Source organism: Pseudomonas sp. m6p (assembly GCF_055760375.1).
Genome location: NZ_CM147084.1, coordinates 1,247,787 through 1,305,457 on the forward strand (window position 1 = coordinate 1,247,787; position 57,671 = coordinate 1,305,457).

Sequence of the window (57,671 nt, forward strand, 5' to 3'; positions counted from 1 at the left end):
GCGTTCGGCGTTAAGCGCCGGGCGCTGTTTTGATCCAAGTACTTTTGAGGTGATTCCCATGATGAAAGGTGGCATGGCCGGCCTGATGAAGCAGGCGCAGCAGATGCAGGAAAAAATGGCCAAGATGCAGGAAGAACTGGCCAACGCCGAAGTCACTGGCAAGGCCGGTGGCGATATGGTCACCGTGGTCATGACCGGTCGTCACGACGTGAAAAGCGTCAGCATCGACCCAAGCCTGGTTGAAGGCCTGAGCGAAGACGACAAGGAAATGCTCGAAGCCGTGGTCGCCGCCGCCGTCAACGACGCCGTGCGCAAGATCGAAGCCAACAGCCAGGAAAAAATGGGCAGCATGACCGCCGGCATGAACCTGCCAGCAGGTATGAAACTGCCATTCTGATTCGCCATCGCGAGTTGGATGAGCTACACAAAATGCCAGGCATCGCGCCTGGCATTTTTGTTTCTGCTTCCTGGAGGTGGGGTGTCTCTGAGGCCGCCTTCGCGAGCAGGCTCGCTCCCACCTTAGAATGCGTTTCCCTGTGGGAGCGAGCCTGCTCGCGAATGAACTCACCTCGGTACAATTGAATAAACATCGAACGCCCCAATGCCACAAAGGTCTGCTCCCTATACCCCCGAATTCTTCATTCACAGGAGACGCTGACATGTCCGACCCTCTGACCCTCAACCAACGCTTTGTCCTCGCCTCGCGCCCTGTCGGTGCGCCGACCCCGGAAAACTTCCGTCTGGAGCGCGAAGCGTTGCCGGATCTCGAAGACGGCCAGGTGCTGCTGAAAACCTTGTACCTGTCGCTGGACCCTTACATGCGCGGACGCATGAGTGACGCACCGTCCTACGCCGCGCCGGTACAAATCGGTGAAGTGATGACCGGTGGTGCTGTCAGCCGAGTCGAGGATTCGCGTCATCCGAAATTCCACCAGGGTGATCTGGTGGTCGGCCTCACCGGCTGGCAGAGCCACAGCATCAGCGATGGCCGCAATATCATGCCGATCCCGTCCGGCCTGCCGAGTCCGTCGATGGCGCTTGGCGTGTTGGGCATGCCGGGTATGACTGCGTACATGGGGCTGATCGACATCGGTCAGCCGAAAGAAGGTGAAACGCTTGTCGTGGCTGCTGCGTCCGGCGCCGTCGGCTCGGTGGTGGGTCAAGTGGCAAAGATCAAAGGCCTGCGCGCCGTGGGTGTGGCCGGTGGTGCCGACAAATGCAAATACGTGGTCGAAGAGCTGGGTTTCGATGCCTGCATCGATCACAAGGCGCCGGACTTTGCCGAGCAACTGGCCAAGGCCTGCCCGAACGGCATCGATATCTATTATGAAAACGTGGGCGGGCATGTCTTCGATGCGGTGGTGCCGCTGCTCAATCCCAAGGCGCGCATTCCACTGTGCGGGCTGATTGCCGGTTACAACGCCACTGAAGCGCCGCAGGGCCCGGATCGTCTGCCAATGCTGCAGCGTACGTTGCTGACCAAGCGTGTGCGGATTCAGGGCTTCATCGTGTTTGATGACTATGGCGACCGTCAGCCGGAGTTCATCAGCCACATGGTGCCGTGGGTGCGCGACGGCAAGGTGAAATTCCGCGAAGACGTGGTGGAAGGTCTGGAGCAGGCACCCGAGGCGTTTATCGGTCTGCTGGAGGGACGCAACTTCGGCAAACTGGTGGTGAAGGTTGCCCAGGACTGAGCATTTGACGCTGGCCAGAGGCGCGGGTATAAACCGCGTCTCGTTGTTTTGTCGGACTTTTTACCCATGAGCTTCAGCCCTTTGATTCGCCAACTGATCGACGCCCTGCGCACCTTGCCCGGCGTGGGTCAGAAAACCGCCCAGCGCATGGCGTTGCAGTTGCTCGAGCGTGACCGCAGCGGCGGCACGCGCCTGGCCCAGGCCTTGAGCCAGGCCATGGAAGGGGTGGGGCACTGCCGTCAGTGCCGCACGCTGACCGAAGACGATCTGTGCCCACAATGCGCTGACACGCGCCGCGACGACACGCTGCTGTGCGTAGTGGAGGGGCCGATGGATGTGTATGCGGTGGAGCAGACCGGTTTCCGTGGACGCTACTTCGTGCTCAAGGGCCACCTGTCGCCGCTCGATGGTCTGGGGCCGGAAGCCATCGGTATTCCGCAGTTGATGGCGCGCATTGAAGAGGCCGGCACCTTTACCGAAGTCATCCTCGCCACCAACCCGACGGTGGAAGGTGAGGCGACCGCGCATTACATCGCCCAGCTTCTGGCCAACAAAGGCCTGATCGCCTCGCGGATTGCCCACGGTGTGCCGCTGGGTGGTGAGCTGGAGTTGGTGGATGGCGGGACGCTGGCGCATTCGTTTGCAGGGCGTAAACCGATTTCCCTCTGACAGGTGTATCGCCTGATCTGGCCCCATCGCTGGCAAGCCAGCTCCCACAGTGATTTCGGTCGTTCACAAATGTTGTGCACACTAAAGAAACCTGTGGGAGCTGGCTTGCCAGCGATGGGCGCACCTCGATTTGGCTGATTCACACAATTGTGTTGAAAACCAAGCAAGCGCTCGGTTAACGTCGGCCAATCCTTCGATGGAGTTCGCCGATGCCTGCCTTCCAGGAATACTTCGACCCCAGCCACCAAATGGTCCGCGACAGCGTCAGACGTTTCGTCGAGCGCGAGATCCTGCCGGACGTCGATGCGTGGGAAGAAGCCGAAGGCTTTCCCCGTGAGCTGTACCTGAAGGCCGGGGCGGCGGGGATTCTTGGCATCGGTTTTCCCGAAGCGCTGGGTGGCAGCCACGAAGGTGATCTGTTCGCCAAGGTTGCCGCCAGCGAAGAACTGATGCGCTGCGGTTCCGGTGGTCTGGTTGCCGGCCTCGGCTCGCTGGATATCGGCCTGCCACCGATCGTCAAATGGGCCCGGCCCGAAGTGCGCGAGCGCGTCGTGCCGCAAGTGCTCAGCGGCGAGAAAATCAGTGCGTTGGCGATTACCGAACCCGGCGGTGGTTCCGACGTTGCCAGCCTGCAAACCCGCGCCGTGCGTGACGGCGACGTCTACCGGGTCAGCGGCAGCAAGACCTTCATTACCAGTGGCGTACGCGCCGACTTCTATACCGTCGCCGTGCGCACCGGAGCGCCGGGTTTCGGCGGCATCAGCCTGCTGTTGATCGAGAAGGGCACCCCCGGCTTCACCGTCGGCCGCCAGTTGAAAAAAATGGGCTGGTGGGCCTCGGACACCGCTGAGCTGTTCTTCGACGATTGCAGGGTGCCTGTGGGCAATCTGATCGGCGCCGAGAACATGGGCTTCGCCTGCATCATGGGCAATTTCCAGAGTGAACGACTGGCGCTGGCGCTGATGGCCAACATGACCTCGCAGCTCGCGCTCGAAGAAGCGCTGAAATGGGCGCGCGAGCGTGAAGCATTCGGCAAGCCGATCGGCAAGTTTCAGGTGATCAAACATCGGTTGGCCGAAATGGCCACGGCGCTGGAAGTATCGCGCGAGTTCACCTATCGGCAAGCGGCGAAAATGGCGGCGGGGCAGAGCGTGATCAAGGAGATTTCCATGGCCAAGAACGTCGCCACGGACACCTCGGACCGGATCACCAGCGAGGCGGTGCAGATTCTTGGTGGCCTGGGTTTCATGCGCGAAAGTCTTGTGGAGCGGCTGTATCGGGATAACCGCATTCTGTCGATCGGCGGCGGGACACGGGAGGTGATGAACGAGATCATCAGCAAGCAGATGGGGCTTTAAAAGCAAAAGATCGCAGCCTTCGGCAGCTCCTACAGGGAAACGCACATCCCTTGTAGGAGCTGCCGAAGGCTGCGATCTTTTGATCTTTACTATTTATCGGTCAAAGCAAACTGCGTCAGGCAGAAGGTAGGGATGCCCATATCTTCCAGACGCTGCGAACCGCCCAGCTCCGGCAGATCAATGATCGCCGCTGCCTCATGCACCCGCGCGCCCATGCGGCGAATCAGGTTGGCCGCTGCGATCAGCGTGCCACCGGTGGCAATCAGGTCATCGAACATCACCACCGAATCACCTTCGCACAGGCTGTCGGCGTGGACTTCAAGGAACGCTTCGCCGTATTCGGTCGCGTAACCTTCGGCCAACACGTCCGCCGGCAGTTTGCCCTGCTTGCGGAACAGCACCAGCGGTTTGTTCAACTGGTAGGCCAGCACCGAACCGATCAGGAAGCCGCGCGCATCCATCGCGCCGATGTGGGTGAAGTCGGCTTCCACATAGCGGTGGGCGAAGCTGTCCATCACCAGGCGCAGGGCCTTGGGCGACTGGAACAGCGGGGTGATGTCGCGAAAGATCACGCCCGGTTTCGGGAAGTCGATCACGGGGCGGATCAGGGATTTGATGTCGAAGGAGTCGAAGACCATCGTCGAGGTGTCCTGGCAGGGCTGCAAACGGCGCAGTATACCCGCGGCTGAAACGCTTCGCTCAACCGCGGATCGAGATCAGCCTTCGAGCGAGCCGCCGGCCAGGGCACAGAGCTGGATCGGGTCGAGGATGTGGATCTCTTTGCCCTCGGCGGCGATCAGTTCGTTCTGCTGGAAGCGGGTGAATACCCGGGACACGGTTTCCACCGCCAGGCCCAGGTAATTGCCGATTTCGTTGCGCGACATGCTCAGGCGGAACTGGTTGGCCGAGAAACCGCGAGCGCGGAAGCGGGCCGACAGGTTGACCAGGAACGTGGCGATGCGCTCGTCGGCGGTTTTCTTCGACAGCAACAGCATCATTTGCTGATCGTCACGGATCTCGCGGCTCATCACCCGCATCAGCTGCCGGCGCAGCTGCGGCAGTTGCAGGGCCAGTTCGTCGAGGCGTTCGAAAGGGATTTCACAGACCGAGGTGGTTTCCAGCGCTTGGGCCGACACTGGATGTTTCTCGGTGTCCATGCCGGACAGACCGACCAGTTCGCTCGGCAGGTGGAAACCGGTGAGCTGTTCTTCGCCGGTGTCGCTCAGGCTGAAGGTCTTCAGGGCGCCGGAGCGTACTGCATAAACGGAATCGAAGGTGTCACCCTGGCGGAACAGGAACTCACCCTTTTTCAACGGGCGACCACGTTTAACGATTTCGTCCAGCGCATCCATGTCTTCCAGATTCAGAGAAAGTGGCAGGCAGAGAGGGGCCAGGCTGCAATCCTTGCAATGGGCCTGGTTGTGAGCGCGCAGTTTGACTGGCTCGGACATTTCTTAAATCCTTGTGGGAAAACACACATAAGCCGTAAGGGTAACCCACGGGAGGACATTCAGGCCAGTCTGGGGCGAGATTGCCCTGCGGGCATAAGGCCGCAGGGCAAACAAAGACACGGGGCATTCGCGATACATCGGTTTCATGAGCAGGACGTTTCAGATCACCCGCGAGAAGCGCTGGCGGTTCTGTTGTTCCAGGTACGCGTCGAACACCATGCACACCGAACGCACCAGCAGGCGTCCGGCCGGCAACACTTCGATGCGCTCGCGCTCCAGCTTGATCAGCCCGTCGTTGGCCATGCCCTGCAGTTGCGGCCACAGCGCGCCGAAATAACCCTGAAAATCAATGTTGAACGCTTGCTCGATTTCGGCGAATTCCAGGCTGAAATTGCAGATCAGTTGCTGGATCACCGCGCGGCGCAGGCGATCGTCGGCATTGCACACCAAGCCCCGGCTGGTCGCCAGTTGCGCGGCGGCGAGGGTGTTCTGGTACTGGTTCAGATCGCTGTTGTTCTGGCAGTAGAGATCGCCGATCTGACTGATCGCCGACACCCCCAGACCAATCAAGTCGCAATGGCCGTGAGTGGTGTAGCCCTGGAAGTTGCGCTGCAGGGTCTGTTCTTCTTGGGCAATCGCCAACTCATCGTCGGGCAGGGCGAAGTGATCCATGCCGATGTAGCGATAACCGGCGGCGGTCAGTTGTTCGATGGTGCGCTGGAGCATTTGCAGTTTTTGCGCAGGGCTTGGCAGCTCGTGGCTGTTGATCCGCCGCTGTGGCATGAAGCGCTCCGGCAGGTGCGCATAGTTGAATACCGAGAGCCGGTCCGGTTGCAGGCTGATGACTTCCTCGACGGTACGCGCGAAATTCTCCGGAGTTTGCTTCGGCAGGCCGTAGATCAGGTCGATGTTGATCGAGCGAAATTGCAGGGTGCGCGCCGCGTCGATCACTGCACGGGTTTCTTCCAGGCTCTGCAGGCGATTGACCGCCCGTTGCACCGCCGGATCGAGGTCTTGCAGGCCGATGCTGACCCGGTTGAAACCCAGTTCACGCAGCAGGCCCATGGTCGACCAGTCGGCCTCGCGCGGGTCGATCTCGATGCCGTAGTCGCCGGAGTCATCATCCAGCAGATTGAAGTGTTTGCGCAGGTGCGCCATCAACTGCCGCAGCTCGTCATGGCTGAGGAAGGTCGGGGTGCCGCCGCCGAAGTGCAACTGCTCGACTTTCTGTGCCGGTTCCAGGTGACAGGCAATCAACTGGATTTCCTGTTCCAGGCGTTGCAGATAAGGCTGTGCCCGCCCGCGATCCTTGGTGATGACCTTGTTGCAGGCGCAGTAGTAGCAAATATTCGCGCAGAACGGCACATGCACATACAGCGACAATGGGCGCAGCGCCTTGCGACTTTCGCGCAGGGCGTGAAACAGGTCGAAGGTGCCGACCTGGCTGTTGAATTGCACGGCGGTCGGATACGAGGTGTAGCGCGGCCCCGCCAGGTCGTAGCGGCGGATCAGATCAGTGTCCCAACGAATGGCGTCGAGCATGCGGGCATTCCCCCGGATAGGCTGGCAGTGTGGCGAGTCTATCGGGGTGCGGCGACGGGGCTCTTGATTTGCATCAACGGCGGATTGGTAGTGACTGCTTTGTGGTGAGGGGATTTATCCCCGATCGACTGCGAAGCAGTCGTAAACCTGTTTGCAATGTATGAATGGAAGAATGCAGGGGCGCTTCGCACCCCATCGGGGATAAATCCCCTCACCACAATGGATCTTCTCAGGGCTTTGATCGGATCAGTGACCCATCAGCCAATGTTGGTGGGGGCCAGGAAGGGTCCAGATCCCGAACAGAATCACCAGCAAGCCACCGGCCACGCGCACACTGCGTTTACGCAGCAACGCCGTCACCCGCTCGGCAGCCAGTCCGGTGGCGAGTAGCACCGGCCAAGTGCCCAGCCCGAACGCCAGCATCAACAACCCACTGTCCAGCGCATTGCCCTGGCTCGCCGACCACAGCAGCGTGCTGTAAACCAGTCCGCACGGCAGCCAGCCCCACAGTGCGCCGAGCAGCAGGGCGCGGGGCAAACTCGACACCGGCAGCAAGCGGTTGGCCACCGGCTGAATGTAACGCCACAAGCCACGGCCGAGGCTTTCGATACGGGTCAGGCCGCTCCACCAGCCGGCCAGATACAGGCCCATGGCAATCAGCAGCAACCCGGCGAGAATACGCATGAACATCGCCGCCGGACTGTTTGCCACCGCCCAGCCAGCCAGCCCGATCAGCAAACCGGCCGTCGCGTAACTGAGGATCCGTCCGAGGTTGTACGCCAGCAGCAGACGAAAGCGTCGGCTGCGTTGTTCCTTGGGAATCGCCAGGGTCAGCGCGCCCATCAGGCCGCCGCACATGCCCAGGCAATGCCCGCCACCGAGCAGGCCAAGGATCAGCGCGGAAACCAGGAGAGGCGCCAGCTCAAGCATGGGGTGGCGCCTTGTCCTGCGGCTGGTCGGATTTGGCTTCGTCGACGGCGGCGGTGTGGTTCGGGTCCTGATCATCGAACAGGATGCTGTGGGCCGGGCCATCAAGGTCGTCGTACTGACCACTGTCCACCGCCCAGAAGAAGATGTACACAGCGATGGCCACGATCAGCAGGGCGGCGGGGATCATCACGTAAAGAGCTGGCATCGGTACTCCAGGCCCGCACGGCTCAAGCCGGCAACGGGCGGGTTTCTGAACGGGTGCCGACAACCGGCGTGCTCGGCAGGCGAGTCAGGCGCAGGGCGTTGAGCACCACGGTCAACGAACTGATCGACATGCCGACGGCGGCCCACACCGGGGTGATCCAGCCGAGGGCGGCGAACGGCAACATGAGGCCATTGTACAGCGCCGCCCACAGCAGGTTCTCGATGATTACCCGGCGGGTTCTGCGCGCTAAGGTAAAGGCTTGCACCAGCGCGTCGAGGCGGTTGGACAGCAGCACCGCGTCGGCACTGGTTTTCGCCAGATCGGTGGCCGAACCCATGGCCACGCTGATGTCGGCAGCGGCCAGCACCGGCACGTCGTTCACGCCATCGCCGAGCATCAACACCTTGCGTCCTTGTTGATGCAGCTGCTGCAGCACGTGCAGTTTGTCGTCCGGACGCAAACCGCCACGGGCCTCGTCGATGCCCAGTTCGGCGGCGACGCTGGCGACCATCGGCGAGCTGTCGCCAGACAGCAGCAATGTGCGCCAGCCACGCGCCTTGCACGCGGCGAGCAGGGCGGGCGCATCGTCACGCAGGCGATCGTCGAGGACGAACCATGCCAGCGGCCCTTGATCGTCTCCAAGCAGCAGCCATTGGCCCGGTTCATCCGGCATCGCCGGCACAGGCGCGCCGCTGAGGTCGCAGACGAATTCGGCCTGACCGATGCGCAAGCGCTGTGCGTCGACCAATCCTTCTAGCCCAAGCCCCGGCGTGCTGTGCACTTCCTCGGCGGCCAGTGGCGCACGACCGAAGGCGCGGGCAATCGGGTGTTCCGAACGGTTTTCCAGGGCGGCGGCAAGGCTCAGGCACTGGTCGCTGCTGAGTGTGCCCAGCGGGCGAACCGAGCGCAGGACCAGGCGGCCTTCGGTGAGTGTGCCGGTCTTGTCGAAGATCACCGTGTCGATCTGGTTCAGGCCTTCCAGCACATGCCCGCGCGTCAGCAACAGGCCGAGTTTGTGCAGGGTGCCGGTGGCGGCGGTCAACGCCGTCGGGGTTGCCAGCGACAGCGCGCAAGGGCAGGTCGCGACCAGCATCGCCAGGACGATCCAGAACGCCCGCGACGCATCCAGTTCCCACCACAACAGGCCGATGGCCGCTGCCGCAATCAGCGACAACAGCAAGAACCACTGCGCCGCGCGGTCGGCGATTTCCGCCAGGCGCGGTTTTTCCGCCTGGGCGCGATCGAGCAGGCGGACGATGGCCGACAGGCGTGTGTCCTGACCCAGTGCCAGTACTTCGACGGTGAGCGCGCCTTCGACATTCAGCGTGCCCGCGGTGACCGCATCGCCCAGCGTGCGCGGTTGCGGCAGGTATTCGCCGGTCAGCAGCGATTCGTCGATGCTTGACTGGCCATCGAGAATCCTGCCATCCGCCGGCAGGATCGAACCTGGTTGCACCAGCACCCGGTCACCCAGGCGCAGTTCGCTGAGCAGGATGCGTTCGCTCTGGCCGTCGGTGTCGAGACGCAGGCACGAGGCCGGCAGCAGGTTTACAAGCTGCGCGGTGGCGGCGGCGGTGCGTTCGCGGGCACGGCGTTCCAGATAACGCCCGGCGAGCAGGAACAGCGCAAACATCCCGACCGCATCGAAATACAGCTCACCGACGCCGGTGATCGAGGTCCAGATCCCGGCGATGTAGGCGCTGCCGATGGCCAGCGACACCGAGACGTCCATGGTCAGGTGGCGGGTGCGCAGATCGCGCATCGCGCCCTTGAAGAACGGCGCGCAGCTATAGAACACGATCGGTGTTGTGAGAAATAGCGCGACCCAGCGCAGGATCGTGTGCAATTCGGGGCTGAGGTCGATGTTGAATTCCGGCCAGGTGGCCATGGTCGCCATCATTGCCTGAAACCACAGCAATCCGGCGACGCCGAGCTGGCGCAACGCGAGGCGATTTTCGCTGGCCAGTTGCTCGCTGGCGCGGTCGGCCTGATACGGGTGGGCGACGTAACCGATGTGGCGCAGCTCGGCGAGGATCTGGCTCAGCGGCAATTGCGCGTCGGCCCATTGCACATGCAGGCGATGGTTGGACAGATTCAGTCGCGCCTCGGCCACTGCCGGCAGGGTGCGCAGGTGTTTCTCGATCAGCCAGCCGCAGGCGGCGCAACTGATGCCTTCCATCAACAGCGTGGTTTCGGCGAGTTCGCCCGCGTGACGGACGAAGGATTTTTGCACGTCGGCGCGGTCGTACAGCGCCAATTCATCGGTCAATTGCACCGGCAAGGCTTCGGGGTTGGCCGAGGCTTCGCTGCGATGCTGGTAATAGCTTTCCAGACCACCGGCGACGATGGCTTCGGCCACGGCCTGACAGCCGGGGCAGCAGAACTCGCGGGACTCCCCGAGCACGACGGCGGTAAAGCGACTGCCCGACGGAACGGGCAGGGCGCAGTGGTAGCAGGGGAGTGGGGTGGTCATCGAATATTCGCTAATACTGCTGAATCAACACCATCCTTGTAGGAGCTGCCGCAGGCTGCGATCTTTTGATTTTGTTTTTGAAAGCAAGATCAAAAGATCGCAGCCTGCGGCAGCTCCTACAGGGTTCGGTTTACTTCTTCTGGTCTTCAGCGCCCTGCAGCGGTTCGTCACCGAGCAGCAGATCCTTGTCATGGCTGACCTGTTCTTCTTCGAACATGCGCCACACGTGGTCGTCCTGAGTGCCCAGCAATTCGACAAAACGCCGACCTTCGACCTTGTCGCCCAACTGGCCGATGTAACGGCCAGCTTCGGTTTCGCTGCGGGTCAGGACAATCTTGCGATCCTTCTCCGGCTGGGTCGGCGAGATCAGGTTCAGTTCCAGGGTTTTCGGCTGGCTGTCACCGCTCAGGCGCAGGTCGACTTCGCCGGTGAGTTCATCCAGATGGACGTTGGCGCGCATCTTCAACTCCTGCGCCAACAGTTCACGGTCCAGCGAGCGGTTGATGCCTTTGCCAGCCTCGTAGTAGTTGTCGTTGACCAGGTTGTCCGGGTTGTTCACCGCAATGGTCACCATTGACAGGGTCAACGTCACCGAGCAGGCCAGGATTCCGATGATGATCCATGGCCAGAGGTGCTTGTACCAAGGGCTTGCGGCGTTTGCGGCGGGCATGTTCAGTTCTCTCAACGGGTTTGTGGGCCGATGAATCGGCTCTTGGCTTCAACGTGGACGCTGTCGTCGTCGGCGTCCTTGAGGATGAATTTCACCTCGTTGGTGCTCGACGGCAATTGTTCCGGTGCGCTCGACAACTCCACCGGCATGCTGAAGATTTCGCCGGCCGGGACCTTGATCTCGCGTTTGCCTTGCAGGCGCAGATCCGGCAGGCCGGCGGCCTCCAGCACGTAGGTGTGGTCGCGCTGATCCTTGTTCATGATCTTCAGGCTGTAGACGTTTTCGATCCGGCCTTCGGCGTTCTCGCGGTACAGCACGCGGTCCTTGCTGACGTCGAAACCGACCAGCGAGCGCATGAAGAATGCGGTCACCAGCAGGCTGATCATCGCCAGCAGCACCACCGCATAGCCGATCAGGCGTGGCCGCAGTTTATGGGTTTTCTGGCCCGAGAGGTTGTGTTCGGTGGTGTAACTGATGAGGCCGCGCGGGTAGTCCATCTTGTCCATGATCGCGTCGCAGGCGTCGATGCACGCGGCGCAACCGATGCATTCGATCTGCAAGCCGTCACGGATGTCGATACCGGTCGGACACACCTGGACGCACATGGTGCAGTCAATGCAATCGCCCAGGCCCATGGCCTTGTAATCGACACCTTTCTTGCGCGGGCCGCGGCTTTCGCCGCGACGCGGATCGTAGGACACGATCAGGGTGTCCTTGTCGAACATCACGCTCTGGAAGCGCGCATAGGGGCACATGTAGATGCACACCTGTTCGCGCAGCCAGCCGGCGTTGCCGTAGGTGGCGAGGGTGAAGAAACCGACCCAGAAATACGACCAGCCATCGGCCTGGCCAGTGAAGAAATCGAACACCAGTTCGCGGATCGGCGAGAAGTAGCCGACGAAGGTCATGCCAGTGACGAAACCGATCAGTAGCCACAGCGAATGTTTGGCGAGCTTGCGCAGGAACTTGTTGCCGCTCATTGGCGCTTTATCGAGCTTGATACGCTGGTTGCGGTCGCCTTCGGTGACTTTCTCGCACCACATGAAAATCCACGTCCACACGCTTTGCGGGCAGGTGTAGCCGCACCAGACCCGGCCGGCGTAAACGGTGATGAAGAACAGGCCGAACGCGGCAATGATCAGCAGGCCAGACAGCAGGATGAAGTCCTGCGGCCAGAACGTGGCGCCGAAGATGAAAAACTTGCGTTCCGGCAGGTTCCACCACACCGCCTGATGCCCGCCCCAGTTCAGCCACACCGTACCGAAATACAACAGGAACAGCGCAGCGCCGCCCATCATCCGCAGATTGCGGAACAGGCCAGTGAAAGCACGGGTGTAGATTTTTTCTCGAGAGGCGTAAAGGTCGACGCTGTTGTTCGCGTTTTTGCTCGGCGGTGTGACGTCGTGTACCGGAATCTGGTTGCTCATCATTGCATCCCACGGCAGTGGACAAATGCCTCGGTCGATACGTGCCGACCGCGGTCAGAAAGGGGTGTTGCAGTGGCGCAATGATACGCCTGTCGCTCTAACTCAATGGTGCGACCTTTGGTCGCGTTGGGAAAAAAGCATTATTGGTGTAGCGAATGCAGCAAAGCCTGATGCAGATCAATTGACTTGTTGAGTATGGACGGTTTTGCAGTGGCGGCTAATTCATTGTTCCCACGGATTGATCAGGGCGACGCCGCTCGAGCGGAAATCATCGACATTGCGCGTGACCACCGTGAGTCCATGCACCAGGGCCGTGGCAGCGATCAATGCATCGCTTTCATTGGCCTGGTCGGGCACATGCAGGCTGGCACAACGCAGCGCTACTGCAGCATCAACCGGCAGGATTCGGGCTTCGAATGCGGGCATGACGTGACGCGTCAGCCAACTGCGCAACAGCTTTCCTTGAGCAGGATCGCGCCGTTCCATTCGCAGGACTCCGGTTTCCAGTTCTTTCAGAGTAATGGCGGAAATGTACAGACGCGGGGCGATGACGCCTTTGGCCCAACTGACCACATTGGCATCGGCTTGCGGCTTGCGAAGTTCGGAAATCACATTGGTGTCGAGTAAATACATCAGGACAGGTCCACGGGACGATGAATGATGACTGCGCGCTCGGTTTCGAAATCGATGTCGGCAGCCTCCGGCATGACCAACCAATCGACAATGCTTGTGTTTGCGCCGCTCAGTTTCTGATATTCCTCAATGCTCAAAAGGACATGAGAGGCCTTGCCACGGTCGGTGATGATCACTGGACCCAGACGCGCAGCCTTTTTGGCGCTGCTGGTGTCCTGGTTGAATTCACGACTGGAGATGGTGGTGATTGCCATCATGGTTGACCTCTCGCAATACAGATGTAGCAACGTTACTACTTCGCCTTGGGGGCGGCAATCGAGGAAGACAGGACTCAGCGGTCCGTTGGTCGGTCCGTGGCTGGCATTAGTCGAGCCAACCTCGCACAAGGCGCAGGCCGGCTCAGGTTGATACTGACGTGGCTTCAAGACTCAGGGCAGCCTGCCGCCGCCCAGGCTATCGAGACTGCCGGTATTTCGATGGCGTTTTGTGGTGCTTTTGGAATCGGGTTGTGACGGACTGTCGAATGTCGCGGTAATGGTTTCCACGGTTTTTTCCGATGATTCGGTTGGAAGATCAGATTCAGTAAGAGGCTGATCAACCAGGAGACAGGTTTTGTCGTCATTCAACATAGCGGCTTCATCCTTGAAGTGGCTCCGATGCGGGTCACCGGGCCTTTGGCAGACCCTACAGAGCAAGCTGAAACGAGTCCATCAGGCATGTGTCTCAAAGTATTAATTTCAACGGCTATGTCCATGCCGTAGAAATATCATTAGTTAATTGAAAGCTTTTAATTTTTTATTGATTTCGAATAGTTTGGTGTCTGTTCTGCATCATGCTAGTTGCATGTTCGTGTTTTGAAAGTTAACGGAATAATGGAGTGTTATGAAAATCAAGGAAGTTAAAGAGCTTTTCGCTTGTCTGTGCCTGTTATCGCTGAGTTATTTCGCCAGTGCCAATGAAGGTGTTCCGCTGCACATGGTATTTGCCTCGGACCCGCAATACCCGTGGACGGAAAAATCGGACAGTGGTGAAGATGAGCCGAGCGCGGACTTTGAAAAACGCTCGAAATGGCTGGTCGAGAGCCAGTTTGCGAGTATTGCGCAGTTTCGCAACGAAATGGGCGGCCAGGCCGCCGTGCCGTTGATGATCAACGGCGACATCACTGCGTTCGGCCATGGCTGGCAGCGCTCCTTCATGAAGACGATGCTGAACAAACACTTTGGCGATCAATTTCTCTATGGGCTGGGTAATCATGATTACCAGAACAACGTGAATGACTGTTTCAGTGAGAGTTGCGCGGCGGGCAGTATTGTCGATTATCGTGATCATCACGAGGGTAAAGTCGATAAGTTTGATCTTGAAGTGAGTGGCAGCTTTTTGAATAAGCACTATCTCGGCAGTCTGGCGTATTCAAAGAATATTGGTGAAGTACATCTGGTGCAGTTGAACAATGAGCCGACTTACCAGGTGAAGATTTCCCATGCGCTGAATCCGACCTCGTTCGACATCAAACAGTCACTGGACTGGCTGGAAAATGATTTGCGAATAGCGCGAGCGCAGGGCTACGCGATCATTATCAATATGCACAAACCCTATGACTGGGCAGGCAGTTGGGAGCAACAGAAGCGCTTTCGCGAAATGCTTGAAAAGTATCAGGTGACGGCGATATTTGCTGGTCATTACCATGGCGAGGGTGGCAGCCAGACCTACATGGGCAGTGTGCCGATGTTCCTCAGCGGTGCGGCCTCTCAACAGACGTACCTGACGGCCAGCTTTTCCAAAGACCGCAAACAACTTGAGGTGAGTCTGGTCGAGGGTAATCAGTGGCGCCATCGTCAACCGGTGGCCACAGTACCGGTGAAATCGATCTGGGCCAGTCGCCCATAAAAAAGCCCCCGCCAGAACACTGGTGGGGGCTTTATTTTGCGTCAGGCGTTAGGCCTTATTGGGCCTCGGCTTCAGCGGGTTTGTCACCGTGAGACAGGCTGTAAACATACGCCGCCAGCAAGTGCACCTTATCGTTGCCTTGCAGTTGTTCCTGCGCAGGCATCTGGCCCTGACGGCCGTAACGGATGGTCTGCTGCAGTTGGGCGAAGCTCGAACCGTAGATGAACGCGGCCGGGTGGGTCAGGTTCGGTGCGCCCATCGCCGGGGTGCCTTTGCCTTCCGGTCCGTGGCAGGCCACGCAGTTGGCGGCGAACAGTTTCTGGCCGTTGGCCGGGTCAGCCTTGGTGCCTTCCGGCAGTTTGCGGCCATCAAGCTGGGTCACCACGAAGGCGGCGACATCGGCGACGCCTTGCTCGCCAATGACGTCGGCCCAGGCCGGCATCACCGCGTGTCGACCGCCCATGATGGTGGTCTTGATGGTTTCCGGCTCGCCGCCCCAGCGCCAGTCGGCGTCGGTCAGGTTCGGGAAGCCATAGGCGCCTTTGGCGTCGGAGCCGTGGCACACCGAGCAGTTGGAGGCGAACAGGCGACCGCCCATCTTCAGTGCTTGTGGATCCTTGGCGACTTCCTCGATTGGCATTGCCGCGAACTTGGCGAAGATCGGACCGAACTTGGCGTCCGAGCGGGCCATTTCCTTTTCCCACTCGTGCACGCCGGTCCAGCCGGTCTGGCCGTTGGCGAACGCGGTCTGCTTGTCGTTATCGAGGTAGTTGTAGCCCGGCAGCAGGCCTTTCCAGTTGCCCAGACCCGGGTACAGCACCAGATAACCGAGAGCGAACACGATGGTGCCCACGAACAGCATGAACCACCATTTCGGCAGCGGGTTGTCGTACTCCTCGATCCCGTCGAAGGAGTGGCCCACGGTCTCTTCCGTCTGCTCGCTGCGCTGGCCCTTGCGGGTCGACAGCAGCAGCCAGGTCAGGGAAAAGATCGTACCGAGACTGAGGACTGTGACGTACAGACTCCAGAATGTAGTCATTCTTTGTTACTCCTAGAAGCTTGCTCGACGTGCTTGATGGCTTCGGGATCATCCGCAAAAGGCAGCAAGGTTGCGTCTTCAAACTCCGACTTGCGCTTGGGGCTGAACACCCACAACGCCAAACCGATGAAGGCCACCATCACGACAACGGTGCCCAGGCCGCGAATCATCCCGATATCCATGAAGAATCACCGTTTGCTTTTGATGATGGTGCCCAGGCCCTGAAGGTAGGCCACCAGCGCGTCCATTTCGGTTTTGCCCTTCACGGCCTCTTTTGCACCGGCGATGTCTTCGTCGGTGTAAGGGACGCCGAGCGTGCGCAACACTTCCATTTTCCTGGCCGTGTCTTTGCCGTCGAGCTTGTTTTCCACGAGGAACGGGTAAGCCGGCATTTTCGACTCAGGCACCACGTTGCGCGGGTTGTACAGGTGCGCACGCTGCCAGTCATCGGAGTAACGACCGCCCACGCGAGCCAGGTCCGGACCGGTACGTTTGGAACCCCACAGGAACGGGTGGTCCCACACGCTTTCACCGGCGACCGAGTAGTGGCCGTAGCGTTCGGTTTCGGCGCGGAACGGACGGATCATCTGCGAGTGGCAGCCGACACAACCGTTGGCGATATAGACGTCGCGGCCTTCCAGTTCCAGTGCCGAGCGCGGCTTCATGCCTTCGACCGGCTTGTTGGTGACGTCCTGGAAGAACAGCGGAACGATCTGGGTCAGGCCGCCAATGCTGACGGCGATAACCATGAAGAAGGCCAGCAGGCCAATATTCTTCTCGACAGCTTCATGCTTCATCAGTGAGCTCCAACGACAGCGATCTGGGCGGCGGCTTCGGCTTCAACCGGGTTCGAGGCGCGCACGGTGCGCCAGACGTTGTAAGCCATCAGGAACATGCCGCTGGCGAAGAATGCACCGCCCAGGGCACGGACGATGTAGCCCGGGTGGCTGGCCTGCAGCGCCTCGACGAACGAGTAGGTGAGGGTGCCGTCATCGTTGATTGCACGCCACATCAGACCCTGAGTGATGCCGTTGACCCACATCGAGGCGATGTAGAGCACGGTGCCGATGGTCGCGAGCCAGAAGTGCGCGTTGATCAGGCCGACGCTGTGCATTTGCGCACGACCGAACAGTTTCGGGATCATGTGGTAGATCGCGCCGATCGAGATCATCGCTACCCAGCCGAGCGCGCCGGCGTGTACGTGGCCGATGGTCCAGTCGGTGTAGTGCGAGAGCGAGTTGACGGTCTTGATCGCCATCATCGGACCTTCGAAGGTCGACATGCCGTAGAACGCCAGCGACACCACAAGGAAGCGCAGGATCGGGTCGGTGCGCAGCTTATGCCAGGCACCCGACAGGGTCATCATGCCGTTGATCATGCCGCCCCAGCTTGGTGCCAGCAGGATGATCGACATCGCCATGCCCAGCGATTGTGCCCAGTCCGGCAGTGCGGTGTAGTGCAGGTGGTGCGGGCCGGCCCAGATATACAGGGTGATCAGCGCCCAGAAGTGCACGATCGACAGGCGATAGGAGTAGATCGGACGTTCGGCCTGTTTCGGCACGAAGTAGTACATCATCCCGAGGAAGCCGGTGGTCAGGAAGAAGCCCACGGCGTTGTGACCGTACCACCACTGGATCATCGCATCGGTCGCGCCCGAATAGGCGGAGTAGGACTTGAAGAAGCTGACCGGCAGGGAGGCGTGGTTGACGATGTGCAGCATTGCGGTCACGACGATGAACGCGCCGTAGAACCAGTTACCGACATAGATGTGCTTGGTCTTGCGCTTGGTGATGGTGCCGAAGAACACCAGCCCGTAGGAGACCCAGACAATGGCCAGCAGAATGGCGAGCGGCCATTCCAGTTCGGCGTATTCCTTGGTGGTGGTGTAACCCAGCGGCAAGGTAATGATTGCGCCGACGATAACCGCCTGCCAGCCCCAGAAGGTGAAAGCGGCGAGGCTGTCGGAGATCAGTCGCGTCTGGCAGGTTCGCTGCACGACATAGTAGGAAGTGGCAAACAGTGCACAACCACCGAAGGCGAAAATCACCAGGTTTGTGTGCAACGGGCGCAGGCGTCCAAAGCTCGTCCACGGCAGACCGAAGTTCAACTCCGGCCAGACCAGTTGCGAGGCGATGAAGACACCAAGCCCCATGCCAAGGATCCCCCAGACCACCGTCATGATGGCGAACTGGCGGACTACCTTATAGTTATAAGCAGTCGGACTGATTGCTGTGCTCATTCTAAGGTTCCACGGTTTGGGTGTTTTATTAGGATTAAAATCGGCCGCAAGTATGCAGAGAGCAGGGGGTCATTGCAACGCGCCATGACCTGGGTCAATGCTTTCCAACGCTGATTCTGCGGCCTTTCCATACGCCGCGTAAGGACAAAATCGGCCTCGGACAAAATGTCGCAGCGGACGAAAAAAGCGAGGGGTTCAGGTCAGATGTAACGAGGTGTGTTCCAACGCAGTGATCGGGTGACGGACGGTCATCGACGCGACAGCCGGTATCTACCGGGCTTTGCGCCCTGTCAGTCAGGCGATTTGTCGAACACATCGCTCAAGGTCGACCTGGAACCGGCACGGGCCAGTCCGCATCGAGCAAGCGTAGACCCGAATTGGAGGATTCGAAAGGAGAGGGTGTGACGGGGTGCGACAATGCGTCGCAAAGGGGCGGGGTGCTGCCGCACCGAGAACGATGCGGCAGAGGTGTGCGCAATACTTATTGCTTGTTGTCTTCGGTAATCAGTTTTTCTGTATTCAATCCGTGTGACAGGCTGTACACATAAGCGGCCAGCAATTGCACTTTATCGTTGCCCAGCAATTCGTTTTGCGCTGGCATATGGCCTTGGCGACCATGGCGAATGGTCTGCTCAAGCTGCGTCAGGCTGGTGCCATAGATAAATCCGGCCGGGTGCGTCAGGTTCGGCGCACCCATGGCTTCAGTGCCTTGGCCGGTTGCCCCATGACAGGCTACGCAGGTGGTGCTGAACGCTTGCTGTCCGGCCTGCAGGTCAGCCTTGCTGTCGGCCGGCAGCGGCAGGCCGGCCAGTTCGTGACGCACATACGCCGCGACGTTCTTTACACCTGTCTCGCCGAGCACTTCGCCCCAGGCCGGCATCGCCGCCACCCGCCCACCCATGATGGTGGTCTTGATGGTCTCGGCACTGCCGCCCCAGCGCCAGTCCTTGTCCGCCAGGTTGGGGAAACCGAACGCGCCCTTGGCGTCGGAACCGTGGCACACCGAGCAGTTGGAGGCGAACAGTCGGCCACCCATTTTCAGCGCCTGCGGATCCTTCGCCACTTCTTCCACCGGCATGGCGGCGAACTTGGCGAAGATCGGCCCGAATTTGGCGTCGGCCTTGCTCATTTCCTTTTCCCATTCGTGGACGCCGGTCCAGCCGTCCTCGTAGCCGGGCAGAATGCCTTTCCAGTTGCCCAGGCCCGGATACAGGATCAGATAGCCCACGGAAAACACCAGCGTGCCGGCGAACAGCATGAACCACCACTGCGGCAGCGGGTTGTCGTACTCCTCGATGCCGTCGAAGCTGTGGCCCATGGTCTGGTCGACGCTGCCCTTGGTCTCGCCCCGGCGGGTGCCGATCAGCAGCCAGGTCAGGCCGATCAGGCTGCCGATGGTCAGTACGCAGATCCACGTACTCCAGAAGGTGGTCATGGCCGGGTACTCCTTGTTTCAGATGCGGGGGTAGTGTCGGGTTGCGGCTCGTCGGCGAACGGCAGCAGACGTGCTTCGGCAAACTCCGGGGTGCGCTTGCGATTGAATACCCACAAGGTCAGACCGACGAAGGCGACGAACACCACGACCGTGCCGAGGCCACGTATGAGGCCTGTGCTCATTTCAATGACCATGGCTCACCTCTTGCTCTTGATCGCAGTGCCAAGCACTTGCAGGTAGGAGACGAGGGCGTCCATCTCGGTCTTGCCCTTGAGGCTGGCGACCGCGCCGCTGATGTCATCGTCGGTGTACGGCACGCCGAGGGTGCGCATGGTCTTGAGCTTGGTTTCGGTGTGGCTGCTGTCGACCGCTTGCGTGACCAGCCACGGGTAGGCCGGCATTTTCGACTCGGGTACCACGTTGCGCGGGTTGTACAAGTGCGCGCGGTGCCAGTCATCCGAGTAACGCGCGCCGACGCGGGCCAGGTCCGGCCCGGTACGCTTGGAACCCCAGAGGAACGGGTGATCCCACACGCTTTCGCCGGCCACCGAGTAGTGCCCGTAGCGTTCGGTTTCAGCGCGGAACGGGCGGATCATCTGCGAGTGGCAACCGACGCAGCCTTCGCGGATGTAGATGTCGCGGCCTTCCAGTTGCAGCGCGGTGTAGGGCTTCATGCCTTCCACCGGTTTGTTGGTGACGTCCTGGAAGAACAGCGGGACGATCTGGGTCAGGCCGCCGATGCTCACGGCGAATACCATCAGCAGCATCAGCAGGCCGACGTTCTTTTCAATCGTTTCGTGTTTCATGGCGGACTCCTCAGGCCATCTGCGCGGCAGCAACGACGTCAGCAGGCTGCGAGGCCCGCACGGTGCGCCAGGTGTTGTAAGCCATCAGGAACATGCCGCTGAGGAAGATCGCCCCACCCACCAGACGCACGATGAAGCCTGGGTGGCTGGCCACCAGGGTTTCGACGAAGGAATAGGTCAGCGTGCCGTCCTCGTTGACTGCGCGCCACATCAGGCCCTGGGCGATACCGTTGACCCACATCGAGGCGATGTAGAGCACGGTGCCGATGGTCGCGAGCCAGAAGTGCGCGTTGATCAGGCCGATGCTGTGCATCTGCTCTTTGCCGAAGACTTTCGGGATCATGTGGTACAGCGCGCCGATGGAAATCATCGCTACCCAGCCGAGCGCGCCGGCGTGAACGTGGCCGATGGTCCAGTCGGTGTAGTGGGAGAGGGCGTTGACGGTCTTGATCGCCATCATCGGACCTTCGAAGGTCGACATGCCGTAGAACGCCAGCGACACCACGAGGAAGCGCAGGATCGGGTCGCTGCGCAGCTTATGCCAGGCGCCCGAGAGGGTCATCATGCCGTTGATCATGCCGCCCCAGCTCGGCGCCAGCAGAATCAGCGACATCACCATGCCCAGCGATTGCGCCCAGTCCGGCAGCGCGGTGTAGTGCAGGTGGTGCGGGCCGGCCCAGATGTACAGGGTGATCAGCGCCCAGAAGTGCACGATCGACAGGCGATACGAATACACCGGACGTTCGGCCTGTTTCGGCACGAAGTAGTACATCATCCCGAGGAAACCGGCGGTGAGGAAAAAGCCTACGGCGTTGTGGCCGTACCACCATTGCACCATCGCGTCGGTCGCACCGGCGTACACCGAGTACGACTTGGTCAGGCTCACCGGCAACTCAAGGTTGTTGACGATGTGCAGGATCGCCACGGTGATGATGAACGCGCCGAAGAACCAGTTGCCGACATAGATGTGCTTGGTCTTGCGCTGCATGATCGTGCCGAAGAACACGATGGCGTAGGCGACCCAGACGATGGTGATCAGGATGTCGATCGGCCATTCCAGCTCGGCGTATTCCTTGGAACTGGTGTAACCCAGCGGCAGGCTGATGGCTGCCAGCAGGATCACCAGTTGCCAGCCCCAGAAGCAGAACGCGGCGATTTTCGGCGCGAACAATTGCGTCTGGCAGGTGCGCTGCACCGAATAGAACGAACTGGCGAACAGCGCACAACCACCGAAGGCGAAGATCACCGCGTTGGTGTGCAGCGGGCGCAGACGGCCGAAACTGGTCCAGGGCAAATTGAAGTTGAGTTCAGGCCAGACCAATTGGGCCGCGAGAAAAACCCCGAGCCCCATGCCGACGATGCCCCACACCACCGTCATAATGGCGAATTGGCGGACCACCTTGTAGTTGTAGGCGGTACTGATAGAAGTGTTCATGGTTCCCCATCCACGGTTCAGCCGAAGTGAGCGCGCGCAGAAAACGCCGCGAATCCTTCGCCTGGAGTTATAGGCAGACTAAAAGCGAGGCAAGCATGGACAAACAGCACAAGGCCAGTATTGACGGGGATCAATGGGCGCAGTGCGTGCGGGATCATGGGTGGCTTTGGGATGCTGCGTCGGGCAAGGCTTCGGCGACATTGATCCTGGCCCATGGGGCGGGTGCGCCGATGGACAGTGACTGGATGACGGATATGGCTGGGCGCCTTGCTGGATTGGGCGTGAACGTGTTGCGGTTTGAGTTTCCTTATATGGCGCAGCGTCGGGTTGATGGCAGTAAACGCCCGCCGAATCCGGCGCCGAAACTGCTTGAGTGCTGGCGCGAAGTGTTCGCTGAAGTGCGACGTCATGTCGCTGGGGTTTTGGCGGTTGGCGGGAAGTCCATGGGGGGGCGGATGGCCAGTCTTTTGGCCGATGAGTTGGGGGCTGATGCGCTTGTCTGTCTTGGATATCCGTTTTATGCGGTTGGGAAACCTGAGAAACCTCGGGTTGAGCATTTGGCTGCTTTGCGGACTCGGACGTTGATTGTTCAGGGGGAGCGGGATGCTCTCGGAAATCGGGATGCTGTCGAGGCTTACGATCTATCGCCGAGTATTGAGGTGTTTTGGTTGGCCTCTGGGGATCATGATTTGAAGCCGCTGAAGGTTTCGGGGTTTACGCATTCGGACCATTTGGCTTCGGCGGTGGAGAAGGTCGCCGGGTTTCTTCGTTGAGGTTTGGTTGGGGGTGTATATCCGTTGCTGCGGTAACGGCGGCTTAGGGTTCCGCCCTTACGGCGGGTCACCTTTTCCAAACGCCGAAAAGGTAACCCAAAAGGCTTGCTCCTGCGTTCGGCCCGCTCGCTGGGGCTCGGGGTTCCTTCGCTGCGGGATCGATCCGGGGGGCAGCGCCTACGGTTTGCTTCGCTGCACCTCCTCTCGCTGTGTTTGGCTGCGCCAAACGGTCGCTGCGCTCCCACCCCCGGATCAATCCCTCCACTCAGCCTTCCGACGTCGCCCCGTGGATCAAGATCAAAAGCGGTACTTGAGCTAACGCTCATCGTGTTGAGTGGTGAGGAGCAAGAGCGGTGCGGGTTCTGCTCTTGCTCTTGTGTGGGAGCCAGCCTGCCAGCGATGGCGGTCTGCCAGCCGACCAATTTCTAACTGATGACACCCGATCCCACTGTGGGAGCATGCTTGCTCGCGAAAGCGGTCTGCCAGGCACCATGAGTTTCAGGCTGGCAATAAAAAGCCCGGACGCTTTCGCCGTCCGGGCTTTGAGCCAAAAAGATCGCAGCCTGCGGCAGCGCTTGCACGAAGTCATTCTTTCAATGGACGTTGAGGTGGGCTTGCCCGGAATTGCAGTGAGCCAGCTTCAGTCGGTCTCACCCGGGTCATGGTGAAAGTCCCCTTGGGCATCAGACGATAGCGATTACTTTTGAACAAGGCCTCGAATGATCCCGTCGCGATGTCTGTTTCAGGGTCATATTTGATGCTAAGGGTCGCCGAGTCGGCGTCTACCGTAGCCATTCCGATGAACCCCGGTGGCGCAGGGATCCAATGGCTGTGTACACATGTCAGCCCTTTTTTGAGGTCATAAACACCTGTGAGAGTCTCATCAGATCGGTAGGGCAGAGTCATCGAGAAAGCAAAATAGTTTTCATCGTCGAAATTCCCTGTTCCACCACTTATGGCCCAATACAACTTGCCCAAAAACTCGTCTTGATAGAAGTAGCTGAATTCCGCTGTTTTCCGTTTGCCGCCCAATCTCCATTCAAATTGTTCAGCGCGCACCAGTGGCATTTTCGGAAGAAAAATAGTGTGAGTGGTCATTGTTAAACCTGCCTTTTCGAGTAAGGGGAGGTGTTACAACCGACTGCAATTACGGTTTCTCTTGATACCCGCTCGAACAGCTGGGCGTCTACTGTCAGATCTGACAGGTAGCACAGCAATAAAAAACCCGGAAGCTTTCGCTGTCCGGGTTTTCAGATGAAGCGGCGATCTTGCTTTTAGCGGTTAAACCGCTCCACCAACGAATACTGCGTGTTGGCAGTCTTGGTCAGCTCTTCACTCAACAACGCCGAGTTATGCGCCTGTTCCGAGGTCTGGTCCGCCAGTTCCGAAATGTTACTGATGTTGCGGCTGATTTCTTCGGCCACGGCACTTTGCTCTTCGGTCGCGGCGGCGATCTGGGTGGTCATGTCGGTGATGTTGGCCACTGCTTCGCTGATGCCGACCAGGGCCTGATCCGCTTCCAGTACCCGCGCCACACCTTCTTCCGCCTGGCGATGCCCGGCCTCCATGGTTTGTACGGCGCTGGATGCAGTTTGTTGCAGCTTGGCGATCAGGGCGTGGATCTGGCCGGTGGATTCGCTGGTGCGTTGTGCCAGTTGGCGGACTTCGTCGGCGACCACGGCAAAACCACGGCCCATCTCGCCGGCACGTGCGGCTTCAATCGCAGCGTTGAGCGCGAGCAGGTTGGTCTGGTCGGCGATGCCTTTGATCACGTCGACCACGCCGCCGATTTCGTCGCTGTCTTTAGCCAGCTGGGTGACGGTCAGGCCGGTTTCGCCGACCACAACGGACAAGCGCTGGATGGCTTCGCGGGTTTCCCCGGCGATGTCGCGACCGCGACCGGTCAGGCGGTTGGCTTCTTGTGTCGCGTCAGCAGTGCGCTGTACGTGGCTGGCCACTTCCTGGGTGGTGGCGGCCATCTGGTTGACGGCGGTGGCGACCTGTTCGGTTTCCACGCGCTGACGTTCCAGACCGCTGGAGCTGTTGTGCGCCAAGGCGTCGGACTGTTTGGCCTGATCGGTCAGGTGCTCGGCGGTGTCCTGCAGACGGGTCAGGCAGGTTTTCAGGCGCGCTTCCTGGCTGAGGATCGACATTTCCAGACGCGCCTGGGCGCCACGGCTGTCGGTGTACATCTGCGCGATCAGCGGGTCGGAGGTGGTCTGTTCGGCCAGGCGCAGCAGGCGCTTGAGTCCGCGTTGCTGCCATTGCAGGCCCATCAGGCCCAGTGGTACCGACAAACCGGCCGCGAGGGCAAAGCCCCAGTGCGAGTTCAGCGTCGCACCGATCACGAAGCTCAGCTGGCTGACCAGAATGAACGGCAACCAGTCCTGCAGCACCGGCAGCCATTTGTCGCTGGAAGGGATCGCCGACTTGCCCTGGTTGATGCGTTGGTAGAGCGCTTCAGCACGGCGGATCTGTTCGGCGGTGGGTTTGATCCGCACCGACTCGTAACCGACCACCTGATTGCCGTCGAACACCGGTGTCACGTAGGCGTTCACCCAGTAGTGGTCACCGGATTTGCAGCGGTTCTTGACAATGCCCATCCATGGCAAGCCTTGTTTCAGTGTGCCCCACATGTGCGAAAACACCGCCGCCGGCACGTCAGGATGACGGACCAGGTTGTGCGGCGCACGGATCAGTTCTTCACGCGAAAACCCGCTGATTTCGACGAAAGCGTCGTTGCAGTAGGTGATCACGCCCTTGGCGTCGGTTGTGGAAATCAACCGCTGCTGAGCCGGGAAAGTCCGTTCGCGTTGTGTAATGGGCTGGTTGTTACGCATGGTTTTTCAATCCGCAAGGCTTTGAAAGGTTGTCGGCGCTGTCAGGAAATTATTGAAGTTTTTTTTCAGATATCAGCACGGCGTCGCAAAACCGCGCTTGCTTCAACCGGCGAGCATCGGATAGGTGAACAGCGAAAAATGCAGCAGGTTCAGCCCGAAGTGCGTGGCGATCGCCGCCGCAAGCCCACCAAAGCGGTAGGCCAGACCATAGCCGACACCCGCCAGACCCGCCAGCAGCACCCAGTGCCAGCCGGCACCCACATGCGCCAGGGCAAAGAACAGCGACGCCAGCAGCAGAGCGAGGTTGTCGCCATGGGGCAGGTGCTTGAACAGTCGACTCAAACCGCCCTGTATATAGCCACGAAACAGTGCTTCCTCGACCAGCGTCACCAACAGCAGATTGTTCAGCAGCCACACCCACGCCTGATCAGGCCACTTCGGCGCCCAGGCAATCATCCCGAATAACAGTGCGCCACCCAGGGCCAGGGTTGCGCTCAACATCAGGCCGAGGACGCTGGCGTATACCGTCAGACGCAGCGAGCGGGCGGCGACGATCCACGGACAGGCCAAAAGCAGCCAGAAGCCGATCAGCGGTTTGTCCAGATTCAGGTACATCGCGAACGGCACGGCGTCATCGGTGAAACGCATCTTCGCGATGGCCCGGCCATTATCGAACCCCGGCAACCAGTGCAGCGCCAGCGACAGGGCGAGGAAAACAAACACAGCGTGGCCGAGCAACCGCGCCACCGGCACCAGCTGTTGGCGCACGGCGAAACCGGCCACCAGCAACAGTCCGAAGGAGATCAGCGCCAGCCAGCCGAGTTGGCCGAAACTCAACGCCAATCCGTAACCGAGGCTGAGAAGTGCCAGATAGGGCCATGGCAACGCCTTCATCGAAAGTCCTTGTGCAGAATTTTGTGGAAGGGCTTTCTACACGGGTGAGGGCGTGGGGACAAGTAAAGCTGTGGCGGGAAACTATGACACGCCGCAATCCTCCCTGTAGGAGCTGCCGCAGGCTGCGATCTTTTGATCTTGAAAAGCCAAAGTCAAAAGATCGCAGCCTGCGGCAGCTCCTACAGGGTTTTGTGTGTGGCTGAGGATCAGCGCAGGTTGAGTTTCGCGGCGGCGCGTTCGGTGATCTCCGAGCGCAATTTCAGCGACGGCGCAGCACGCAGGCGGGCCTCGTCGACAATCGCGCTCGGCGCGCTATCCGGACTGCCCGAATTGAACGGCGGCGCCGGCGCATATTCCAGTTGCAACTGAATCAACTGCGCCGCCTCGGCCCCCACCAGTTCAGCCGCCAGCACCAACGCAAAGTCGATGCCTGCGGTAATCCCGCCACCGGTAAACAGATTGCCGTCGCGCACCACCCGGTCCTGCACCGCAATCGCGCCGAGTTTCGGCAGCAGTTCGTGATAGGCCCAGTGGGTGGTTGCGCGTTTGCCTTGCAGCAGACCCGCCGCGCCCAGCACCAGCGAACCGGTGCACACCGACGTTACATACCTGGCCTGCGCCGCCTGACGCTTGATGAACCCCAGCGTCTGCTCATCTTCCATCAACGGCCCGACCCCGGCGCCGCCGGGAATGCAGATCACATCCAGATCCGGGCAGTCCTCGAAGGTGGTGGTCGGTTTCAACAGCAGGCCGGTGCTCGCAGTGATCGGCACCAGATCTTTCCAGATCAGATGCACCTGCACGTCCGGCAGTGAGGCCAGTACGTCATAGGGACCGGTCAGGTCGAGTTGCTGCACCTGCGGAAACAACAGAAAACCGATCTGCAACGTCATGGGGTTTTTCTCCATTTGAGGGGTGGACGGCTTCACTGTAGGCGCGTAGGTTCTGGCGTATACGCCAATAACCCCACGAATTACGCCATATGCCCAAAGCCATTCACGTACTCGCGTTCGCCAACATGCAGATCCTCGACGTCACCGGCCCTCTGCAAGTATTCGCCTCGGCCAACGACATCGCCCGCCAACGCGGCTTGCCGGTGCCGTATGCGCCGTCGGTGATTGCTCGCGAGGGCGGGGCGGTGGTGTCCTCGGCGGGGCTGGCGGTGCTCGCCGAACCGTTGCCGCAAGACGCCAGCGACACGCTGATTATCGCGGGTGGTTGGGGGATCTATCCGGCATCCGAAGATGAGTCGCTGGTGGATTGGGTACGCGAGCACGCAGCGAAATGTCGACGCGTGGCCTCGGTGTGTACGGGGGCATTTCTACTGGCGGCCAGCGGCTGGCTCGACGGACGTCGCGTGGTCACCCACTGGACCCGTTGCGAACAACTGGCCCAGCAGCACCCGAAGCTGCAGGTCGAAGCCAACCCGATCTTCATCAACGACGGCCCGGTCTGGACCTCGGCCGGCGTTACCGCCGGCATCGATCTGGCGTTGGCGATGGTCGAGGAAGATCTGGGCCGCGACATCGCCCTCGACGTCGCCCGACATTTAGTGGTGTTCCTCAAACGCCCGGGCGGGCAATCGCAATTCAGCGTGACCCTGGCCCTGCAGAATCAGGGCAATCGCTTTGATGAGCTGCACGCCTGGATCGCCGAAAACCTCACCTGCGACCTCGGCGTCCCGACCCTGGCCGAACAGGCCGGCATGAGCGAACGCAGCTTCGTCCGCCACTACCGCGCCGACACCGGCCAGACCCCGGCCCGCGCCATCGAACTGATCCGCGTCGAAACCGCGCGCCGTCTGCTCAGCGACACCGGGCTGCCGGTGAAACGGATTGCGGCCAACTGCGGGTTTGGCAGTGAAGAAACGTTGCGCCGCAGTTTTCTGCGCGCGATCGGGGTGACGCCGCAGGCGTACCGGGAGCGGTTTTCGGTCAGTGCTGGCGAAGCAGATTCAGCGATGCCCTTGGGGGCAATTACCCGAACAGAACCTTCTGCCAATGATCTTCGCTGATGATCGCAATCGGCACGCCGCTGTCTCTCAGTTCAACGGCCTTCTTGATCTTGGTGCCGTAAGAGCTGTGAAGCCACTGATCATTGCCAATGCTGCCCACTACCAAATAGTGAATCTTTTTGCTGACGGAACCACCAATAAGGCCGCCGCGTTCGAGGATCTGCGACTCACATTCTTTACGTGGCCCATAGGCCATGACGCCTGTAAACAGGAAGACCCGATCAACCAGGCATAACTGTGGGGCAGGGTTGTCGAGAGGAAGGCTGGTCGGAGCGGCAAACTTTGTTGTTTGTGTTGGTGCGGTTGGCAGACCGGTGAACTGATGCAGCATTTCCAGCAGCTCCGCAGACTCGTCGGCGTCCAGAACTCCGTCGCTGAGCATGTCGGCAAGACGTCTGTAAAGGATGTTCACAACCGGATCGTCCAGGTGCACCAAATGGGTTTCAATCCAGGTTCTGAGAAACTCGGCTTCTTGCTGGTTGATCGTGCAGTCTGCGGCAAGCCCGGCGGCGATGCCGATGAGAGCATCCACCGAGCGCCGCTCGATTCTTGCCTGGTGAAAGAACACGCTGCTCTTAAATTCCTGATGCAAATCGACCATCGTTGCTTCTCCTTAAGCCTCGGCTTCCGCCACCTGATTGAAATACTTCGTCCGATCCGGGGTAAACGTCACCCGCATCTTCGTCCGCGAACAGGTCATCGAGCGTTCTTCACTCAGATCAATATCCAGGTCTTCGCCACGCAATCCTTGCCACTGCGCCAGGTATTTCAGCGAACCGTATTTCTCGTTTTTCTTCAGGCTGCGGCTGACGCCCCCTTTCCAGCCGAGGACCGGCAGTTCACCGGCGAGGCATTGTTGCGCGAGGTCGGGGAAGCGGCTGGCGCGCTGGCGGCCGATTTCCCAGCATTTGATCAGGCCTTTGTCGGCGGCTTCCCACAGTTGGGTGCGGGTCAGGCCGGTGCGCAGGGGCGTGGCGATGGGACGGTGGACGTGCTGGGTCATTCTGGTTCCTTGAATTCGGGTTTTATTGGACAGCTCCGCTGTGCCCGTTGCGGTGGATGGTAGGGGTGGATGTAACAGCTGGCAACAGGGTATTTCAGGGTGTAAGTGCAGGTTGCGGGGGAGGGATTTGCCTGGGTTTTGTTTAGAAGAAGCAGGAACAAACCACCCAAACTGTGGCGAGGGGATTTATCCCCGATCGACTGCGCAGCAGTCGCAAAGCCATGCAATGCGGCACTGTTGAACAAATAAGCAGGCAAAGAGCGGGGCCGCTGCGCAGCCCATCGGGGATAAATCCCCTCACCCCAGGAGATCTGATTCTGTTTATTTCTGTGTAGGGGTTAGCCCAGCGAAGCGTGCTGATGCGGCATATTTCCTACAGATACTGGCGAAATTACGGCTGCCACTCACCCTTCTCCCCACTCAAACGCCGATCGAGAAAACTCGCCGCACTGATCAATGCCAGATGCGTCAGCGCCTGCGGGGTGTTGCCCAGGTGCCGGCCATGGCTGTCGAACTCTTCGGCGTATAACCCTAGCGGGTTCGCATAACGCAGCAATTGCTCGAATTCCAGATGGGCCTTTTCCACCTGACCGGCCCGGGCCAGGCATTCGACGTACCAGAACGAGCAGGCGGCAAAGGCGCCTTCGGTGCCGGTCAAACCGTCAATGTTGGCGTCATCGTTGCGATAGCGATAAACCATGCCGTCGCGCACCAGCGTCTTTTCGATCGCTTCAAGGGTCGACAGCCAGCGCGGGTCCTTGGCGCTGACGAAGCGCACCAGCGGCATCAGCAGCATCGAACCATCGAGCGCGGTGCCGCCCTTGTACTGGACGAAATGCCCGCGCTCCTCATTCCAGAAGTTGTCCCAGATGTCGGCGTAGATCGCCTGCCGGGTCTGATCCCACTGGACGAACGGCGCCGGCAGCGAGCGTTTCGAAGCGAGTCGTATCGCCCGGTCCAGGGCCACCCAGCACATCAGTCGCGAGTGCAAGAAGTGATGCTGCTCACCGCGCATTTCCCAAATGCCTACATCCGTGGTCTGCCAGGTCTCACACACCTGATCGACCACTTCGCGCACATGGTTCCAGCCTTGGTGGGAAATCGCGTCGCCGTACTTGTTGACCAGATAAACCGCGTCCATCAACTCGCCAAAGATGTCGAGTTGAATCTGGTCATACGCGCCATTGCCGATGCGCACCGGTTGCGCGCCGCCATGGCCGCAGAGATGCGAGAGTTCGGTTTCCGGCAGTTGCTGACGACCGTCGATGGCATAGAGGATGTTGAGTTTGGTTGAATGCCCTTGGCAATCGCTGACCCGCCCGCGCAGCCAGCCCATGTAGGCGTTGGCCTCGTCGACAAAGCCCAGGCGCATGAACGCGTAGACGGTGAAGGAGGCGTCGCGGATCCAGGTGTAGCGATAATCCCAGTTGCGCTCGCCGCCGGGGGTTTCCGGCAGGCCAAAGGTGGCGGCGGCGAGGATCGCGCCGTGCTTGCGCGAGGTCAGCAACTTCAGCGCCAGTGCCGAACGATTGACCATCTCCCGCCAACGCCCGCGGTAGTTGGACTGGCCGATCCAGTCACGCCAGAACTTCAACGTGCGCTCCAGGCACATTTTCGCGCCGTCATCCTTGAAACGCGGATCGTCGGCGCCACCGAGAACAAATTCGGCGTGCTGATCCTGTTTCAAACTGAAGGAGGCAACGGCCGACTCGCCATCGATGTGCAACGCCTGATCCGCCACCAGCCGCAGTGAGGGCTGACCCTCGGCGCTGAAAATCACCGATTGTTGATCCATCTGCGCGCGGGTGTTGGCACGCGCGTAGTCATGGCGCACCGCGCAGCGCATGTGAAAGGTCGCTTCACCGCTGACCACCCGCACCCGGCGCATCAGCAGCGGCAGGTCATCGACACTGTCGCCGATCGGCAGCAAGTCAGTGATTTCCACCACGGCCTGTTCGCTGAGCCAGCGCGTCTGCAGCACGTTGGTGTCCGGCAGATAGATTTGCTCGCGCCGGGCATCGGGCAAGTCCGGGGCGAGCTGGAAAATCCCTGCCTCGGGCGTGTCGAGCAGCGAACAGAAGATCGACGGGCTGTCGAATTCCGGCCAGCAGAAAAAATCCACGCTGCCCCTGTCGTTGACCAGCGCGGCACTGCGCAGGTCGCCGATGATGCCGTGGGCGTCGATCGGGCTTTGTCGTTCAGGATGATGCTCAGCCATTGCCGCGAAACTCCGGATAAAGACTCATGCCGCCGTCGATGAACAGGGTGGTGCCGACGATGTAATCGGCGGCGTCGGAAGCGAGAAACACCACCGCGTTGGCGATGTCCTCGACATCGCCGATGCGCCCGTACGGAATCAGCTCCAGCAGTTTTTCACCGGCAGCGCCTTCGGTGGCGTCCTGGTTGATCGCCGTGCGAATCGCTCCCGGCGCGATGCCGTTGATGCGAATGCGCTGCGGGCTGACTTCCTGGGCGAGGGTTTGCATCAACTGATCGACGCCGCCCTTGGACGCCGCATAGTTGACGTGCCCGGCCCACGGGATGCGCTGATGCACCGAACTCATGTGAATGATCTTGCCGGCGGCGCGGGACACGCCTTCACGCACGCCCTGACGGTTGAAAATCCGCAACGCGGCGCGAGCGCAGAGGAACTGGCCGGTGAGGTTGACGCCGATCACCGTGTTCCAGTCTTCCAGGGTCATGTCCACCGCCGCGGCGTCCTTTTGCAGGCCGGAATTGGCCACCAGAATGTCCAACGCACCAAAGGCCTCGAGGGTCTCGGCGAACAGCCGTTCGACTTCATCTTCCTTGGAAATATCGGCGCCGATGGCCAGTGCCTGACCGCCGTCGGCGATGATTTGCTGCGCCAGCGCTTGAGCAGGTTCGGCCTGACGGTGGTAATTAATGACGACGGCGGCGCCGGCAGCGGCCAGCGCTTTGGCGGCGGCATGGCCGATGCCGGAACTGGCGCCGGTGACCAGTGCCACTTGGCGGGCGAGGGAAATCTGCATGCTCGAAATGCCTGGGTTAAGGGCTCAGTCAGCTGACCCATGGCGAGCTGCGAGAGTTCATCCGCATGCATGAAAAGATCGACACGTTCAGACGTGATAGCGGCCACTGTGCCGGTGCCATTCAAGACTGCCGGAGACCCAGCTTTTTATGCCGGTCAGAAAACGCTGCAGCAGCGGCGATGCATCCGGCAGCACGGCTTGTTCCGCCGCTTCATACAGGTGCACGATTTCGTCATGAACGTGCGCGCACTTGATCATCGCTTGTCGGGGCGTGCAATTGTGTTCGCGAGCCAGTAACAGCGGCAGATTGAAATCGCCGATTGCGGCCTGATTTTCCTTGTGTGCGGAATACAGATCGTTGGCGACGATCGTGGCGCTGGCGGCCAGCGTGGTCACGCGCCGCACGGCAGGGGCGCTGTAGATGTGTGCTGGCAGTTCGTATCCGCCGATCACGTCGATCAATGACATGCAGGGTAAAAAGCTGTTGGTCTGGCGTTGAGCGAGATATTCCCAGATGGGTGGGGTCAATCCTTCCAGACGCCAGGCCGCTTCGGCAGTCATGGTGACAAACATGGCGATGATTTCGTGGCGTACCCTGGCCACTTGTACGGAAGATGCGAATGCCTGAACGCGGTCCATATAGGCGCGAAGCGCAACCAGTACCGGGTCACTGTTCAGTGCCTGATCAAGACCGCAACGAAAGCGAAAGGGCAGGTGCGCCGGCTCCAGTGCGGCCAGCGCCAGCGAAAGTCGGGGCCCTACCAGACGCGGTTCGGAGCCGGTTCGCTCGTCATCGCAGTAGTAATCATCCACGGCAAACAGGGCGGCGATGCACTGTGCCGAAAGCAGCAGGCGATCGGGATCGTGAGTGTCGGTATGGCAAAGCATGGCGAAGCGACCGAACCCCATGGCGCGGACCTTTTCGAGTTGTCCCGCAAATATGCCGACCTCCTTGACCCATGGCATAAGGCGATCTTCGACAGCTTCGGCCAGTGCCGTATCAATCCGAAACGGCGCCGGACAATACAACGGCGGGACGGCCCAGTGTGATCTTGCGTTTTTCCCAAAAGCATCAGGCATTGATCGTGCCGCTGACGCATCGCGGGCGGCCTCGAACCATTGCCTTACACCCCCAGTCCCGAACTGCTCGAACATCCGGCGAAACCAGATTGTGAACTGCTCGGGTGCCTGTTCGATCCGTTCGGTGATCTCCTCCAGCGACAGCCACTCCCAACTTTCGACTTCCTCGGGGTTGGCTACCGGATCGAGCTGGCTGAGGCCGGCAAACACGTGGTCAAATTCATGCTCGATCAGTTGATTGGAAACTTGCTCGTAATAGAGCATCGAGGCGACTTTCTGCAGTTTGCACGTCGTGCCCATTTCCTCCTGCAGTCGACGCAGGGCTGCGGCGGCCGTGCGTTCGCCAGGGCGAGGATGCCCGCAGCAGGTGTTGGTCCATAATCCGCCAGAATGATATTTGCCCAACGCGCGTTGCTGCATCAGCATCCGACCTTGTGAGTCAAAGAGCAGAATCGAAAATGCGCGATGGCGCAGTCCCTGGTGATGGACTTCCATCTTTGAGGCTACACCGGTCTGGCGATCCTTGGGCGATACCAGAATAAGCTGTTCTTCCATGACAAGGCTCCTTGGCGCGTGCGCTATGGGATAGTGCTCAAGAGCAGTTGCCCGTTCATTCGGGAGCGGTACGCCATTGAGTCAAAGCCTCATGAGAACTGCAATCGCATGAAAAAGCACCTGTAAAACCTGACAGGTGTGCGCGATTTTCGACTATTGGTTATGTGATTCCTGACGTCGGCGGCAATGCCATTGGTCTTGGGAAGAGATCCTCGGAGAGTGCCTGGAATCGCAAGGTGTTGAGTTTCGCGCCTTCACATTCCACCAACAATTCCCCGCTTCCACGCTCATCAACCTTTATGGCAACTTGGCGGCCCTTGATGAGGCTGCAACCCATGGCAAATCCCTACCGCGAATTATTCACCGCTCCCGGCGCCCGGGCTTTTGTTCTGGCCGGAATGATCGCGCGCATGCCGATTTCCATGACCGGCATCGGCGTGATCACCATGCTTTCGCAGCTCAAGGGCGGGTACGCGCTGGCCGGTGCGGTGGCGGCAACGTTTGCTCTGGCCACGGCGTTTTGCGCGCCGCAGGTGTCGCGGCTGGTGGATCGTTACGGCCAGGGCAACGTGCTGCCGCTGTCGGCGTTGATCGGTGGTGGGGCGCTGCTGATGTTGCTGCTGTGCACGCGTTTGCAGGCGCCGACCTGGACGCTGTTCATCTTCGCCGCGCTGGCCGGCTGCATGCCGAGCATGTCGGCGATGGTGCGCGCGCGCTGGACCGAGATCTATCGCGGCCAGCCGCAATTGCAGACCGCCTATGCGCTGGAGTCGGTGCTCGATGAAGTCTGTTTCATCGTCGGCCCGCCGCTGTCGGTGGGTTTATGCGTGGTGGCGTTTCCCGAGGCCGGGCCGTTGGCCGCGCTGTTGGCGCTGGCGATCGGGGTGACGGCGTTTGTCGCCCAGCGCAGCACCGAACCGGCGGTGCACCCGCAGGAGTCGCAGCATCAGGGTTCGATCATTCGCTCGACCGACGTGCAATGGCTGCTGGCGTTGATGCTCGCCATGGGCGTCATCGTCGGTGTGGTCGATGTGGTCAGCGTCGCCTTCGCCCAGCAGCAGGGTCAGCCCGCGGCGGCGAGCATCGTGTTGTCGGTGTACGCCATCGGTTCGTGTCTCGCCGGGATCGCGTTTGGCGCGATGCGTTCGAAACTGCCGTTGCCGCGTCTGTTCCTGTATGGCGGCGTGGCGACGGCGGTGACCACGCTGCCGTTGTTGCTGGCGAGCAATATTGTCAGCTTGTCGCTGGCGGTGTTTGTCGCGGGATTGTTCTTTTCGCCGACGCTGATCGTGGCGATGGCGCTGATCGAGCGTATCGTGCCGCCGGCCAAACTGACTGAAGGCCTGACCTGGCTGGTGACGGGGTTGAGTATCGGCGTGGCGATTGGCGCCGCCGGCTCCGGCGCGCTGGTGGATGCGTTTGGCGCACGCAGCGGATTCTGGCTGGCGATTGCGGCGGGGGCGGTGGTGTTGGCGTCGGCGTTTCAGAGTTATCGGCACCTGAAATAACCCTGCATTGATGAGCTGTTGTGGTGAGGGGATTTATCCCCGATGGGCCGCGAAGCAGCCCCAAATCCAGCCAGCTCTTTCCTTCAGAAGAAGCGTGCCGGGTCAGTTTGCGACTGCTGCGCAGTCGATCGGGGATAAATCCCCTCACCACAGAGTTATCCACACCGACAGCGGATGGGTCACCAACCCCGTCCCGAATTCACCCAGAAATTCACCGACAGTGACGTCGACACTGATTCCACCTGATGGAACCAGCCCTCCGGCAAAAACAGCAGATCCCCGGCTTCCAGCGTCACGCGCAGGAACGTCACATCGCGTGCCGCAGGAAAGCGCTCGTAGTCCGGCGCGTCGGGGTTGAAGTCGCAACCGTCCAGGCCACCTTTTGGCGCGGTCGACCAGGTGCCCAGCGCCTCGCGGTGATGTGGGGCGGCGAGGGTGAACTGCTTCTGGCCCCAGACCTGCGCGAACAAATTATCGGTGTCGTCGCGGTGCAGCGGCGTCAGCGTGCCTTTGGGGCCGATCCAGATGCGTGGCGGGATGAACAGCGAGGCATCGAAGTAGGGCGGGTACTTGATCTGCTGCAGCAATTGCGCCGGCAGGATGTTGTTGCCCATGTAGGCCGGTGGTTCGCCGTCAGCCCTTTTGACTGCCGGTTGGTCGAGTGAGGCAATGAACTCGGCCATGGACGTCGAGCGGAAATCACGTTCGGTGGAAAAGGTCTTCTTCACGTAATCGCCGTGGCGGGTGATTCCCTGCAGTTCAGCGAAATGCACCAGTGATTCCTCGCGACTGAGCTTGAACAGCGGCCAGTCCTGCAAGGCATTGCTGATCACCACCGGGATGCCGTTGGGCAAGTATCTGCTTTTGAATTCGCTGACCGACAATTCATCGCGCGCATGGCGCTCGATGCGGGTCTGCACCGGCAGCCCGGCGGTGAGTTGTTCGCTGAAGCGTGGCGGGGTCGGGTAGCGCTTGTTCATGTCGACCTTTTGCGCCACGGCTCCACCGTGCATCGCATGCTCGATGATCTGCGGCAGCAGCGTCGCCAGGCCCATGTTGCCGCCGATTTTCAGGCGTCCGCTGGCGAACAGTTCTTCGACATTGACCCGGCCGCCCATGATCCCGAGAAAATCACTCTCGGCGACTTCAATGGTCACGTCGGGGCTGGGATGGCGTCCGGGCGCGGTGCGACTGCTGGCCTTGACCTCCGACCAGTAGGCCTGCTGCGGGCCAAACACGAATTGGAAAACGCCTTCGATGCCGACGGCACCGGCGTTGGCGAACAACTTGCCCAGTATGCTCTGCAGGTCCACGGTGAATCCTCGTTATTGGTTTTGGCCTGAACAGTTAACGAGCGCCTGTTGGCGCAATTTACCGGTGCGCGACTAATTTGCCGGGGGCGTAATCCGTTTATCTCTACAGACACATTTTTCGAGGAAAGCCGGGTGAACAAGCTGACCCTGCTGTGCCTGCCGTACTCCGGCGCCAGCGCCATGGTCTATAGCCGCTGGCGGCCAAAACTGCCGCAATGGCTGCAACTGCAACCGGTGGAACTGCCGGGGCGCGGTGCACGTTTCGACGAGCCGCTGCACACGGATATGCGGGCGCTGGCGATGCAACTGGCCAAGGAATTGCGGCCCAATCTCAAAGCGCCGTATGCGGTGTTCGGCCATAGCCTGGGCGCGCTGCTGGCCTGCGAAATCGCTCACGCGCTGCGCGCATTGGGCTGTCCGGAACCGGTGGCGCTGTTTGCCTCGGGCACGGCGGCGCCGACGATGCGCGCCGATTACGATCGCGGTTTTGCCGAGCCGAAAACCGACGCCGAACTGATCGATCAACTACGCACACTCAACGGCACCAGCGAAGAAGTGCTGGCCAATGCCGAACTGATGAGCCTGACGCTGCCGATCCTGCGCGCGGACTTTCTGCTTTGCGGCAAATTCGAGCCGTTGCAGCGGCCGCTACTCAACTGCCCGGTGCACGTGCTGGGCGGCAAGGCGGATCGCGCGACCACCGAACAACTGATCGGCTGGAGCAAGGAAACCCGCGGCAGCTTTTCGGTGGACATGCTCGCCGGCGGGCACTTTTTCATTCATGAGCATGAAGCCAAAGTGCTCAAGGTGATCAAGGATCAACTGGAAGGGCATCATCGTCGGCACAACCTGGCCATCACCGCCTGATCCGCTCCCTGTAGGAGCTGCGGCACGCTGCGATCTTTTGATCCTGATCTTTAAAATCAAAAGATCGCAGCGTGCCGCAGCTCCTACAGGATTGTGCGATACGACTGAAATTCCCTGCTCTGCCTCCCGCCTGACAGTTGTTCTCATTCGCTAATTTTTCCGGTCTGCATTCGTTTTATAGGGACGACGTGCCTTTGTGCTTCCTGCCTACTGATCCGGATGCTGAGAAATGAATGCTGAAGACTCCTTGAAACTTGCTCGCCGGTTTATCGGGTTGCCCCTGGAAAAGCGCCAGATGTTCCTCGCGGCCCTGCACAAGGAGGGCGTGGATTTCGCGCGGTTCCCGATACCCGCCGGCATAGAAGCCGAGGATCGTCAGGCGCTGTCCTACGCGCAGCGCCGCATGTGGTTCCTGTGGCAACTCGATCCGCAGAGCGGCGCCTACAACTTGCCCGGTGCGGTGCGGCTCAACGGGCGGCTGAGCCTGACAGCGCTGGAGCAAGCCTTCGCCAGCCTCGTGGAGCGTCACGAAACCCTGCGCACAGTGTTCCAGCGCCAGGCCGATGACAGCCTGCTGCAAGTGCCGGCCACCGCGCCGCTGCTGATTAACCGGGAAGACTTCAGCGCTCTGTCGGCCAGTGGGCGTGAACAGGCGGTGATCGATGCCGCCGAACAGCAGTCGCTGCTGCCATTCGATCTGGCGGTCGGCCCGTTGCTGCGCGTGACCTTGCTCAAGCTGGCCGAGCAGGAACACGTGCTGCTGCTGACCCTGCACCACATCGTGTCCGATGGCTGGTCGATGAACGTGTTGATCGACGAGTTCATCCGTTGCTACGACGCGTTCGACGCGGGTCAGGCGCCGCAATTGCCGCCACTGCCGATCCAGTACAGCGACTATGCGCTGTGGCAACGCCGCTGGCTGGAGGCCGGTGAGCAGGCGCGCCAACTCGACTATTGGCAGGCGCAACTGGGCGACGAACACCCGGTGCTGGAATTGCCGCTGGATCATTCGCGCCCGGCGATGCCGAGCTATCGCGGCACCCGTTACGAATTCGCGGTCGACGGCCAACTCGCCGAGCAGCTGCGCAGCACGGCGCAACAGCATCAAGTCACTTTATTCATGTTCCTGCTCGGCGCCTTCAATGCGCTGCTGCACCGTTACACCGGGCAGACCGACCTGCGTGTCGGTGTGCCGATTGCCAACCGCAATCGTGGCGAGATCGAAGGCCTGATCGGCTTCTTCGTCAACACTCAGGTGCTGCGCACGCAGCTGCACGGCCAGACCCGGGTCGATGAACTGTTGCGGGCAATCAAGGAAACCGCGCTGGGTGCCCAGGCGCATCAGGATCTGCCGTTCGAGCAACTGGTCGAAGCGCTGAAGCTGGAACGCAGCCTCAGCCACACGCCGCTGTTCCAGGTGATGTACAACCACCAGCCGCACGTGGCCGATATCGCCACCCTCCGCACCGCATCCGGCCTGCAACTCGACAGCCTCGACTGGCAGAGCCGCACCACCCAGTTCGACCTGACGCTGGACACCTGGGAGCAGGGCGGCAAGCTGCACGCCGCGCTGACCTACGCCAGCGACCTGTTCGCTGCACCGACCATCGAACGCATGGCGCGGCACTGGCTGCGCTTGTTGACGGCGATGGTCGCCGATCCATCGCAGCGCATCGGTGAATTGCCGCTGCTGGAAGCTGACGAGCAGCGCACGCTGGTGCATGACTGGAACAACGTCCACGCGCAGTACCCGAGCGACACGCCGATTCACCAGTTGATCGAAGCGCAGGTCGCGCGTACGCCGCAGGCACCGGCACTGCTGTTCGGCGAACAGACCCTGAGTTACGCCGAACTGGATGCCCGGGCCAATCGCCTGGCGCATCTGCTGCGCGAACAGGGCGTGCAAGCGGACAGTCTGGTTGGCATCTGCGCCCTGCGTTCGGTGGAAATGGTCGTCGCGCTGCTGGCGATTCTCAAGGCTGGCGGCGCTTACGTGCCGCTCGATCCGGAGTACCCGCAGGAGCGTCTGGCCTACATGATCGAGGACAGCGGCATCAGCTTGCTGTTGACGCAACAGGCGCTGCTGGCAACGCTGTCGACTGACGGCGTAAACGTCATCACTCTGGATCAGCCAGGACTGCTCGACCGCTACAGCGATAGCCGTCCCGACGTCAGTGTCGATCCGCTGAACCTGGCGTATGTGATTTACACCTCGGGTTCCACCGGCAAGCCGAAGGGCGCCGGCAACAGCCACGCGGCGCTGGTCAACCGTTTGTGCTGGATGCAGGAGGCCTATGCGCTGGACGCCAGTGATTCGGTGCTGCAGAAAACCCCGTTCAGTTTCGACGTGTCGGTGTGGGAGTTCTTCTGGCCGCTGCTGACCGGCGCGCGGCTGGTGGTGGCCGCGCCGGGTGCGCACCGTGATCCGCTGCAACTGATCGATAGCATCAACCGCCACGGCATCAGCACGTTGCACTTTGTGCCATCGATGTTGCAGGCGTTCATTCACGAGGCCGGCGTGGAGAGCTGCAGCGGACTCAAGCGGATTGTCTGCAGCGGTGAAGCGTTGCCGCTGGATGCGCAGCTGCAGGTTTTCGCCAAGCTGCCGAACGCCAGCCTCTACAACTTGTATGGCCCGACCGAAGCGGCCATCGACGTCACTCACTGGACCTGTGTCGATGAAGGCGCCGACAGTGTGCCGATCGGCCGGCCGATCGCCAACCTGCGCACCCATGTCCTCGATGCCGAATTGCTGCCGGTGCCGAGCGGTGTCGCCGGTGAACTGTATCTGGGCGGCGCCGGGCTGGCGCGCAGTTATCACCAGCGTCCGGCGCTGACGGCCGAACGTTTTGTGCCGTGCCCGTTCCATGACGGCGCGCGCCTGTACCGCACCGGTGACCGTGTGCGGCAGCGTGCCGACGGCGTGATCGAATACCTCGGGCGTCTCGACCATCAGGTTAAGTTGCGCGGATTGCGCATTGAGTTGGGTGAAATCGAGACCCGCCTGATGCAGCACTCGCTGGTGCGTGAGGCGGTGGTGCTGGTGCAGGGCGGCAAGCATCTGGTGGCTTATCTGGTGCTGGAACAGGCGCAAGCGAACGAACAGTGGCAGCAAGAGGTCAAGGCGTGGCTGCTCGGCAGTCTGCCGGAGTTCATGGTGCCGACCTACCTGATCACCCTCGACAAATTGCCGGTCACCGCCAACGGCAAGCTCGACCGCAAGGCCTTGCCGCAACCGGATGCCGCGCCGCAACAGGCGTTCGTGGCGCCACAGGACGCCATGCAGAAAGCCCTCGCGGCGATCTGGGAAGCTGTGCTCGGCCTCCACCGCGTTGGCCTCGACGACAACTTCTTCGAGCTGGGCGGCGATTCGATCATCTCGATTCAAGTGGTCAGCCGTGCGCGGCAGGCCGGGATCCGCATCAGCCCGCGTGACCTGTTCCAGTACCAGACGGTGCGCAGTCTGGCGCTGGTCGCGAGCCACGATCATCTGTCTTCGGTGGATCAGGGGCCGGTGACGGGCGACGCTGTGCTCGGGCCGATCCAGCAGGATTTCTTCAGCCGGGCGATGCCGGTGCGCGAGCACTGGAACCAGTCGTTGCTGCTGACCCCGCGTGAGGCATTGAACGCGCAATGGTTCGATGCCGCGCTGACCCACCTGATCAATCACCACGACGCCTTGCGCCTGCGTTTTGTCGAAGGCAGCGAAGGCTGGCAGCAAAGCCACGGCCCGCTGCTGACGGGCGCTGAGCTGTGGCAACGCGATGCCGAATCTGCCGAACAGTTGCAGGCGCTGTGCAACGAAGCTCAGCGCAGCCTCGACCTGCAAAACGGCCCGTTGCTGCGCGCGTTGCTGGTGACGATGGCCGACGGCTCGCAACGACTGGCACTGATCATTCATCACCTCGCAGTCGATGGCGTTTCCTGGCGGGTGCTGCTGGAAGATCTGCAGCAGGCTTACGAGCAGCTCGCGGCGGGCGGCGGCATTCAGCTGCCGGCGAAGACCAGCGCATTCCAGAGTTGGACCGCGCGTCTGGCGCAGGACGCATCGCGCTTCGATGACCAATTGAGCTATTGGAAAGCCCAGCATCAGGGCGCCGAGGATCTGCCGTGCGACCGCCCGGATGGCAGCCTGCACAATTTGCATGGCGAGAAAATCGAATGGCGCCTCGACGCCGAGCGCACCCGCCAGTTGCTGCAACAGGCGCCCGCCGCCTATCGCACCCAGGTCAACGATCTGTTGCTCACCGCACTGGCGCGCACCATCAGCCGCTGGAGCCAGCAGCCGGGCACGTTGATCGAACTGGAAGGGCATGGCCGCGAAGACCTGTTCGATGACATTGACCTGACCCGCACCGTGGGCTGGTTCACCAGCCTGTTCGCGGTCAACCTGACTGCGAGCGAGGATCTCGACGGTTCGATCAAGGCGATCAAGGAGCAACTGCGCGCGGTGCCGGACAAAGGTCTGGGTTACGGCGTGCTACGGCATCTGGCCGCGCCGTCGGTGCGTGCTGAATTGGCCGGGTTGCCGCAACCGCGCATCACCTTCAACTACCTCGGCCAGTTTGACCGCCAGTTCGACGAGGCGGCGCTGTTCGTGCCGGCTGTTGAAACCAGCGGTGTGGCGCAGGATCCGTCGGCGCCGCTGGGCAACTGGCTGACCGTGGAAGGTCAGGTGTATGGCGGCGAACTGTCGATGAGCTGGGGCTTCAGCCGCGAGATGTTCGACAGCGCCACGGTGCAGCACCTGGTCGATCAATACGCCAGCGAATTGCAGGCGCTGATCGAACACTGCTGCACGCTACCCATTGCGCAAGCGACGCCGTCGGACTTCCCGCTGGCTCGGGTAACCCAGACGCAACTGGATGCGCTGCCGGTGCCGGCCGGTCAGCTCGATGATGTCTATCCGCTGTCGCCGATGCAGCAGGGTTTGCTGTTCCATACCCTTTACGAGCAAGCGGCGGGTGAGTACATCAACCAATTGCGCGTTGACGTGCAGGGCCTTGACCCTGAGCGTTTCCGCGCCGCGTGGCAGGCCACCGTCGCTGCGCAGGACATTCTGCGCAGCGGTTTCGTCTGGCAGGGCGAACTGGCGCAACCGCTGCAGATCGTCCATAAGCAGGTGCAGTTGCCATTCAGCATCTTCGACTGGCGCGAGCGCGACGATCAGCCGGCAGCCCTCGCGGCGCTGGCCGATGGTGAACGTCAGCAAGGGTTCGATTTGAGCCATGCACCGTTGCTGCGTCTGGTGCTGGTGCAGACCGCTGCCGAGCAATGGCACCTGATCTACACCCATCACCACATCCTGATGGACGGCTGGAGCAACTCGCAGTTGCTCGGCGAAGTGTTGCAGCGCTACAGCGGTCGCACCCCGGCCCATGGCGGCGGACGGTATCGCGATTACATCGCCTGGCTGCAACGTCAGGACGCGCAACTCAGTCAGGACTTCTGGGGCGCTCAGTTGGCCGCGCTGCAAGAGCCGACCCGACTGGCTCGCGCCACTACCGGCGGCGAAGGCGACAGCGGCCACGGCGACCATTACCTGACGCTGGACGTGCCGCGCACCCAGGCGCTGGAAGCGTTCGCCCGGCAGCAGAAAGTCACCGTCAACACCCTCGTGCAAGCCGCGTGGCTGCTGTTGCTGCAACGCTACACCGGTCACGAAACGGTGGTGTTCGGTGCGACGGTGGCCGGGCGTCCGGCGGATTTGCCGGGCATCGAGCAACAGGTCGGCCTGTTCATCAACACCCTGCCGGTGATCGGCGCGCCGCGTCCGGATCAAAGCGTTGACCAATGGCTGCAAGCGGTGCAGGCGCAAAACCTCAGCCTGCGCGACTTCGAACACACGCCGCTGGCGGACATCCAGCGCTGGGCCGGGCAGGGCGGGGAAGCGCTGTTCGACAATATTCTGGTGTTCGAAAACTACCCGGTCGCCCAGGCGCTGAGCCAGGCCGGGCAAGGCCTGCAGTTCGGTGATGTCGGCAACCTGGAGCAGACCCACTATGCCCTTAGCGTGGCGGTCACCCTCGGTCAGCAACTGGCGCTGCACTACAGCTTCGACCGCAGCCAGTTTGCCGGTGAAGTGATCGAAGGCATCAGTGCCCATCTGTTGCAATTGCTTGAGCAGTTTGCGCTGTCGGCCGAGCGCAACCTTGGCGAAATCGCTCTGGCCAGCGCTGACGAGCATGCCCGCCAGCAAGCCGAGAACCAGCCGCAGCCTTACCCGGTGGAGATCGCTGTGCATCAGCGCATTGCTGCGCTGGCGGCCGAGCGCCCGCAGCGCACTGCAGTGATCTTCAACGGTCAGCACTTCAGTTATGGCGAGATCGAGCAGCGTGCCAATCAACTGGCTCACGCGCTGATCGCCCGCGGTGTCGGCGCCGAGACTCGGGTCGGAGTGGCCCTGCCACGCAGCGAGGCGGTGATCGTCGCGCTGCTGGCGGTGCTCAAGGCCGGCGGTGCCTATGTGCCGCTGGACACCAGTTATCCGCGTGAACGCCTGGCCTATCTGATCGAGGATTCAGGGCTGGCACTGTTGCTCAGCGATTCATCGGTGTCGGCGCAATTGCCGGTCGGCGAATCGGTGCCGTTGCTGGAGCTGGATCGTCTCGACCTGCGCGAGTTGCCGAGCACGGCGCCTCAGGTGGCAGTCGATCCGCATAACCTCGCGTACGTGATCTACACCTCCGGTTCCACCGGCAATCCGAAAGGCGTCAGCGTTGCCCACGGCCCACTGGCGATGCATTGCCAGGCCATCGGTCAGCGCTACGAAATGCGCGACAGCGACTGCGAATTCCACTTCATGTCGTTCGCCTTCGACGGCGCCCACGAACGCTGGCTGACCAGCCTGACCCACGGGGCTTCGCTGCTGATTCGCGACGACACGCTGTGGACGCCGGAGCAGACCTACAACGCGATGATCGAACACGGCGTGAGCGTGGTTGCGTTCCCGCCGGTGTACCTGCAACAACTGGCCGAACACGCCGAGCGTGTCGGCAATCCGCCGAAGGTGCGGATCTATTGCTTCGGCGGCGATGCGGTGCCAAACGCCAGTTTCGAACGGGTCAAACGCGCGCTCGATCCGGACTACATCATCAACGGCTACGGCCCGACGGAAACCGTGGTCACGCCATTGATCTGGAAGGCTGGCCGTGAAGAGCCATGCGGTGCCGCTTACGCGCCGATCGGCAGCCGGATCGGCGACCGCAGCGCCTACGTGCTCGACGCCGATCTGAACCTGCTGCCACAAGGCATGGCCGGTGAGCTGTACCTCGGTGGTACCGGGTTGGCGCGGGGTTATCTGAACCGTCCGGGGCTGACTGCTGAGCGTTTTGTCGCCGACTCGTTCAGCGCAAATGGCGGCTTGCTGTATCGCACCGGTGACCTGGTGCGCCAGCGCGTCGACGGCACCTTTGACTATCTGGATCGCATCGACAATCAGGTGAAGATTCGCGGGTTCCGTATCGAGCTGGGCGAAGTCGAAGCGGCGCTGCAAGCCCTCGACGGCGTGCGTGAAGCGGTGGTCGTGGCGCAGGAAGGCAGCGCCGGCAGTGGCAAGCGCCTGGTGGCCTACGTGGTCGGCGATTCGGCCCGTGCCGAGTTCACCGAAGACCTGCGCGCGCAGCTCAAGGCCAGCCTGCCGGCGCACATGGTGCCGGCGTATGTCCTGCGTCTTGAGCGCATGCCGCTGACGCCGAACGGCAAGCTCGATCGCAAGAACCTGCCGAAACCGGATGTCAGCCAACTGCAACAAACCTATGTCGCCCCACAGAGCGCGCTGGAGCAGCAACTGGCGGCGATCTGGCAAGACGTGCTCAAGCTTGAGCAGGTCGGCGTCAGCGACAACTTTTTCGAACTGGGTGGCGACTCGATCATCTCGATTCAGGTGGTTAGCCGGGCGCGGCAGGCCGGGATTCGCTTCAGCCCCAAAGACCTGTTCCAGCACCAGACCATTCAGGCCCTGGCCACGGTCGCGCAGACCGGCGAGGCGGTGCAGCCCATCGATCAGCACGCGCAAACCGGCGAAACCGCGCTGCTGCCGATTCATCAGGCATTCTTCGCCGAAGCGATTCCCGACCGTCACCACTGGAACCAGTCGGTGATGCTCAAGCCGACGCAGGCGTTGGATGCTCAGGTACTGGAGCAGGCGCTGGATGCGTTGGTCGTTCAGCACGACAGTTTGCGTCTGGACTTTGTCGAGCAGGCCGCGGGCTGGTCGGCGCATTACCGTGACGTTGCCACGCAAGCGGGGGAAACCATCCTCTGGCAGGTTGAGGTCGCTGATCTCGCCGCCCTTGAGGCACTGGGCAACAAGGCCCAGCGCAGTCTGCAACTGAGCGGCGGTTCGCTGATCCGCGCGGTGCTGGCGAACCTGGCTGATGGCAGTCAGCGCCTGCTGCTGATCGTCCATCACCTGGTGGTCGATGGCGTGTCGTGGCGGATTCTGTTTGAAGACCTGCAAAACGCTTATCGCCAGCTCCTCGCAGGTAAGCCTGTGCAATTGCCGGCCAAGACCAGTGCAGTCAAAGCCTGGGCGGCAGCGTTGCAGGACTACGCCACAACGCCTGCGTTGCAGGCCGAACTGGGCTTCTGGCAGCAGCAGTTGCAGGGCGCTTCGGCGGCTTTGCCTTACGACCGTCCGCAGGGTGGTCAGCAACACGATCAGGCGCTGACCCTGCGCCGCAAACTCGATCAGACCCTGACCCGTCAGTTGTTGCAGGAAGCCCCGGCGGCCTATCGCACCCAGGTCAACGACCTGTTGCTGACCGCGTTGGCGCGGGTGCTGGTGCGCTGGACCGGGGACGACAATGCCCTGGTATTGCTTGAGGGTCATGGTCGCGAAGACCTGTTCGAACACATCGATCTGACCCGCACCGTGGGCTGGTTCACCAGCGTATTCCCGGCACGCCTGGCACCGGCCGCCGAGCTCGGCGCGTCGCTCAAGCAGATCAAGGAACAACTGCGGGCGATCCCCTACAAGGGCATTGGCTTCGGCGCACTCGCACACCTCGGTGATGAGCCGACACGTACCGCCCTGCAAGCCTTGCCGGCGCCGCGCCTGACCTTCAACTATCTTGGCCAGTTCGACGGCAGCTTCGACGCTGCCAGCGATGCCCTGTTCGTGCCGACCAGCGAGTCCGGCGGCGCAGAGGTCAACCTGCAAGGGCCACTGGGCAATCCGCTGGCGCTCAACAGCAAGGTGTTCGGCGGCGAGCTGGACCTGAGCTGGACCTACAGCGGTGCGATGTTCGACACCGCCACCATCCAGCGTCTGGCCGACGATTATGTGCAGGAACTGACCGCGCTGATCGGCCACTGCTGCGACAGTGCCAACCGTGGCGTGACGCCGTCGGACTTCCCGCTGGCGCAACTGTCGCAAGCGCAACTGGATGCGCTGGTGCTGGAGCCGCAAGGCATCGACGACATCTATCCGCTGTCGCCGATGCAGCAGGGCATGCTGTTCCACACCTTGCTCGAACACGGCAATGGCGACTACATCAACCAGATGCGCCTGGACGTCGACGGCGTCGATCCGCAACGCTTCCGCGCAGCGTGGCAGTCGGCGGTGGATGCGCATGACATCTTGCGCAGCGGTTTCTTCTGGCAAGGCGATCTGCCGCAACCGGTGCAAGTGGTGCAGCGTCAGGTCGAGGTGCCGTTCAGCGTGCTCGACTGGCACGACAGAACTGATCTGGAGGCAGCGCTGCAAACCCTCGCCGATGAGGAGCGCGCCCTGGGTCTGGATCTGAGTTGCGCACCGCTGATGCGTCTGGTGCTGGTGCGCACTGCAGCCGAGCGTTATCACTTGATCTACACCAACCATCACATCCTGATGGACGGCTGGAGCAGCGCGCAGTTGCTCGGCGAAGTGTTGCAGCACTACAGCGGCGAAGCGGTCGCCCGTGGCGCAGGTCGCTACCGCGATTACATCGCCTGGCTGCAACGTCAGGATGGCGCGGCGGCGCAAGCCTACTGGCGGGCGACGCTGGGCAATCTGCAGGAACCGACGCGCCTGGCCAATGCCATCGCACGGCCGCACGCCGGTTTGCCGAGCGTGGGTTACGGCGATCATTACCAGGTGCTCGACGCTGAGCTGAGCCAGCGCCTGGGCGAGTTTGCCCGGGCCGCGAAAGTCACCGTCAACACCGTGGTGCAAGCGGCGTGGCTGCTGCTGTTGCAGCGCTACACCGGCAAGGATTGCGTGGCGTTCGGCGCCACCGTCGCCGGGCGTTCGGCGGAGCTACCGGGGGCCGAAGCGCAGATCGGCCTGTTCATCAACACGCTGCCGGTGATCGCTGCGCCGTCCGCGCAGCAGAGCGTGATCGCCTGGCTGCAAGCGGTGCAGGCGCAGAACCTCGCCTCGCGCGAGTTCGAACACACGCCGCTGGCGGACATTCAGCGCTGGGCCGGGCAGGGCGGCGACGCGCTGTTCGACAGCCTGATGGTGTTCGAGAACTACCCGATCGGCGAGGCGCTGGAACGCGGTGCGCCGCAAGGTCTGCGCTTCGGTGCGGTGGCCAATCAGGAGCAGACCAACTATCCGCTGACCCTGCTGGTGAACATGGGTGCGCAACTGTCGGTGCATTTCAGTTACCAGCGCGACAGCTTCGCGGCAGCCAGCGTGGCGCAGTTGGGCGCGCATCTGCAGCGTCTGCTGAGCCAGATGGCGGATGGCGGCGAACGCACGCTCAGCGAACTGAACCTTATCGAACACCGCCCGCCGGTGAACAGCGATTTCGCCACCGAGCAGTGCATCCATCAAGCCATCGCCCGTCAGGTGGCGGCGACCCCGGATGCCTTGGCGGTGACCTTCGCCCATACGCAACTGAGCTACGCTGAACTGGACGCTCAAGCCAACCGTCTGGCGCACAAACTGCTTGAGCTGGGTGTCGGCCCGGAAGTGCGCGTGGGCGTGGCAATGCCGCGTTCCGAGCAGTTGCTGGTCGCCTTGCTCGCGGTGCTCAAGGCCGGTGGCGCCTATGTGCCGCTGGACCCGGATTACCCGGCGGATCGCGTGGCTTACATGCTCGAGGATAGCCGCGCGCGGGTGTTGCTCACCGAGCAGGCGGTTGCCGCGACCCTGAGTGTGCCGGGCGATACGCAAGTGCTGCTGATGGATCAGCTTTCGTTGAGCGATTATCCGAGCAGCGCGCCGCAAACATCGGTCGCTCCAGACAACCTCGCCTACGTGATCTACACCTCAGGTTCCACCGGCAAGCCGAAAGGCGTGGCGATTGCCCATCGCAACGTCATGGCGCTGATCGACTGGTCGGCCAAGGTCTACCGCCGCGACGACATCCAAGGCGTACTGGCCTCGACGTCGGTGTGCTTTGACCTGTCGGTGTGGGAGCTGTTTGTCACTTTGGCCAACGGTGGCTCGCTGATCATCGCGCGCAATGCGCTGGAGCTGCCGCACTTGCCGGCGCGCGATCAGGTGCGCCTGATCAACACCGTGCCATCGGCGATCGCCGCGCTGCAACGTGCCGGGCAGATTCCGCCAAGCGTGCGCATCATCAACCTGGCGGGTGAGCCGCTGAAACAAGCGCTGGTGGAGGCGTTGTATCAGCAGTCGACGGTCGAGCACGTCTACGACCTGTACGGCCCGTCGGAAGACACCACCTATTCGACCTGGACCCGCCGCAGCGCCGGTGGTCAGGCACGGATCGGGCGTGCGCTCGATTACAGCGCCAGCCATCTGCTGGATGCCGATCTGCACGCGGTTCCGCAGGGCGTTTCGGCCGAGCTGTACCTGTCCGGCGCCGGCATCACGCGCGGTTATCTGGGGCGTGCGGCGATGACCGCCGAGCGCTTCGTACCGAATCCTTTTGTCGGCAGCGGCGAGCGCCTGTACCGCACCGGCGACCTGATTCGAGAGCGCGAAGCGGGCGAGCTGGAGTACATGGGCCGGATCGACCATCAGGTGAAAATTCGTGGATTCCGCATCGAACTGGGGGAGATCGAGGCGCGATTGCTCGCCCAGCCGACCGTCAGCGAAGCGGCGGTGCTGGCCGTCGACAGCGACACCGGGGCGCAACTGGTGGCGTATGTGGTCGCTCCGCAACTGGAGATGCACGACGGGGACGCGCAGCGGCAACTGCGCGAGGGACTAAAGACTGGCCTCAAGTCTTCGTTACCTGACTACATGATTCCCGCGCACCTGCTGTTCCTTGAGCAGTTGCCACTGACCCCCAACGGCAAACTCGACCGCAAGGCCCTGCCGGCGGTCGATGCCAGCCAGATGCAGGCCGCGTATGTCGCGCCGCACAGTGAGCTTGAGCAGCAGGTCGCGGCGATCTGGCAGCAAGTGCTCGAAGTGCAACGCATCGGCTTGAACGATCACTTCTTCGAACTCGGCGGGCACTCGCTGCTGGCGGTCAACGTGGTGTCGCGCATGGCTCTGGAACTGGGCCTGACGCTGACCCCGCAACTGTTATTCCAGCACCCCGTCCTGAGCGATTTTGTCGCTCGACTCGATACAGGAGGCGGGGCAATCAACGAACAGAAACTGAGCAAGCTGGAAGCCCTGCTTGACGATATGGAGGAAGTCTGATGGACAAGAGTGTTGCTTTGAGGGTAGCCAAGCGCTTTATCACTCTGCCGCTGGACAAACGTAAGCTGTACCTGGAAAAGATGCTCGAAGAGGGCGTCTCTCCGGCCAACCTGCCGATCCCGGAAACACGTTCCGGGTTTGCGGCGATTCCTCTGTCGTACGCTCAGGAACGTCAACTGTTCCTCTGGCAAATGGACCCGCACAGCACCGCGTATCACATCCCCAGCGCCTTGCGCCTCAAGGGTCGGCTGGATGTGGCAGCGCTGCAACGCAGCTTCAACGCGGTGGCGGCGCGTCACGAAAGCCTGCGCACCACTTTCGCCGAGCAGGGTGAAAGCTTTTGCCAGGTGATTCATCCGCAGCTGCCGCTGAGCATCAGCCTGACGGCATTGCCGGAGGGCCTCGACGCCGCCGGGGAAGACGCCGCGATCAAGGCCTTCGTCGAGAGCGAAACCGCACGCCCGTTCAATTTGCAGCAGGGCCCGCTGCTGCGGGTGGCGCTGCTGAAAGTGGCGGAAGATGACCATGTGCTGGTGCTGATCCAGCACCACATCATCGCCGATGGCTGGTCGATCAAAGTCCTGGTCAACGAGCTGATCGAGCATTACGCCGCCGACACCGCCGGGCAGCCGCTGAGCCTGCCGGAACTGGAAGTGCAATACGCCGACTACGCGATCTGGCAGCGCCACTGGCTGGAAGCGGGCGAGCGCGAGCGCCAGTTGGCCTACTGGGTCAAGACCCTGGGCGGCGAGCAGCCGGTGCTGGAACTGCCGATCGATTTCCCGCGTCCGGCCGTGCAAAGCCTGCGCGGTGCGCGGCTGGAACTGAACCTGCCGGCAGACCTCGGCGACGCCCTCAAACAGCTGGCGCAGCGCGAAGGTGCGAGCCTGTTCATGCTGCTGCTGGCGTCGTTTCAGGCGCTGCTGCATCGCTACAGCGGTCAGGCGCAGATTCGCGTCGGGGTGCCGACCGCCAACCGTAACCGGGTCGAGACCGAAGGCCTGATCGGCTTCTTCGTCAACACGCAAGTGCTGAATGCCGAAGTCAGCGGGCAATTGCCGTTCAACCAGTTGCTGGCTCAGGTCAAGCAGGCGGCGATGGATGCGCAGGCCCATCAGGATCTGCCGTTCGAGCAACTGATCGAAGCGCTGCAACCGGAGCGCAGCCTGAGCCACAGCCCGGTGTTCCAGGTGATGTTCAACCACCAGACCAGTCGCGATCAGGGCCGCAGCGCCGCGCAGTTACCGCAACTGAGTGTCGAGGACGTGCAGTGGGAAGGGCGCACCGCGCAGTTCGACCTGACGCTGAATACCTACGAGTCCAGCGACGGCTTTGCCGCCGAGCTGACCTACGCCACCGATCTGTTCAAAGCTGAAACCGTCGAGCGTCTGGCGCGTCACTGGCAGAACCTGCTGCGTGGCATCGTCGCCGCGCCGAGCCAGCGCGTCGGCGAATTGCCGTTGCTGGAAAGCGCCGAACACGGCGTGCTGTTGCAGGACTGGTTGCGCAGCGCCGACCGCACTGCGCAAGCCGAATGCGTGCAGCAGGATTTCTCCCGGCGTGCACAGCAAACGCCGCAGGCCACGGCCCTGATCATCGGCGAAGACGTGCTGAGCTACGCCGAGCTGGATGCCCGCTCCAATCAACTGGCGCACAAGCTGATCGAGGCCGGTGTCGGCCCGGATCAACTGGTCGGTATCGCCGTCGAGCGCAGCGTGGAAATGATCGTCGGCCTGCTGGCGATCCTCAAGGCTGGCGGTGCTTATGTGCCGCTGGATCCGGCGTATCCGCAGGATCGTCTGGCCTACATGATCGAGGATAGCGGCCTGCAATTGCTGCTGACCCAAAGCCATTTGCAGACGCAGCTGCCGATCCCGCCGGGTGTGCAAACGCTGCTGCTGGATCAACCTCGCGAGTGGCTGGCGGCTTATCCACAGAGCGCGCCGGACGTTGCAGTCAATGGCGAGCATCTGGCCTACACGATCTACACCTCCGGTTCCACCGGCAAACCCAAAGGCGTGATGGTGCGCCACGCGGCGCTGAGCAACTTTGTCGCGAGCATGATCAAGCAGCCGGGCATCGTGGCCGCCGATCGCATGCTGTCGCTGACCACCTTCTCGTTCGATATCTTCGGCCTGGAAATCTACGCTCCATTGCTGGCCGGCGCCTGTGTAGTGCTGACTGGCAAGGACGTGCATCAAGACCCGCAAGCGGTGCTCGAACTGATTGAGCGTCACGCCGTGACGGCGCTGCAAGCCACGCCCTCGACCTGGCGCATGCTGCTGGACAATGAACAGGCGCCCATCCTGGCGGGCTGCACGTTCCTCTGTGGCGGTGAAGCGCTGCCGCAGGAACTGGCGCAACGCATGCTGGCGCTGACGCCGAGGGTGTGGAACCTCTACGGCCCGACCGAAACCACCATCTGGTCGGCGCAACACGCCTTGAGTGCGGACAACAGCCGTCCGTTCCTCGGCACGCCGATCGACAACACCGCGTTGTACATCCTCGGCAGCGACCTGGAGCTCAATCCGCTCGGCGCCCCGGGGGAATTGCTGATCGGCGGCGACGGCCTCGCTCGTGGTTACTTCCAGCGCCCGAGCCTGACTGCCGAACGCTTTGTCCCGGATCCCTTTTCGACAACCGGCGCGCGTCTGTACCGCACCGGCGACCTGACCCGTTACCGCGCCGAAGGCGTGATCGAGTACATCGGGCGGATTGACCATCAGGTGAAAATCCGTGGTTTCCGGATTGAACTCGGTGAGATCGAAGCGCGTTTGCTCGCCCTCGGTAGCGTGCGCGAAACCGTGGTAGTCGCTCAGGACGGCCCGACCGGACCGCAACTGGTCGGCTATGTGGTGCCGACCGCCGACGCTTTTGATGAAGGCGAACTGCGCGCCGCATTGAAAGCCAGTCTCAAGGCCGAGCTGCCGGAATACATGGTGCCGGCGCACCTGTTGTTCCTCGCGCAACTGCCACTGACGCCGAACGGCAAAGTCGACCGCAAAGCCTTGCCGGCCCCCGACGCCAGCCAGCTGCAATCGACTTACCTCCCGCCGCAAACCGCCACTCAGCACAGCGTTGCCGAGATCTGGCAGGCGGTGCTCAAGCTCGATCGCGTAGGCCTGAGTGACAATTTCTTCGAACTGGGCGGCCACTCATTGCTGGTCACGCAGGTGGTCTCGCGCGTCCGTCAGGCACTGAACGTTCAAGTACCGCTGCGCACCTTGTTCGAACACAGCACGCTGGAAGACTTTGTCGCCGCGCTGGGTGTCGATCAGGCGCATCGGGAGCCGCCGATTGTTGCCTTGCCACGCCAGCAACCGCTGGCGCTGTCCTATGCTCAGGAACGTCAATGGTTCCTCTGGCAACTGGAGCCGACCAGCACCGCTTATCACGTGCCGGCGGCGTTGCGTCTGCGCGGTGAGCTGGATCTGCCGGCGTTGCAGCGCAGCTTCGACGCGCTGATCGAACGCCACGAATCGCTGCGCACCTGCTTCGTCGAACAACAGGGGCAGACCCTGCAAGTGATCCAGGCTCACGGCACGCTCGACCTGCAGGTGCAGGACGTGGCGGTGGAGCTCGACGAGGCGGCGCTGCACCTGCAGGTCGCCGCCGAAACCCTGCACCTGTTCAATCTGCAGCAAGGCCCGTTGCTGCGGGTCAAACTGCTGCGTCTGGCCGCCGATGACCACGCGCTGGTCATCACCCTGCATCACATCGTCGCCGACGGCTGGTCGATGAATGTCATGGTCGATGAGCTGGTGGCGTTGTATGCCGCCTACAGCCAAGGCCAGAACGTGCAATTGCCGGCGCTGCCGGTGCAATACGCCGACTACGCCGCGTGGCAGAAACAGTGGATGGACGCCGGTGAACGCGAGCGGCAATTGAGCTACTGGACCGCACAACTCGGCGATGGCGATCAACCGCTGCTGGAGCTGCCGACCGACCGTCCGCGTCCAGCCGAGCAGAGCTATCGTGGCGCCCGTCGCGAGATCCCGCTGAGCCTCGAACTGGCCACCGCGCTCAAGCACCTGGCGCAGCGCGAGAACGTCACGCTGTTTGCGCTGTTGCTGGCGTCGTTCCAGACCTTGCTGCATCGCTACAGCGGTCAGGCCGATATCCGCGTCGGGGTGCCGGTGGCCAACCGCAACCGGGTCGAGACCGAAGGCCTGATCGGTTTCTTCGTCAACACCCAGGTACTCAAGGCCGAGTTCGACAGTCAGCAGACGTTCCGCAGCCTGCTGCAGCAAGTGAAAAATACCGTGCTCGGTGCCCAGGCGCATCAGGATCTGCCGTTCGAGCAACTGGTCGACGCGCTGCAACCGGAGCGCAGCCTCAGCCACAGCCCATTGTTCCAAGTGATGCACAACCACCAGAGCCAGGTGCGTCAGGCGCAGGGCGCCACGCGGCTGCCAAAGCTGGCGATTGAAGGCTTGCCTTGGGCGTCCAATACAGCGCAGTTCGACCTGACCCTAAACACCTTTGAATCGAGCGACAACGTCTGGGCCGAGCTGACCTATGCCACCGACCTGTTCGACGTCGAGACCATCGAACGCCTGGCGCAACACTGGACCCATCTGCTGCAAGGCATCGTTGCCGACAGCGCTCAGCGCATCGCCGAACTGCCACTGCATGACGCCGCCGAACGCGCGGCAACCTTGCAGCAGTGGAACCCGGCCATCCGCGATTTCCCGAGCGAGCAGTGCCTGCATCAACGGATCGAACATCAAGCCGCCCGCGCCCCGCAAGCGATTGCCGTGAGCTGTGCCGGGCAGTCCCTGAGCTACGGCGAGCTGAACAGTCGCGCCAACCAGTTGGCCCACAAGCTGATTGCCAGCGGTGTCGGCCCGGACGTGCGCGTCGGTCTGGCGGTGGAGCGCAGCCTCGACATGCTGGTCGGCCTGCTGGCGATCCTCAAGGCCGGCGGCGCCTATGTGCCGTTGGACCCGACGTATCCGGAAGAACGCCTGAGCTACATGATCGGCGACAGCGGCATCGCCTTGCTGCTGACCCAGAGTCATCTGCTGGGTCGTCTGCCGGTGCCGGATTCGCTGCGCAGCCTGATGCTCGATCAGGAACGTGACGGTCTGGAAGGCTACAGCGACAGCAATCCGCAGGTGCGCATGAGCCCGGACAACCTGGCTTACGTGATCTACACCTCCGGTTCTACCGGTCAGCCGAAGGGTACGTTGCTGGCCCATCGCAACGTGTTGCGCCTGTTCGAGGCCACTGTTGCGTGGTTCGATTTCGGCGCCACGGATGTCTGGAGCCTGTTCCATTCCTACGCCTTCGACTTCTCGGTGTGGGAGATTTTCGGGGCGCTGCTGTATGGCGGCAAACTGCTGATGGTGCCTTACGAGGTCAGCCGCTCGCCGGAAGATTTCTTCGCCTTGCTCTGCCGCGAAGGCATCACCATGCTCAATCAGACGCCGTCGGCGTTCAAGCAATTGATGCAAGTGGCCTGCGCCCCGCAGCATGCGGCGCAAGCACTGGCGCTGCGTTACGTGGTGTTCGGCGGCGAGGCGCTGGAGGTCAAGAGCCTGCGTCCGTGGTTCGAGCGTTTCGGCGATCAGACACCGCAACTGATCAACATGTACGGCATCACCGAAACCACCGTGCACGTGACCTACCGACCGATTTCGCTGGCCGACTTGCAGCGTGATGCCAGCAGTCCGATTGGCGAACCGATCCCGGACCTGTCCTGGTACTTGCTCGACGGTGACCTGAATCCGGTCGCCAAAGGCTGCATCGGTGAGCTGTACGTCGGTCGTGCCGGCCTGGCTCGCGGTTACCTGAACCGCGCGGATCTGACCAGTCTGCGCTTCATTCCCGACCCGTTCGCCGCCGATGGCGGGCGTCTGTACCGTACCGGTGACCTGGCGCGCTATCGCGCCGACGGCGTGATCGAATACATCGGCCGGATCGACCATCAGGTGAAGATTCGCGGGTTCCGTATCGAACTCGGCGAGATCGAAGCGCAACTGCTGGAACAGGCAGCGGTGCGCCAGGCCGTGGTGCTGGCCCAGCCGGGCCTCAGTGGTCAGCAACTGGTGGCGTATCTGGTGCCAGGCGACGCCGCGCTGCTCGACGCAAGCCCGGCCGAACAGGCGCTGTGGCGTGACAGCGTGCGCGCCGAACTCAAGGCCAATCTGCCGGATCACATGGTCCCGGCGCACCTGTTGCTGCTGGCGCAATTGCCGTTGACCGCCAACGGCAAACTCAACCGCAATGCCTTGCCGTCACCGGACGCCAGCCAGGCGCAGCAGACCTATCAGGCGCCGCAAAGCGCGATGGAGCAGGGTCTGGCCGCGATCTGGCAGGACGTGCTGAAGCTGCCGCAAGTCGGCATCCACGACAATTTCTTCGAATTGGGCGGCGACTCGATCATCTCGATCCAGGTGGTCAGCCGTGCCCGTCAGGCCGGCATTCGCCTCAATCCCAAAGACCTGTTCCAGCACCAGACCGTACAGCGTCTGGCACTGGTCGCGCAGTGGGGTGGCGACGAATCGACCATTGATCAGCAAGCCGCGAGTGGTGCGGCGTTGCTGCTGCCGATCCAGCAGCAATTCTTCGCCGACGAGATTCCGCAGCGTCATCACTGGAACCAGTCGGTGCTGCTGCAACCGCGGCAGACGCTGGACGCTGAGAAAATCGAGCAAGTGTTGCGCGCACTGGTGGCTCATCACGATGCCTTGCGCCTGAGCTTCACCCAGCGCGATGGCGTGTGGCAGGCCGAGCACCGCGCGGTCGAGGCGCTACCGCAGAACCTGCTCTGGCAGGAAGGCGTTGCTGATGCCGCCGCCCTTGAAGCCTTGGGTAATCGCGCCCAGCGCAGCCTCGATCTGCAACACGGGCCGCTGCTGCGTGCGGTGCTGGCAACTCTGGCCGATGGCACGCAGCGGTTGCAGTTGGTGATTCATCACCTAGCGGTGGACGGCGTGTCGTGGCGGATTCTGCTGGAGGACCTGCAAAACGCTTATCAGCAGCTGCTCAACGATCAGCCATTGAGCCTGCCGTCCCGGACCAGTGCCTTCAAGGACTGGGGCGAGCACTTGCAGCGCTACGCCAACAGCCCGGCGTTGCAGGCCGAACTGGATTATTGGCAGGCCTGCCTGAGCGATGTGAGTACCGATCTGCCATGCAAACGCGTTGACGCCAGCCAGGACAATCGTCTGGCCCAGACCGTACAAACCCGCCTCGGCACCGAGCTGACCCGGCAACTGTTGCAAGAGGCCCCGGCCGCGTACCGCACCCAGGTCAACGATCTGTTGCTGACGGCATTGGCGCGGGTCATCGGCCGCTGGAGCGGGCAGGCATCGACGCTGATCCAGCTCGAAGGCCATGGCCGCGAAGAACTGTTCAACGGCGTC

The 57,671-nt window shown here is 61.6% G+C and carries 40 protein-coding genes (1 of these 40 only partly in view); 11 read left to right on the forward strand and 29 right to left on the reverse strand.

The genetic code is table 11. The annotated features are described in order from the left end of the window. Positions 1-58 precede the first annotated feature (58 nt). The 4 genes from ACYZUM_RS05835 (at position 59) to ACYZUM_RS05850 (ending at position 3,721) form a co-directional block, all read left to right on the forward strand. Positions 59-397: a YbaB/EbfC family nucleoid-associated protein gene (locus ACYZUM_RS05835; protein WP_003223337.1), complete on the forward strand. Its 339-nt coding sequence runs from the start codon at positions 59-61 to the stop codon at positions 395-397. Positions 398-659: 262 nt separating this feature from the next. Beyond that, entirely contained in the window at positions 660-1,694 is a 1,035-nt protein-coding gene (locus ACYZUM_RS05840; RefSeq protein ID WP_086794902.1) for an NADP-dependent oxidoreductase, read from the forward strand. A gap of 66 nt (positions 1,695-1,760) precedes the next feature. Then, the gene (gene recR, locus ACYZUM_RS05845) at positions 1,761-2,363 is read left to right on the forward strand and encodes a recombination mediator RecR (RefSeq protein WP_007965550.1); all 603 of its coding nucleotides are present in this window, start codon (positions 1,761-1,763) and stop codon (positions 2,361-2,363) included. 209 nt (positions 2,364-2,572) lie between these two features. Then, positions 2,573-3,721: an acyl-CoA dehydrogenase family protein gene (locus tag ACYZUM_RS05850; protein ID WP_108182175.1), complete on the forward strand. Its 1,149-nt coding sequence runs from the start codon at positions 2,573-2,575 to the stop codon at positions 3,719-3,721. Positions 3,722-3,810: 89 nt separating this feature from the next. On the opposite strand, the gene ACYZUM_RS05855 is transcribed toward ACYZUM_RS05850, so the two are convergent. The 11 genes from ACYZUM_RS05855 to ACYZUM_RS05905 form a co-directional block, all read right to left on the reverse strand. Then, positions 3,811-4,359 carry an adenine phosphoribosyltransferase gene (locus tag ACYZUM_RS05855; protein WP_003223345.1) on the reverse strand — a complete coding sequence of 183 codons (549 nt, stop codon included), beginning with the start codon at positions 4,357-4,359 and terminating at the stop codon, positions 3,811-3,813. A gap of 78 nt (positions 4,360-4,437) precedes the next feature. Beyond that, positions 4,438-5,172 carry a fumarate/nitrate reduction transcriptional regulator Fnr gene (gene fnr / locus ACYZUM_RS05860; protein WP_025110355.1) on the reverse strand — a complete coding sequence of 245 codons (735 nt, stop codon included), beginning with the start codon at positions 5,170-5,172 and terminating at the stop codon, positions 4,438-4,440. A gap of 159 nt (positions 5,173-5,331) precedes the next feature. Then, positions 5,332-6,714, reverse strand: a complete 1,383-nt coding sequence (gene hemN, locus ACYZUM_RS05865; RefSeq protein ID WP_041067816.1) for an oxygen-independent coproporphyrinogen III oxidase — start codon at positions 6,712-6,714, stop codon at positions 5,332-5,334. A gap of 246 nt (positions 6,715-6,960) precedes the next feature. Then, complete coding sequence (locus tag ACYZUM_RS05870) at positions 6,961-7,644, reverse strand: sulfite exporter TauE/SafE family protein (protein WP_041067819.1); 684 nt, start codon at positions 7,642-7,644, stop codon at positions 6,961-6,963. Further along, positions 7,637-7,849, reverse strand: coding sequence for a cbb3-type cytochrome oxidase assembly protein CcoS (ccoS, locus tag ACYZUM_RS05875; RefSeq protein ID WP_041067822.1), 213 nt, complete (start codon positions 7,847-7,849; stop codon positions 7,637-7,639). Before ccoS ends, ACYZUM_RS05870 begins: the two co-directional genes overlap by 8 nt. Positions 7,850-7,871: 22 nt before the next feature. Further along, on the reverse strand, positions 7,872-10,322 hold the full coding sequence (locus ACYZUM_RS05880; RefSeq protein WP_108182176.1) for a heavy metal translocating P-type ATPase: 2,451 nt from the start codon (positions 10,320-10,322) through the stop codon (positions 7,872-7,874). Positions 10,323-10,452: 130 nt separating this feature from the next. After that, complete coding sequence (locus ACYZUM_RS05885; RefSeq protein ID WP_108182177.1) at positions 10,453-10,992, reverse strand: FixH family protein; 540 nt, start codon at positions 10,990-10,992, stop codon at positions 10,453-10,455. A gap of 11 nt (positions 10,993-11,003) precedes the next feature. Further along, positions 11,004-12,419, reverse strand: a complete 1,416-nt coding sequence (gene ccoG, locus ACYZUM_RS05890; protein WP_108182178.1) for a cytochrome c oxidase accessory protein CcoG — start codon at positions 12,417-12,419, stop codon at positions 11,004-11,006. Positions 12,420-12,641: 222 nt separating this feature from the next. Further along, entirely contained in the window at positions 12,642-13,052 is a 411-nt protein-coding gene (locus ACYZUM_RS05895) for a type II toxin-antitoxin system VapC family toxin (RefSeq protein ID WP_041067833.1), read from the reverse strand. Continuing rightward, positions 13,052-13,306, reverse strand: a complete 255-nt coding sequence (locus tag ACYZUM_RS05900) for a type II toxin-antitoxin system Phd/YefM family antitoxin (RefSeq protein WP_041067899.1) — start codon at positions 13,304-13,306, stop codon at positions 13,052-13,054. The genes ACYZUM_RS05895 and ACYZUM_RS05900 overlap by 1 nt, the downstream gene beginning before the upstream one ends. A 174-nt stretch (positions 13,307-13,480) precedes the next feature. Then, positions 13,481-13,681 carry a hypothetical protein gene (locus ACYZUM_RS05905; protein WP_108182179.1) on the reverse strand — a complete coding sequence of 67 codons (201 nt, stop codon included), beginning with the start codon at positions 13,679-13,681 and terminating at the stop codon, positions 13,481-13,483. A gap of 253 nt (positions 13,682-13,934) precedes the next feature. Between ACYZUM_RS05905 and ACYZUM_RS05910 the strand changes: the two genes are divergently transcribed. Then, positions 13,935-14,939, forward strand: a complete 1,005-nt coding sequence (locus tag ACYZUM_RS05910; RefSeq protein ID WP_108182180.1) for a metallophosphoesterase family protein — start codon at positions 13,935-13,937, stop codon at positions 14,937-14,939. 55 nt (positions 14,940-14,994) lie between these two features. Here the strand turns inward: ACYZUM_RS05910 and ccoP (ACYZUM_RS05915) are convergent, their stop codons facing one another. The 8 genes from ccoP (ACYZUM_RS05915) to ccoN (ACYZUM_RS05950) all read right to left on the reverse strand — a co-directional run bounded on the left by ccoP (ACYZUM_RS05915) (position 14,995) and on the right by ccoN (ACYZUM_RS05950) (position 21,893). After that, the gene (gene ccoP, locus ACYZUM_RS05915) at positions 14,995-15,978 is read right to left on the reverse strand and encodes a cytochrome-c oxidase, cbb3-type subunit III (protein WP_041067842.1); all 984 of its coding nucleotides are present in this window, start codon (positions 15,976-15,978) and stop codon (positions 14,995-14,997) included. Beyond that, entirely contained in the window at positions 15,975-16,160 is a 186-nt protein-coding gene (locus ACYZUM_RS05920) for a CcoQ/FixQ family Cbb3-type cytochrome c oxidase assembly chaperone (protein ID WP_003175465.1), read from the reverse strand. Before ACYZUM_RS05920 ends, ccoP (ACYZUM_RS05915) begins: the two co-directional genes overlap by 4 nt. A 6-nt stretch (positions 16,161-16,166) precedes the next feature. Continuing rightward, positions 16,167-16,775 (reverse strand): cytochrome-c oxidase, cbb3-type subunit II, encoded by a 609-nt coding sequence (gene ccoO / locus ACYZUM_RS05925; protein WP_041067866.1) that lies wholly within the window; start codon positions 16,773-16,775, stop codon positions 16,167-16,169. Then, complete coding sequence (gene ccoN / locus ACYZUM_RS05930; protein WP_047293093.1) at positions 16,775-18,217, reverse strand: cytochrome-c oxidase, cbb3-type subunit I; 1,443 nt, start codon at positions 18,215-18,217, stop codon at positions 16,775-16,777. Before ccoN (ACYZUM_RS05930) ends, ccoO (ACYZUM_RS05925) begins: the two co-directional genes overlap by 1 nt. 481 nt (positions 18,218-18,698) lie before the next feature. Beyond that, a complete protein-coding gene (gene ccoP / locus ACYZUM_RS05935; protein WP_108182181.1) occupies positions 18,699-19,652 on the reverse strand; it encodes a cytochrome-c oxidase, cbb3-type subunit III in 954 nt (317 codons plus the stop codon). Next, on the reverse strand, positions 19,649-19,846 hold the full coding sequence (locus ACYZUM_RS05940) for a cbb3-type cytochrome oxidase subunit 3 (RefSeq protein WP_041067875.1): 198 nt from the start codon (positions 19,844-19,846) through the stop codon (positions 19,649-19,651). The genes ccoP (ACYZUM_RS05935) and ACYZUM_RS05940 overlap by 4 nt, the downstream gene beginning before the upstream one ends. A 3-nt stretch (positions 19,847-19,849) precedes the next feature. Beyond that, positions 19,850-20,458: a cytochrome-c oxidase, cbb3-type subunit II gene (ccoO, locus tag ACYZUM_RS05945; protein WP_003223389.1), complete on the reverse strand. Its 609-nt coding sequence runs from the start codon at positions 20,456-20,458 to the stop codon at positions 19,850-19,852. Positions 20,459-20,468: 10 nt separating this feature from the next. Beyond that, the gene (gene ccoN / locus ACYZUM_RS05950; protein WP_047293096.1) at positions 20,469-21,893 is read right to left on the reverse strand and encodes a cytochrome-c oxidase, cbb3-type subunit I; all 1,425 of its coding nucleotides are present in this window, start codon (positions 21,891-21,893) and stop codon (positions 20,469-20,471) included. A 95-nt stretch (positions 21,894-21,988) separates the two neighbouring features. Here ccoN (ACYZUM_RS05950) and ACYZUM_RS05955 point away from each other — a divergent pair, with 95 nt between their 5' ends. Continuing rightward, entirely contained in the window at positions 21,989-22,666 is a 678-nt protein-coding gene (locus ACYZUM_RS05955; protein ID WP_108182182.1) for an alpha/beta family hydrolase, read from the forward strand. 585 nt (positions 22,667-23,251) lie between these two features. Here the strand turns inward: ACYZUM_RS05955 and ACYZUM_RS05960 are convergent. The 4 genes from ACYZUM_RS05960 to inhA all read right to left on the reverse strand — a co-directional run bounded on the left by ACYZUM_RS05960 (position 23,252) and on the right by inhA (position 27,293). Next, on the reverse strand, positions 23,252-23,764 hold the full coding sequence (locus tag ACYZUM_RS05960) for a hypothetical protein (RefSeq protein WP_108182183.1): 513 nt from the start codon (positions 23,762-23,764) through the stop codon (positions 23,252-23,254). Between the two features lie 176 nt (positions 23,765-23,940). Next, the gene (locus ACYZUM_RS05965; protein ID WP_003223402.1) at positions 23,941-25,506 is read right to left on the reverse strand and encodes a methyl-accepting chemotaxis protein; all 1,566 of its coding nucleotides are present in this window, start codon (positions 25,504-25,506) and stop codon (positions 23,941-23,943) included. A 102-nt stretch (positions 25,507-25,608) separates the two neighbouring features. Further along, positions 25,609-26,400 carry a CPBP family glutamic-type intramembrane protease gene (locus ACYZUM_RS05970; RefSeq protein WP_108182184.1) on the reverse strand — a complete coding sequence of 264 codons (792 nt, stop codon included), beginning with the start codon at positions 26,398-26,400 and terminating at the stop codon, positions 25,609-25,611. 206 nt (positions 26,401-26,606) lie between these two features. Beyond that, positions 26,607-27,293: an isonitrile hydratase gene (gene inhA, locus ACYZUM_RS05975; protein ID WP_108182185.1), complete on the reverse strand. Its 687-nt coding sequence runs from the start codon at positions 27,291-27,293 to the stop codon at positions 26,607-26,609. Positions 27,294-27,382: 89 nt separating this feature from the next. Between inhA and ACYZUM_RS05980 the strand changes: the two genes are divergently transcribed. Beyond that, positions 27,383-28,414, forward strand: coding sequence for a GlxA family transcriptional regulator (locus tag ACYZUM_RS05980; RefSeq protein WP_108182186.1), 1,032 nt, complete (start codon positions 27,383-27,385; stop codon positions 28,412-28,414). Here ACYZUM_RS05980 and ACYZUM_RS05985 read toward each other — a convergent pair. The 5 genes from ACYZUM_RS05985 to ACYZUM_RS06005 all read right to left on the reverse strand — a co-directional run bounded on the left by ACYZUM_RS05985 (position 28,377) and on the right by ACYZUM_RS06005 (position 34,063). Beyond that, entirely contained in the window at positions 28,377-29,015 is a 639-nt protein-coding gene (locus ACYZUM_RS05985) for a BRCT domain-containing protein (protein ID WP_108182187.1), read from the reverse strand. The two genes, ACYZUM_RS05980 and ACYZUM_RS05985, sit on opposite strands and share 38 nt — an antisense overlap. Before the next feature lie 12 nt (positions 29,016-29,027). Beyond that, on the reverse strand, positions 29,028-29,417 hold the full coding sequence (locus ACYZUM_RS05990) for a hypothetical protein (protein WP_108182188.1): 390 nt from the start codon (positions 29,415-29,417) through the stop codon (positions 29,028-29,030). 391 nt (positions 29,418-29,808) lie between these two features. Next, positions 29,809-31,635 carry a glycoside hydrolase family 15 protein gene (locus ACYZUM_RS05995; protein ID WP_108182189.1) on the reverse strand — a complete coding sequence of 609 codons (1,827 nt, stop codon included), beginning with the start codon at positions 31,633-31,635 and terminating at the stop codon, positions 29,809-29,811. Next, positions 31,628-32,428, reverse strand: a complete 801-nt coding sequence (locus ACYZUM_RS06000; protein ID WP_108182190.1) for a glucose 1-dehydrogenase — start codon at positions 32,426-32,428, stop codon at positions 31,628-31,630. The genes ACYZUM_RS05995 and ACYZUM_RS06000 overlap by 8 nt, the downstream gene beginning before the upstream one ends. An 87-nt stretch (positions 32,429-32,515) precedes the next feature. Next, the gene (locus ACYZUM_RS06005) at positions 32,516-34,063 is read right to left on the reverse strand and encodes a family 2 encapsulin nanocompartment cargo protein terpene cyclase (RefSeq protein WP_108182191.1); all 1,548 of its coding nucleotides are present in this window, start codon (positions 34,061-34,063) and stop codon (positions 32,516-32,518) included. A gap of 335 nt (positions 34,064-34,398) precedes the next feature. Here ACYZUM_RS06005 and ACYZUM_RS06010 point away from each other — a divergent pair, with 335 nt between their 5' ends. Then, on the forward strand, positions 34,399-35,571 hold the full coding sequence (locus tag ACYZUM_RS06010) for an MFS transporter (RefSeq protein WP_086794924.1): 1,173 nt from the start codon (positions 34,399-34,401) through the stop codon (positions 35,569-35,571). A 179-nt stretch (positions 35,572-35,750) separates the two neighbouring features. On the opposite strand, the gene ACYZUM_RS06015 is transcribed toward ACYZUM_RS06010, so the two are convergent. Beyond that, positions 35,751-36,884: a cupin-like domain-containing protein gene (locus tag ACYZUM_RS06015; protein WP_108182192.1), complete on the reverse strand. Its 1,134-nt coding sequence runs from the start codon at positions 36,882-36,884 to the stop codon at positions 35,751-35,753. 132 nt (positions 36,885-37,016) lie between these two features. On the opposite strand from ACYZUM_RS06015, the gene ACYZUM_RS06020 reads away from it, so the two are divergent. The 3 genes from ACYZUM_RS06020 to ACYZUM_RS06030 form a co-directional block, all read left to right on the forward strand. Next, entirely contained in the window at positions 37,017-37,751 is a 735-nt protein-coding gene (locus ACYZUM_RS06020) for a thioesterase II family protein (protein ID WP_142579799.1), read from the forward strand. 229 nt (positions 37,752-37,980) lie between these two features. After that, positions 37,981-50,301: a non-ribosomal peptide synthetase gene (locus tag ACYZUM_RS06025; protein ID WP_108182194.1), complete on the forward strand. Its 12,321-nt coding sequence runs from the start codon at positions 37,981-37,983 to the stop codon at positions 50,299-50,301. Then, positions 50,301-57,671, forward strand: partial view of a non-ribosomal peptide synthase/polyketide synthase gene (locus ACYZUM_RS06030; RefSeq protein ID WP_473061303.1) — the beginning only. 7,626 nt of this gene lie beyond the right edge of the window; 7,371 of the gene's 14,997 nt are visible here — the first part of the coding sequence; it begins with the start codon at positions 50,301-50,303; its stop codon lies off the right edge, out of view. Before ACYZUM_RS06025 ends, ACYZUM_RS06030 begins: the two co-directional genes overlap by 1 nt.

What these genes read in the sequence shown, in the direction of transcription:
- ACYZUM_RS05920 (WP_003175465.1), bottom strand. Translation starts at nt 16,160, where the DNA reads ATGGATATCGGGATGATTCGCGGCCTGGGCACCGTTGTCGTGATGGTG.
- ACYZUM_RS05895 (WP_041067833.1), bottom strand. Translation starts at nt 13,052, where the DNA reads ATGTATTTACTCGACACCAATGTGATTTCCGAACTTCGCAAGCCGCAA.
- ACYZUM_RS05880 (WP_108182176.1), bottom strand. Translation starts at nt 10,322, where the DNA reads ATGACCACCCCACTCCCCTGCTACCACTGCGCCCTGCCCGTTCCGTCG.
- hemN (WP_041067816.1), bottom strand. Translation starts at nt 6,714, where the DNA reads ATGCTCGACGCCATTCGTTGGGACACTGATCTGATCCGCCGCTACGAC.
- ACYZUM_RS05965 (WP_003223402.1), bottom strand. Translation starts at nt 25,506, where the DNA reads ATGCGTAACAACCAGCCCATTACACAACGCGAACGGACTTTCCCGGCT.
- ACYZUM_RS05850 (WP_108182175.1), top strand. Translation starts at nt 2,573, where the DNA reads ATGCCTGCCTTCCAGGAATACTTCGACCCCAGCCACCAAATGGTCCGC.
- ACYZUM_RS05855 (WP_003223345.1), bottom strand. Translation starts at nt 4,359, where the DNA reads ATGGTCTTCGACTCCTTCGACATCAAATCCCTGATCCGCCCCGTGATC.
- fnr (WP_025110355.1), bottom strand. Translation starts at nt 5,172, where the DNA reads ATGTCCGAGCCAGTCAAACTGCGCGCTCACAACCAGGCCCATTGCAAG.
- ACYZUM_RS05910 (WP_108182180.1), top strand. Translation starts at nt 13,935, where the DNA reads ATGAAAATCAAGGAAGTTAAAGAGCTTTTCGCTTGTCTGTGCCTGTTA.
- ACYZUM_RS06000 (WP_108182190.1), bottom strand. Translation starts at nt 32,428, where the DNA reads ATGCAGATTTCCCTCGCCCGCCAAGTGGCACTGGTCACCGGCGCCAGT.
- ACYZUM_RS05995 (WP_108182189.1), bottom strand. Translation starts at nt 31,635, where the DNA reads ATGGCTGAGCATCATCCTGAACGACAAAGCCCGATCGACGCCCACGGC.
- ACYZUM_RS05980 (WP_108182186.1), top strand. Translation starts at nt 27,383, where the DNA reads ATGCCCAAAGCCATTCACGTACTCGCGTTCGCCAACATGCAGATCCTC.
- ACYZUM_RS05885 (WP_108182177.1), bottom strand. Translation starts at nt 10,992, where the DNA reads ATGCCCGCCGCAAACGCCGCAAGCCCTTGGTACAAGCACCTCTGGCCA.
- recR (WP_007965550.1), top strand. Translation starts at nt 1,761, where the DNA reads ATGAGCTTCAGCCCTTTGATTCGCCAACTGATCGACGCCCTGCGCACC.
- ACYZUM_RS05955 (WP_108182182.1), top strand. Translation starts at nt 21,989, where the DNA reads ATGGACAAACAGCACAAGGCCAGTATTGACGGGGATCAATGGGCGCAG.
- ccoS (WP_041067822.1), bottom strand. Translation starts at nt 7,849, where the DNA reads ATGCCAGCTCTTTACGTGATGATCCCCGCCGCCCTGCTGATCGTGGCC.
- ccoG (WP_108182178.1), bottom strand. Translation starts at nt 12,419, where the DNA reads ATGAGCAACCAGATTCCGGTACACGACGTCACACCGCCGAGCAAAAAC.
- ccoO (WP_041067866.1), bottom strand. Translation starts at nt 16,775, where the DNA reads ATGAAGCATGAAGCTGTCGAGAAGAATATTGGCCTGCTGGCCTTCTTC.
- ACYZUM_RS05985 (WP_108182187.1), bottom strand. Translation starts at nt 29,015, where the DNA reads ATGGTCGATTTGCATCAGGAATTTAAGAGCAGCGTGTTCTTTCACCAG.
- ACYZUM_RS05870 (WP_041067819.1), bottom strand. Translation starts at nt 7,644, where the DNA reads ATGCTTGAGCTGGCGCCTCTCCTGGTTTCCGCGCTGATCCTTGGCCTG.
- ACYZUM_RS05990 (WP_108182188.1), bottom strand. Translation starts at nt 29,417, where the DNA reads ATGACCCAGCACGTCCACCGTCCCATCGCCACGCCCCTGCGCACCGGC.
- ACYZUM_RS06005 (WP_108182191.1), bottom strand. Translation starts at nt 34,063, where the DNA reads ATGGAAGAACAGCTTATTCTGGTATCGCCCAAGGATCGCCAGACCGGT.
- ACYZUM_RS06010 (WP_086794924.1), top strand. Translation starts at nt 34,399, where the DNA reads ATGGCAAATCCCTACCGCGAATTATTCACCGCTCCCGGCGCCCGGGCT.
- ccoN (WP_047293093.1), bottom strand. Translation starts at nt 18,217, where the DNA reads ATGAGCACAGCAATCAGTCCGACTGCTTATAACTATAAGGTAGTCCGC.
- ACYZUM_RS05970 (WP_108182184.1), bottom strand. Translation starts at nt 26,400, where the DNA reads ATGAAGGCGTTGCCATGGCCCTATCTGGCACTTCTCAGCCTCGGTTAC.
- inhA (WP_108182185.1), bottom strand. Translation starts at nt 27,293, where the DNA reads ATGACGTTGCAGATCGGTTTTCTGTTGTTTCCGCAGGTGCAGCAACTC.
- ccoO (WP_003223389.1), bottom strand. Translation starts at nt 20,458, where the DNA reads ATGAAACACGAAACGATTGAAAAGAACGTCGGCCTGCTGATGCTGCTG.
- ccoP (WP_108182181.1), bottom strand. Translation starts at nt 19,652, where the DNA reads ATGACCACCTTCTGGAGTACGTGGATCTGCGTACTGACCATCGGCAGC.
- ACYZUM_RS05940 (WP_041067875.1), bottom strand. Translation starts at nt 19,846, where the DNA reads ATGGTCATTGAAATGAGCACAGGCCTCATACGTGGCCTCGGCACGGTC.
- ACYZUM_RS05905 (WP_108182179.1), bottom strand. Translation starts at nt 13,681, where the DNA reads ATGTTGAATGACGACAAAACCTGTCTCCTGGTTGATCAGCCTCTTACT.
- ACYZUM_RS06025 (WP_108182194.1), top strand. Translation starts at nt 37,981, where the DNA reads ATGAATGCTGAAGACTCCTTGAAACTTGCTCGCCGGTTTATCGGGTTG.
- ACYZUM_RS05960 (WP_108182183.1), bottom strand. Translation starts at nt 23,764, where the DNA reads ATGACCACTCACACTATTTTTCTTCCGAAAATGCCACTGGTGCGCGCT.
- ACYZUM_RS05840 (WP_086794902.1), top strand. Translation starts at nt 660, where the DNA reads ATGTCCGACCCTCTGACCCTCAACCAACGCTTTGTCCTCGCCTCGCGC.
- ACYZUM_RS05900 (WP_041067899.1), bottom strand. Translation starts at nt 13,306, where the DNA reads ATGGCAATCACCACCATCTCCAGTCGTGAATTCAACCAGGACACCAGC.
- ACYZUM_RS05835 (WP_003223337.1), top strand. Translation starts at nt 59, where the DNA reads ATGATGAAAGGTGGCATGGCCGGCCTGATGAAGCAGGCGCAGCAGATG.
- ccoP (WP_041067842.1), bottom strand. Translation starts at nt 15,978, where the DNA reads ATGACTACATTCTGGAGTCTGTACGTCACAGTCCTCAGTCTCGGTACG.
- ccoN (WP_047293096.1), bottom strand. Translation starts at nt 21,893, where the DNA reads ATGAACACTTCTATCAGTACCGCCTACAACTACAAGGTGGTCCGCCAA.